The organism is Hugenholtzia roseola DSM 9546, from assembly GCF_000422585.1.
Lineage (GTDB): Bacteria > Bacteroidota > Bacteroidia > Cytophagales > Bernardetiaceae > Hugenholtzia > Hugenholtzia roseola.
This window is the reverse complement of record NZ_KE383885.1, coordinates 114594-172264: the sequence shown is the minus strand read 5'-3', so window position 1 is coordinate 172264 and position 57671 is coordinate 114594. Positions and strand designations below refer to the sequence as shown.

At 40.3% G+C, this 57671-nt stretch carries 39 protein-coding genes (1 of these 39 only partly in view); 21 read left to right on the top strand and 18 right to left on the bottom strand.

Going from position 1 to position 57671, the window contains the following annotated elements; translation table 11 throughout:
• Both G500_RS0118495 and G500_RS0118490 read left to right on the top strand, forming a co-directional pair.
• Positions 1 to 413, top strand: the 3' portion of a protein-coding gene (locus tag G500_RS0118495) for a fatty acid desaturase (RefSeq protein ID WP_035758035.1). The gene continues 292 nt to the left of window position 1, outside the view; only the last 413 of its 705 coding nucleotides appear in the window; its start codon lies beyond the left edge, outside the window; it ends in the stop codon at positions 411 to 413.
• Between the two features lie 19 nt (positions 414 to 432).
• The gene (locus G500_RS0118490) at positions 433 to 927 is read left to right on the top strand and encodes a hypothetical protein (protein ID WP_027003618.1); all 495 of its coding nucleotides are present in this window, start codon (positions 433 to 435) and stop codon (positions 925 to 927) included.
• 80 nt (positions 928 to 1007) lie between these two features.
• On the opposite strand, the gene G500_RS0118485 is transcribed toward G500_RS0118490, so the two are convergent.
• Complete coding sequence (locus G500_RS0118485) at positions 1008 to 2771, bottom strand: ABC transporter substrate-binding protein (protein ID WP_027003617.1); 1764 nt, start codon at positions 2769 to 2771, stop codon at positions 1008 to 1010.
• 248 nt (positions 2772 to 3019) lie between these two features.
• On the opposite strand from G500_RS0118485, the gene pdxH reads away from it, so the two are divergent.
• A complete protein-coding gene (pdxH, locus tag G500_RS0118475) occupies positions 3020 to 3679 on the top strand; it encodes a pyridoxamine 5'-phosphate oxidase (RefSeq protein ID WP_027003616.1) in 660 nt (219 codons plus the stop codon).
• Here pdxH and G500_RS0118470 read toward each other — a convergent pair.
• From G500_RS0118470 to G500_RS0118460, 3 genes are all read right to left on the bottom strand, one after another.
• Positions 3668 to 9235, bottom strand: coding sequence for a hypothetical protein (locus G500_RS0118470; RefSeq protein WP_027003615.1), 5568 nt, complete (start codon positions 9233 to 9235; stop codon positions 3668 to 3670). The genes pdxH and G500_RS0118470 overlap by 12 nt on opposite strands.
• Positions 9236 to 9249: 14 nt before the next feature.
• Complete coding sequence (locus G500_RS0118465; RefSeq protein WP_161626159.1) at positions 9250 to 10257, bottom strand: reverse transcriptase family protein; 1008 nt, start codon at positions 10255 to 10257, stop codon at positions 9250 to 9252.
• 274 nt (positions 10258 to 10531) lie between these two features.
• Positions 10532 to 10810, bottom strand: a complete 279-nt coding sequence (locus G500_RS0118460) for a hypothetical protein (protein WP_027003613.1) — start codon at positions 10808 to 10810, stop codon at positions 10532 to 10534.
• 740 nt (positions 10811 to 11550) lie between these two features.
• Here G500_RS0118460 and G500_RS0118450 point away from each other — a divergent pair.
• The 3 genes from G500_RS0118450 to G500_RS0118440 are packed head-to-tail and all read left to right on the top strand — an operon-like array spanning position 11551 to position 15350.
• Entirely contained in the window at positions 11551 to 13779 is a 2229-nt protein-coding gene (locus G500_RS0118450; protein ID WP_154657223.1) for a 7TM diverse intracellular signaling domain-containing protein, read from the top strand.
• A 34-nt stretch (positions 13780 to 13813) separates the two neighbouring features.
• Positions 13814 to 14791: an ABC transporter ATP-binding protein gene (locus G500_RS24195; RefSeq protein WP_086047966.1), complete on the top strand. Its 978-nt coding sequence runs from the start codon at positions 13814 to 13816 to the stop codon at positions 14789 to 14791.
• Between the two features lie 25 nt (positions 14792 to 14816).
• Positions 14817 to 15350 (top strand): SixA phosphatase family protein, encoded by a 534-nt coding sequence (locus G500_RS0118440; protein ID WP_035758032.1) that lies wholly within the window; start codon positions 14817 to 14819, stop codon positions 15348 to 15350.
• Between the two features lie 85 nt (positions 15351 to 15435).
• Here the strand turns inward: G500_RS0118440 and G500_RS0118435 are convergent, their stop codons facing one another.
• The 3 genes from G500_RS0118435 to G500_RS0118425 are packed head-to-tail and all read right to left on the bottom strand — an operon-like array spanning position 15436 to position 18737.
• Positions 15436 to 16053 (bottom strand): HmuY family protein, encoded by a 618-nt coding sequence (locus G500_RS0118435; RefSeq protein WP_051203871.1) that lies wholly within the window; start codon positions 16051 to 16053, stop codon positions 15436 to 15438.
• Between the two features lie 31 nt (positions 16054 to 16084).
• A complete protein-coding gene (locus G500_RS0118430) occupies positions 16085 to 18241 on the bottom strand; it encodes a TonB-dependent receptor plug domain-containing protein (protein WP_051203876.1) in 2157 nt (718 codons plus the stop codon).
• A 19-nt stretch (positions 18242 to 18260) separates the two neighbouring features.
• Entirely contained in the window at positions 18261 to 18737 is a 477-nt protein-coding gene (locus tag G500_RS0118425; RefSeq protein WP_027003608.1) for a DoxX family protein, read from the bottom strand.
• Between the two features lie 157 nt (positions 18738 to 18894).
• Between G500_RS0118425 and G500_RS0118420 the strand changes: the two genes are divergently transcribed.
• Entirely contained in the window at positions 18895 to 19959 is a 1065-nt protein-coding gene (locus G500_RS0118420; RefSeq protein WP_211220176.1) for a DUF6607 family protein, read from the top strand.
• A 150-nt stretch (positions 19960 to 20109) separates the two neighbouring features.
• On the opposite strand, the gene G500_RS0118415 is transcribed toward G500_RS0118420, so the two are convergent.
• The 3 genes from G500_RS0118415 to G500_RS25285 all read right to left on the bottom strand — a co-directional run bounded on the left by G500_RS0118415 (position 20110) and on the right by G500_RS25285 (position 23510).
• Complete coding sequence (locus G500_RS0118415) at positions 20110 to 21144, bottom strand: AAA family ATPase (RefSeq protein WP_027003606.1); 1035 nt, start codon at positions 21142 to 21144, stop codon at positions 20110 to 20112.
• Between the two features lie 137 nt (positions 21145 to 21281).
• The gene (locus G500_RS0118410) at positions 21282 to 22718 is read right to left on the bottom strand and encodes a tetratricopeptide repeat protein (RefSeq protein WP_027003605.1); all 1437 of its coding nucleotides are present in this window, start codon (positions 22716 to 22718) and stop codon (positions 21282 to 21284) included.
• A 378-nt stretch (positions 22719 to 23096) separates the two neighbouring features.
• Positions 23097 to 23510: a T9SS type A sorting domain-containing protein gene (locus G500_RS25285; protein WP_051203870.1), complete on the bottom strand. Its 414-nt coding sequence runs from the start codon at positions 23508 to 23510 to the stop codon at positions 23097 to 23099.
• A 665-nt stretch (positions 23511 to 24175) separates the two neighbouring features.
• Between G500_RS25285 and mutL the strand changes: the two genes are divergently transcribed.
• Positions 24176 to 26299, top strand: coding sequence for a DNA mismatch repair endonuclease MutL (gene mutL, locus G500_RS0118385; RefSeq protein ID WP_027003604.1), 2124 nt, complete (start codon positions 24176 to 24178; stop codon positions 26297 to 26299).
• A gap of 21 nt (positions 26300 to 26320) precedes the next feature.
• Here mutL and G500_RS0118380 read toward each other — a convergent pair whose 3' ends face one another.
• From G500_RS0118380 to G500_RS0118365, 3 genes are all read right to left on the bottom strand, one after another.
• Entirely contained in the window at positions 26321 to 28534 is a 2214-nt protein-coding gene (locus G500_RS0118380; RefSeq protein WP_051203868.1) for a DUF5916 domain-containing protein, read from the bottom strand.
• Between the two features lie 240 nt (positions 28535 to 28774).
• Positions 28775 to 31324 (bottom strand): heavy metal translocating P-type ATPase, encoded by a 2550-nt coding sequence (locus G500_RS24185; RefSeq protein ID WP_154657222.1) that lies wholly within the window; start codon positions 31322 to 31324, stop codon positions 28775 to 28777.
• A gap of 146 nt (positions 31325 to 31470) precedes the next feature.
• Entirely contained in the window at positions 31471 to 32178 is a 708-nt protein-coding gene (locus tag G500_RS0118365; RefSeq protein ID WP_027003602.1) for a hypothetical protein, read from the bottom strand.
• Between the two features lie 173 nt (positions 32179 to 32351).
• Between G500_RS0118365 and hemW the strand changes: the two genes are divergently transcribed.
• Complete coding sequence (gene hemW, locus G500_RS0118360; protein WP_027003601.1) at positions 32352 to 33479, top strand: radical SAM family heme chaperone HemW; 1128 nt, start codon at positions 32352 to 32354, stop codon at positions 33477 to 33479.
• A gap of 25 nt (positions 33480 to 33504) precedes the next feature.
• On the opposite strand, the gene recG is transcribed toward hemW, so the two are convergent.
• Positions 33505 to 35625 carry an ATP-dependent DNA helicase RecG gene (gene recG / locus G500_RS0118355; RefSeq protein ID WP_051203864.1) on the bottom strand — a complete coding sequence of 707 codons (2121 nt, stop codon included), beginning with the start codon at positions 35623 to 35625 and terminating at the stop codon, positions 33505 to 33507.
• A 113-nt stretch (positions 35626 to 35738) separates the two neighbouring features.
• Positions 35739 to 36029 carry a hypothetical protein gene (locus tag G500_RS0118350; protein ID WP_027003599.1) on the bottom strand — a complete coding sequence of 97 codons (291 nt, stop codon included), beginning with the start codon at positions 36027 to 36029 and terminating at the stop codon, positions 35739 to 35741.
• Positions 36030 to 36267: 238 nt separating this feature from the next.
• Here G500_RS0118350 and G500_RS0118345 point away from each other — a divergent pair, with 238 nt between their 5' ends.
• The 5 genes from G500_RS0118345 to G500_RS0118320 all read left to right on the top strand — a co-directional run bounded on the left by G500_RS0118345 (position 36268) and on the right by G500_RS0118320 (position 44982).
• A complete protein-coding gene (locus tag G500_RS0118345; RefSeq protein WP_027003598.1) occupies positions 36268 to 37251 on the top strand; it encodes an SDR family oxidoreductase in 984 nt (327 codons plus the stop codon).
• 75 nt (positions 37252 to 37326) lie between these two features.
• The gene (locus tag G500_RS0118335; RefSeq protein ID WP_027003597.1) at positions 37327 to 39474 is read left to right on the top strand and encodes a PAS domain-containing sensor histidine kinase; all 2148 of its coding nucleotides are present in this window, start codon (positions 37327 to 37329) and stop codon (positions 39472 to 39474) included.
• Between the two features lie 54 nt (positions 39475 to 39528).
• Positions 39529 to 40941, top strand: a complete 1413-nt coding sequence (locus G500_RS0118330; protein ID WP_027003596.1) for a vWA domain-containing protein — start codon at positions 39529 to 39531, stop codon at positions 40939 to 40941.
• A gap of 76 nt (positions 40942 to 41017) precedes the next feature.
• Positions 41018 to 44323 carry a tetratricopeptide repeat protein gene (locus tag G500_RS24180; RefSeq protein ID WP_051203860.1) on the top strand — a complete coding sequence of 1102 codons (3306 nt, stop codon included), beginning with the start codon at positions 41018 to 41020 and terminating at the stop codon, positions 44321 to 44323.
• Between the two features lie 98 nt (positions 44324 to 44421).
• Positions 44422 to 44982 carry a hypothetical protein gene (locus G500_RS0118320; protein WP_211220175.1) on the top strand — a complete coding sequence of 187 codons (561 nt, stop codon included), beginning with the start codon at positions 44422 to 44424 and terminating at the stop codon, positions 44980 to 44982.
• A gap of 193 nt (positions 44983 to 45175) precedes the next feature.
• Here the strand turns inward: G500_RS0118320 and G500_RS0118315 are convergent, their stop codons facing one another.
• Positions 45176 to 47116: a propionyl-CoA synthetase gene (locus tag G500_RS0118315; RefSeq protein WP_027003594.1), complete on the bottom strand. Its 1941-nt coding sequence runs from the start codon at positions 47114 to 47116 to the stop codon at positions 45176 to 45178.
• A 285-nt stretch (positions 47117 to 47401) separates the two neighbouring features.
• On the opposite strand from G500_RS0118315, the gene G500_RS26300 reads away from it, so the two are divergent.
• The 4 genes from G500_RS26300 to G500_RS0118295 all read left to right on the top strand — a co-directional run bounded on the left by G500_RS26300 (position 47402) and on the right by G500_RS0118295 (position 51677).
• Complete coding sequence (locus G500_RS26300) at positions 47402 to 47905, top strand: hypothetical protein (protein ID WP_211220174.1); 504 nt, start codon at positions 47402 to 47404, stop codon at positions 47903 to 47905.
• Positions 47898 to 48560, top strand: coding sequence for a hypothetical protein (locus G500_RS26295; RefSeq protein WP_211220173.1), 663 nt, complete (start codon positions 47898 to 47900; stop codon positions 48558 to 48560). The genes G500_RS26300 and G500_RS26295 overlap by 8 nt, the downstream gene beginning before the upstream one ends.
• Positions 48544 to 49227 carry a DUF1361 domain-containing protein gene (locus G500_RS25280; RefSeq protein ID WP_051203858.1) on the top strand — a complete coding sequence of 228 codons (684 nt, stop codon included), beginning with the start codon at positions 48544 to 48546 and terminating at the stop codon, positions 49225 to 49227. The genes G500_RS26295 and G500_RS25280 overlap by 17 nt, the downstream gene beginning before the upstream one ends.
• Before the next feature lie 173 nt (positions 49228 to 49400).
• The gene (locus G500_RS0118295) at positions 49401 to 51677 is read left to right on the top strand and encodes a 7TM diverse intracellular signaling domain-containing protein (protein ID WP_027003593.1); all 2277 of its coding nucleotides are present in this window, start codon (positions 49401 to 49403) and stop codon (positions 51675 to 51677) included.
• On the opposite strand, the gene G500_RS25805 is transcribed toward G500_RS0118295, so the two are convergent.
• Positions 51670 to 51813, bottom strand: a complete 144-nt coding sequence (locus G500_RS25805; protein ID WP_154657221.1) for a hypothetical protein — start codon at positions 51811 to 51813, stop codon at positions 51670 to 51672. The genes G500_RS0118295 and G500_RS25805 overlap by 8 nt on opposite strands.
• Positions 51814 to 51859: 46 nt before the next feature.
• On the bottom strand, positions 51860 to 52465 hold the full coding sequence (locus tag G500_RS0118285; RefSeq protein ID WP_027003592.1) for a HupE/UreJ family protein: 606 nt from the start codon (positions 52463 to 52465) through the stop codon (positions 51860 to 51862).
• Between the two features lie 310 nt (positions 52466 to 52775).
• Between G500_RS0118285 and G500_RS0118280 the strand changes: the two genes are divergently transcribed.
• The 3 genes from G500_RS0118280 to G500_RS0118265 all read left to right on the top strand — a co-directional run bounded on the left by G500_RS0118280 (position 52776) and on the right by G500_RS0118265 (position 57632).
• Entirely contained in the window at positions 52776 to 53138 is a 363-nt protein-coding gene (locus G500_RS0118280) for a hypothetical protein (RefSeq protein WP_027003591.1), read from the top strand.
• Between the two features lie 45 nt (positions 53139 to 53183).
• The gene (locus G500_RS0118275) at positions 53184 to 53741 is read left to right on the top strand and encodes a hypothetical protein (protein WP_027003590.1); all 558 of its coding nucleotides are present in this window, start codon (positions 53184 to 53186) and stop codon (positions 53739 to 53741) included.
• Positions 53742 to 54125: 384 nt separating this feature from the next.
• The gene (locus G500_RS0118265) at positions 54126 to 57632 is read left to right on the top strand and encodes a preprotein translocase subunit SecA (protein WP_035758029.1); all 3507 of its coding nucleotides are present in this window, start codon (positions 54126 to 54128) and stop codon (positions 57630 to 57632) included.
• Positions 57633 to 57671: the final 39 nt, after the last annotated feature.

Below are 57671 nucleotides of genomic sequence, written 5' to 3'. Positions count from 1 at the left end.
ATAAAAAACATCACTTGCATCACCGTTTTGTCGCAACCGACAAAGACCCCGATTTTCATGAAGGCGGCTTCTGGATTTGGTACTTTAATTTTGCAAAAGAATATATCAATATTTGGCAAATTCTTTTAATGGCAATTACCTATAATATTTTAAAACTTTTTTTGCCCGTAGAAAATCTTATTTTTTATTGGATGCTTCCTGCCGTTCTTTCCACTTTTCAACTTTTTTATTTTGGCACGTATTTGCCGCATCGGAAAAGACCCGCTAATGCGCACCATTCGCGCTCACAGGCGAAAAATCATCTTTGGGCATTTGTTTCTTGTTATTTTTTTGGTTATCATTACGAGCATCATGATTCGCCACGCACGCCTTGGTGGAAATTGTATCAAGAAAAAGAAAAACAACATTTTTAAACTTCAAATCTTTATTGTTATGTATATCAAACTTTCTAAACATCTACTTTTTTGTTCGTTTTTTTGTCTAATTTTTATTATTTATTTTTCACCTGTTTTTGCTGCTTCTTCGGAAGGCATGGCGGTTAGAAAAACAAAATTGCTTAAAAAAGCAAACGATAAATCTTTATCTTTAAACGATAAAAAAATAGACGCAAAGCCAGAAAAGACAAATTCGCTTGCTAAAAAGATACAAAAAAAACAGGCGCGAATAGAAAAAATGATACGAAAAAAAGCGGAAAAGGAGCAAGGTAATGGCAGGCGTTCAGCCATTATTATCGGCACAGGGCTTCTTGTGTTCTGCCTGCCGCTACCCTACATGCTCACAACGTTGGGTGTGCTAACGCTCATAGGCATTTGTTGGGGCTTTTTGCTGCTCATTGGCGGACTTTTTGCGAACCGTCCTTGGCGTTTTGCTACCCAAATATTTTGGACTTTTGTGGATATTCTTATCCTGCTATACTCTGTTTTCTAAATTTTTAAGGCGCAAAAAACTTATCTTGATAACAAGATAGGTTTTGTTTTTTTGTCAATTTCTTACCCAAAATACAAATATTAGTCCTTTATTTGGTTTGGGTCGTTGCTCAAAATTAAGCCTTCGCCCTTTTTCCATTGTAAGATGGGAACGAATTTATTGTCGGTAGTGGTATGTCGGTAGTCGTGTCCGAGCATGACTTTTCCTTGCATAAAGTCTTGCTGTCTGATACCTTGCGGCATTTGCTTGCCATAAAGTCCTAACATTTTGCCAAAATAATAAACCGATTCAAAACCGATATAAGAAAAATCAGAAGGAAAAGTATTATTTTTTTCCCAATACAAATTGAAAAATTCTTTTACTTCGGGGCGATTGCTATCGATAAAATCAGGATAAATGACATAAAAGTTTAGGTTTTCGAAGTGGTCGGCGTTGATTTGTGTAAAATTAAACCAATTATTTGTAATAATAGTTGGAATTTTTTTCCCCGAAGCATCGACAATGCTCACAAACGTTCCCGCAGTGGCAGCCTCCGAAGTAAAAACGACGATATGCGCGTCTGGGTCTAACTCCTCCAAATCATTTTTTGCTCCTGTGCGGCGTGGCGCGAGGTCTTTGAGGGCTTGTTGTAAGTTGCTGTAAATCTTGTTGCTCGCCTGTGTTTGGTGAAAAAGTCGTACTTCGCCGCCATTTTTGAGAATAAAATCGCGATAATAAGCCGCCATTACTTCATTTTTTTTGTTTTCGTCATAAATGATATAAGCATTTTTTCGTGCTAATTTGTCAAGTGCGAAAGCGGCAGCTTGTTGCGCTTGGGTGCGCTCGCTGGGTTCGTACAAAAAATAAAGCGAATGACTCTGTGATAAATCCGAATTGGTGCTAATAGGATTTAAAACAGGAATATTATGCTGACGACCAAAATCGCTCAATAAAGGCAACGTATTTGGATACAATGCCCCTACTAATAAATCGAGATTTTTAGCATTAGATTGATTTAAAAAAGACTTTAATTTTCCTTCGTTTCTTTCTGTATCAAAGGGCAATAAATCGAGTTCGATGCCCTCATTTGACAGAATATTTTTAGCAATCGTCATGCCTGCATACAAATCTACTGCAAATTGGTAATCTTTTTCTGTACTAAAATTGCGCTCTCCGCTTGCAAAAAAAGGCAAAAAGACCCCAACTTGGTACTTACTTTTTTTCTCTATTTGCGTGATAGGAGTTTCTATCGGTACATTTGCTTCTACTTTTGTATTGATTTCAGGCGTATAAGAAAATTTATTTTTAATTTCGTCTAATAATCTTTTTGCCTGTGGCAAATTTTGATTTTGCACCAGTTTGTCCGCTAATAGCTCTGCAATGGCTCTATCTTGAGGATAGCTTTGATAAAGAGTTTCTATTCGTTCGAGGGGATAATTTTGAAAAACATTTTTTTTCATCTTAAAAATAGGCTCTTTCAAATTTGTATTTGTAATATTTTTAAGATACTCAAAGCCTTGCGCCGTTTGTTTTTCTTCAAAAGCAACCGTAGCAGCTAAAAGCAAGACTTCCTGCCGCTCTTCCCAATTAGGCTGCTGCTCTAAAAGTGTGCGCAAAATTTGGCGTGCCGTAGCAAAATCTTTGTTATGATAGGCTGCAAGTGCATAGAGATACGCCCCATGTCGTTGATAACCGACGATAGGCGAGGTGCGAGCAAGCGGTTCTAAGGTAGTTTGCGCTTGTTTATAGTTTTTATTTTTAATTTCATTTTTGCCTTTTTCATACATCGTTTGCCAATTTTGCGCCCATAGTAAGGAGGTGCAAACAAAAAAGATTAAGAAAGAGAGTATTATTTTTTTTGTCATTAGTATCGGAAGTTTGGTAGAAATTAAGAATTATTTTTTTCCTTTTTGGTCATAAAAAAGGAAAAAAACGAAGCTAAGGAAACGCAAAAATAGGGAAAAAAGCATAGCAAAGTAGTATTTTGCCTAAGAATTGCGTGTAGAATTAGACAAAAAGCCCTTATCTTTGTTTGGAAGCAAGAAGCAGCCTTGTATAGGGCTTCTTTTCTGACGCTATTTTGTATTTATTTCTTCCCCTAAGCCGTATTAAAATGCTTAATATCAAGAACTTACGACAAGAATATAGCCTCCATCGTTTAGATGAAGATAATGTAGAAAGTAGTCCTTTTTTGCAGTTCAAAGTTTGGTTTGAAGAAGCTCTACAAGCCCAATTAGCCGCTGAACCCAACGCCATGACGCTTGCCACAACCGACGAGCGCGGTTTTCCTTCGGCGCGGATTGTACTTTTAAAAGAAGTAGATGAAAAAGGGTTTGTTTTTTTTACAAATTATGAAAGTAGAAAAGGACAAAATATTGTACAAAATAACCAAGCCGCCCTGCTATTTTTTTGGGCAGAACTACAACGTCAGGTGCGTTTGGAGGGTAAAATTGAAAAAATAACCGCTGCCGAATCGCAAGCCTATTTTCAGAGCCGCCCGCGTGGGAGTCAGCTTAGTGCGTGGCTTTCGCCGCAAAGCAAGATAGTGGAAAGCCGAAATTGGCTTGAAAAGCGACAAGAAGAAGTAGAAAAAGAGTTTGAGGGAACGGAAAAATTGCCCTTGCCGCCCTTTTGGGGGGGCTATCGCCTTATTCCCACTTATTTTGAATTTTGGCAAGGCAGACCCTCGCGCCTGCATGATAGAATTGCCTACCAAAAAAATGAAACGGAAGCCCAAAATAATAGTTGGGAAATTGTTAGATTAGCTCCTTGATTTGGTTTTGTTCCGAAAGTAGCCCGACCTTATCTCTTTGTTTAGTGCATCAAGCAAGGGCAAAGGGTTAGGGTCTTCTTTGTGGCTTATTTCATACTTCAAAGCCAAATACTCCTCTGCTTCTGAATCAGTAATATTATCTAATGACAGCTCTTTGTCTTTACTTAGTTCAGAAACATAAAAATTATTTAAATCTTTTAACATCAATCTTTTTGCTTCTTCTACTATCTTTTTATATCTTTTTGGAGATATAAATTCATTCAAAATTTTATGCAAAATTTCGTGTCTAACCACTTGCTCTGAAACTAAATCATCTTTTGTATGAAATTCTAATACATCTTTTGCTGCTTTTCCTAAAATCTGTTTTCCTTTGAAAAAACTTTGTTTTGAAATAAATCTAATGTCATCATTATTTAAAGCCTCTCCAAAAACATTTGCTATAATTGATAAGGCTTCTTGTTCTGGTATATCATAATCTATTGGTTGGGCTTTTTGTTCTGTTCTAAATAGATCATCTTCAAATGGATTAAATTCTTGAGATGTATTTTTTGAAGAATAAATTTTTGCAAGATCTTCTTTTATACTTTCTGCCATAAGGTCATATATTAATGTTATACCGGCACCTTCTTCAATATTTCCATTAGAGTAAAAATCAAATATAGTATCTTTAACATTCATTTTTGACATGTAATATAGATCTGAAAGATTGTATTTTAATATTTCAGGTATATCTTCTAATAAGCCACCAGGATTAGGTCTAAGTGTTAATCTAGTCCAGCTATCCAATTGCTCTTGTGCTCTATCTACTAACTCTCTTATCTCATTGTATACAGGTGCGGCTTTGTGATATTCAAGAATTGATTCTAAAGGCTTAAATCGTGCAAGTAAAGGCTTTTCATTTGTAACTTCAACTTCTCCTAAATAAAACACAGCAGACATAAAATCTTTAACTGACCTATGTGATACTGAAGATTTATCGAACTGCGGATAAGCTAACTCCAAATATCTTTCAGCAAATTCTTCAGCAGTAGTAAAACTTTCAACAGACTTTGTAACTTTTTCTTCACTAACTATTGTAGATGGTTTTTCTCTATCCCTCTGCACAGTTTTAGTTGGATTTCCTAACACTAAATGAAACTGCGATGGATTGGCAAAAGCAAAAGTAAGTTCTTCAGAAATATCAATAATTTCACCGTCTCTTTTTACAAAAAGTTTTGCAGCTTCTTTAAATCTATTATCTTTTGTTCGAGTAACTTTAGCTTTTACATAATCAACCGCAGGATTATAAACTAATTGATAATCAAGATTTTCCGATTCTTGAGCAGATGTTACTTCTGCTTTTTCTATTGATTCTGCTTCACTTTTACCAGTAGAAACAGTTTTAAAATATTCTAATACTACGTCTGCTGTTACACCGCCTTCATAAATAGTATTAGTAAAAGAACCTACCGAATCTATATTTACTTTTAATACATTTTTATTACCAGTCTGAACTATAGTTCCGTAATTATCTGAATTAAAACTTAAGTTGTTTCGTCTTAAGTTCATTTTAGTTTTTATATTTAATTTTCTATCAAAATCTGAATCATTAAATTCACTTAATCCACCGAAATTATCAAAAGCATATTTATTTGATAACTGTTTTTGTTTTGGAGTATCTGAGTTTATATATTCTTGATAATTTTTTTCTACTCTTTCATTAAATTTATCTGTTAAGTCTTGTTTTTTTAATGTTAAAATAACAGATTTTCTTTTTTTGATTTTATCTACCTCAACTTCTGGAAAAACTCTAAACATATAATTTATATATTTTCCGTCTAAACTATAAACTTCTTTTCCATCTGCCACTCCAATAAAAACTTCACCGTCAATTTCAATATAATTTGAGTAAAGTTCAAATTCTTTTAAATTTTTAAAATCATCATCTGATAAATCATTTATTTTCTTTTGATTTTTTTGGAGTTGGTCTAATAGATTTTCAAATACTTTTATTCTTTTTTCGTTTGTTTTTTTTGAAATATTTTCTGAAATATTTTTTATTAAACTATTAAATAAATTTGATATTTTTTCTTTTGTATTAAAATCTGCTGTTGTACTTAGTTTTAATTTCAAACCATTTTTTAATGTTTCTTTTTGTCTTGAACTCAATTCTTCAAACGCTGAGAGAGGAAATATATTTTTACCGTCTAAATGTTTAAGTATAGAATTATAAGTTAAAGTATTATATTTTTCTAATTCTGCTTTATTTTCACTTAAAATTTCGGGCTGCTCAAAAATTGTAAACGCACTGTTTTCATCAATTAATTTAGCTCCAGAAAAATCAAAAAAAGCTGTTGATTTTGATTTACCGTCTTTTCCAACTGTTTTTACATCATTTCTTTTGTTCCAATTAGATACAGTAGATGAACTAATTATATCTTCAAGTTTTAAACCTAAACTTTTTGCATAATCTAATTGTCTACCGATTGTAATTAATTTTAAAAGAGTAGAATCAAAAAATCGCGATTCTGCTGCTGTTAGACCTTGTAAATTTAAAAAACCTGCGACTCGTTCGTCAGGCACAATAATTGAATATAATTTAAACCGCTCTTTTAATCTTTCTGTTGAAAATAAATCTTTTAAATTTGTTATACCTTTATTTTTTAAAGTTTTTAAAATACCTCTCTGACTCTCCGAAAAAAACAAGTAATTATCAATTTGATTTTCAAAACTTAAAGCTAAATTAACATATTCTTTAATATCTTCTTGAGTTTTTTCATCATTTAATGAATCAAAAATTGTATGATATTTTTCAAAGTCACTAAAGAATAAACCTTTAATTTCTTTAACTATATTTTGTTCTTCTGGAGTTAAATTATCATTATTCTTTTGTAAATCTTGACTCACCAAAAAATGTAAATATTTTGCCTGTGCAAAATTAAATAATTGTTGCTTTTTTAAATTTGTTTTATTGCCCTCAGATTTTGTAGAAATACTTTGGGTTAATTGTGATAATTCTTTTAATTCTTTGACTCCAACGGTTTTTCGTCTTAAATAAACTGCGTTTATTCCTACTCTGGATAAATCAAGTAATCTACCTCTCTCAGCAACATTACCTCCTGTAACTAATTTATTTACATATTCTATTAACTCTTTTTCATTTGTAATACGTTTTTCTTCAAATTTTTTACTTTCTGAATTATAAATTTTCACTACAGTTCCCGGCGGTGTAAAAAATAACATAGAACTACCTCTCCTCGAAGTATTTATCATTACTGGAGAAACAATATAACCAAGATTTTTTAAGAATTTTATATAATCTTTTGTATCAATTCTTAGCGGTCTATTTAAAATATCAATAATTTTTTCTACACTTAATTTTTCTATTTCTTTTGGAGATGAACCTAAGGCTTTTAATATTTTTTTATGTTTTTCAGAGTTAGGACTTTTTTTAATTTTTTCTGCTAATTCTTTTTGTTTTTCTTTTAATCTTGAAACTTCAGCGTCTGATACACCGCCAGTCATTAAATTTTGAAATAAATAAATATTGTGTTTTTCTTGATTAAATTTTCCGCCGTATTTTTGTAAATACATATAACCAGAGTTGGCGTATAAACTATAACCTAATTCTTTTATCGAACCTAAACCAACACCTCTAATATTATTTTTGGTAACTTGTACTTCTTTATTATTACCTAATAAATCATTTAATTCTTTGTAAAATTCAAGGTAATTACCTGAATCTGCTTTGGGAGGTTCTAAATTACCAATAATAACTGTATATTCTTTTTCACTATCTTGTTTTTTGTACTTTAGTTTTAGTATAAAACTATCAACTTGATTAGTACCGTCAGTAGTACCTTGATATTTATTTGTTTTTTCAATAAAATATTTTACTTCTGTAATTCTATTTCTTTCATCTATATCTCTAAAAAACCACGAGTCTGGTAAAGCTATTTCACCAGATTTATTAATAAAATATGATGCAAAAGTTGTTTTAACTTTATTCTTTTCAATAGTTTGAGCATCTACTTCTCCAAAAATCAAATCTACATTTTCAGCCTCACTAAAATTACCGTACAATCTACCAGATTTATTTTGATAAATTTTATTAGTTACGTCAGTTACTAATGAATCAACTGCGTCTTTTATTTTTTCGGAGTCTGTTTCAAAATTAAACTTTAAAGCTATTCCTAAACTAATTGAGGTTCTATCAAGATTTCCATCTTTTGTTTCTGTAATTGGTTTTTTACCTTCTATTTTTTTATAGAAATTTAAAATATCTGTTTCAACTTCTAAAACTCTATCTTCTCCAAAAATAAAAGTACCAGAGTATATTGCTAAACCAGAAGTATATAGTTTTTTATCATCAATATTTTTAAAATAACGTTGTATATTTTTAGCTGAATTGTTCTTTTCTAAGAAGTTAGAGAAATGATGATTTAAATCATTCATTTGCTGCAGCGGAAGTGTATCAAATTTTGGAGCATCAGGATAGTCAGCACTGTAATGATTAAAAACTAAATATTCATTAGGCTTTAAACCTTCAATTTTAAATACAACGTCAGACTCTACTATTCTTGGAGTGCGTAGCGCATAGCGAATTTGTAAAAGATATTCTTGAATTACTTCTCTTTTTAGAAACTGTTTTAGTCTACTTACACTTTCGCCATCTAATGTTATATCTTTTATACTTTTGTTATAAAGTGCATCAACAAAATTATCAATATCTGAATTAGATTTGAACGATTTATTTTTAAAAAACTCTTTACTCCATTCTATTGCTATTTTTCTTATACTTTCTCTATTAGTACCTTCGAAATTATAGGCGTTTTCATTGTATTCTGCCTCTTCTTCTTGTTCTTCGTCTGCGCTGTTAAAAACTGATTCTGTTTCTATTAATTCAAAAGAAATATTAGTGTCTGTATAACTTGTTTGTTCTGGTACAATTGCTTCAGTAGAAAGAGTAATAGGCACTTGCGCAGCTGCCTCCGCAACAGAAGTAGTAGTTTTATTTTCTGGTTCTATTTTTTGTGGAGCTGGTGCAGGTAGTTCAAATCTTAGTGTTTCTTCTAATTGTTGTTGGATTTGTAGAAGGTCTGTTGTGTCTTGTTTTTGAATAGCTGAAAAGAATACACTGGCTTCATTTAAAAAATTAACAAACAGCGGATTTTCATAAGAATTTATAAGTTTTAGTTTTCCTCGAGAATCGTTCGAAATATTAAATTTTTTAAAAATATCTAAAACTACTGACGTTTCTGAAGTTATTTGGCTATTTATTTCGCTTTTTAGATCTCCAAGAGCGTAAGATATTATAGCTCCAGCAAGTGACTTTTGTTCAGGAGAACCTGTATTAAATACATTTTTAAGTTTTTTAAAAAGTTCATTTGATTGTATAGTGTTTAATAAATCTTTTTGCAGTTGCTCTTGAGGTATATTGTCTAAAGTTGCGTAATTTTTTGTTACATAAAAAAAATCAGAAACGATACTTTGACTTAACTCAATAACAGACTTGTAAAATTCTATTCTTGTGTTAGTATTGGATAAAAATCCGTTTATTGAACATAGGTTAGACATAATGTATAAATATTTTACTGACAATGATTTTTAAAAAAATTATCTATCGAGCCTGAAACAGGAGTTCTTCTATACTGTTCTAGTTCTTGTCTTGAAGCCGAAAACGTCAACTTAGTAGCATTAGTCGTAGCACTAACTACTACTGGTTCTGGAGCTTGTGCATATTGTGTAGGTGACTTAGGTTGTTCTTTCATTATTTGTGTTTTTTCTGTTGCGGGTATGCTGTTTTCTTCCATTTGATTTTGTGTTTGGTAAGGATACTGCTTGCTTATACGCTCAAATTGCGCCCAAAGTTTGGGGAAATCGTCTTTAAAAGGGAAAATTTTTGCTCTTAAAAAGTTAGATAACGCATCTTGCGGCTTTGCGTAGCTTTTTCTATGCGCAGCCAAAAACCACAGGTTTGTGTCCATATAGCCTTTTTTTTGCCATTGATGTAGTAAAAGGTTTAAAAACCGTCTTTCTTTTAAAGAGAGTGTGGAAAGATTCGTATTTTTATCTACTTTTTTAAATTTTTTAAAGTTTATTTTAAATCCATTTTTTTCTATCAAATACACAAAAGCATTTAAGTTTTGCGTAGTTATTTTTTTGTTTGAAGAAATGAGTATATCGTCTGCATACCTTGAATAAGATAAACCTTCTTTGTTTGCAAATTCTACAATTTTTTCATCTAAATTTTTAAATACAATGTTGCTAATAAGCGGTGAAGTAGGAAATCCAATAGGCAAAACGCCTTCAGCAGTGAGCGCATCAGCTAAATAGCCCGCCACTGCTGGGCTGCAAAAGGATTGTAAGGCATTATTAACTTGCGGCGTAGTAATTGAATTAAAAAAAGATTTTAAATCTATGGCATAAATATAGTGATTTTTTTGATGTACCGCTCGATACTGTGCATAATTTCTACCTTTTATATAGGCAAAAGCGCAAGCAGGCGGCTCGTACAAAGGCAATAATTGACGGTACAACCATTGCAAACGCCGCTTAAAAAAAGGGTTTGGTTCAAAAAAAGTTTTTTTTCCCCACACAACTTTTCGATACGATTTAGCCGCTACAATTTTTTTTACAACATCGGGTTCGAGCATAAGCGTTTAAACAAATTGTATAAAAAAGACCTTTTAGTTTAACATCTAAAAGGTCTTTCCAAGTAAAACTATAAGTGCTTATTTTTACATAAGCCACTCATACACAGACCATTAGGGGGTATAGGGGCTAATGGTGTCCTAAATTACTTGTGAAAAGATAAGCTGCAATCTGGCAACCTGCGTCGAAGATAATAAAATATTATCGAAACGCCAAAACTTAGCTCTGTTTTTTTTCGGGTACGCGAAAGCGCAACAAATCTTGTGCGGCATGCTGTCCTTGTTGGGTCAGAATTGTATTGACCATTGTTTCATATTCTTTGGCATGTTCTGGTTTATCTTTGCCATCTAATTTGGCTAAAATTTGAATTTGAATTTGAAGAATGGTGCGAAGCATGGCTTGATTGTGCTGCAATAAGCCCAAGGTAGCAGCCGTAGGGTCTATTTGTACCTGTACTTGTTTGTTTGGCGTGTCCTGAGTTGGCGTTTGATTTTCCATCGACTTAAATTGGATTTGAGAAAGACCGCACAAAGCGGCTTTATGACTTAGAAAGAATTAAAGGAAAGGCAAAAATAAGAAATTTAACTGATTTGCCGTACTATGGCGTGCCTTTTCTCCTCTTTTTCGAAAAAAAACGCGCTGCTTTTCCAAAAAATGATAAGTTTGAAAAAACTAAAATAAAAAAACTAAAAAAAACTTTTACACTCAAATCTTGATGTAGCCATAAAATGGGCTTCGGCACTGCAAAAAAACAAGATTTAACGTTTATTTTTTCGTCGTAGGGTTGTATCGAGTTGTTTTTTAGCGTATCTTGTGCTTTCCAAAAAAAAGCGTGTTGGCTAACTTATTTGTACAAATTTGGAACTTATATAGTCTGTTTTCTGCTTTTTCTTACAAATAAATAGCCCACTCTCTCCGCTTTTGCGTATTCTGCTCCTCACTACCCCTATTAACATCATTCTATTTTGCAGCCCGCTCCTATTTTACTCGAAAATATTTTCCTTTTTTGCTTTCTATCTTGCTCCTGTTTGGCTGTTTCTTTTTTCTTTTTTTCTTTTTTTAGGAAAAGAAAAAAAGAAGTTTTATTCTCTTTTTTACAAAAAAACAAACCACTACAAGAGAATAAATGGACAAAAATACGCGAACTAACGTCGGTAAGAGGTAGCTTACTTTTTATATTTAACTTTTTACAAAGCTACAATGGCATAAAAAAAAGTAACTCTAATACATATCCTTCTTTGAATTTGATTCTCTCTTGTTCATTATTTTTTCTGTCTTATTTTTCGAATTTTTCTAATAGCCCTGCACAGACCTTAGAAAAGGTTACTTTGCAAGCGGCTCACCCTTTTTTAAATCCGAACCTACCCCTTATCGAGCTGATAGATAGGAACGAGATTGCTTCTATTGCCCCTCAAAGTGCAGTGTGGATAGATAGCACTTCTAATCTAACAATAAAAGATATTTTAAATTTAGAACAAAAAGGAGAAAAACCCTTAATCAAGCCTTCTGGATTGCCTATTCTCAATTTTGGAAATGCGACTCACCCCATTTGGGTAGAGATGCAATTTATCAACAAAACGCCAAACCAAGATTGGGTCTTAGAATTGGGAAGTGCTATGATAAATGCCGAACTTTATTTGCTCAATCAAGAGGGTGAAATAGAACAAAAACAGAAAGTAGGACAATTTTATCCTTTTCATTTAAAAGACTATTTCAATAATTTTATCATTTACAACCTCGATTTAGAATCGCAAAAGCCCTATCGCCTCTTTATCAGAATAGAAGGCAATTATGTGCAAGTGCCAATTTATGTCAGCACGCTTAAACCTATTTTCAACTTTCGTCACCGTTTCGATTTTGTCTGGGGTATGTATTTCGGTTTTGTTATCTTAATTGCACTTTACAATAGCTTTCTCTTCATTACGCTACGTGATGCGAATTATTTTTATTATATTTTTTATATTCTTTTAGTTGGCATGGGATTTGGGCAAATGCGTGGCTATTTGTATGAGTACCTACCCGACAATATCGCGATATGGATTGCAGAAAATGGAAGTCTAACGATTTCTTTATCAGGCATATTGGCTTTGCTTTTTACGCAATCTTTCTTAAATTTAAAGACTTATTCAAAGAAATTTTTATACATCTGTTACTTTTTTATGCTACTTTACGCGCTGGCAATCGCTGTCGTGCTGGCAGGGAGCATCTTTTGGGGCAGTATCCTGAATCAGTTATCGATTGTGAGCAGTGCTATTTTTATGATAATTGCTTCTATTTTAGTTTATAGAAAGGGTTATCGTCCTGCCAAATTTTTTACGATTGCTTGGGGACTTTATATGATTTTTATTTTGATAGGAGTAGGCGCAGGCGCAGCCCTTCTGCCCTATAATAATTTTACAGGTGATGCCGCCGCCATAGGAGGAGGGTTGGAAATGCTTTTGCTTTCTTTTGCCTTAGCCGATAGAATCAATTTCTACAAGCGCGAACAGGCGATTGCGCAAGCGGAAGCCCTTAAAGTTGCAGAACAAAACCGAAAATTAGTAGAAGAACAAAACAAAGTTTTGGAATATAAAGTCAGTGAGAGAACAGAAGAACTTAATCTCATTAACGAAGAACTTACCATCAACATAGAACAACTTGATGGACAAAGGCAAATGATTGAAGCAAAAAATAAGGACATTACAGCCAGCATCAACTACGCCAAAAGAATACAAGAAGCCGTTTTGCCTAATCTCAATTTATTTACGCAAAATGCTCATTTTCAAGGGTTTGTCTTTTTCAAACCGCGCGACATTGTATCGGGAGATTTTTACTTTTTTGCAGAAAAAGAAAACTATATCTTTATTGCCGCCGCCGACTGCACAGGGCATGGCGTGCCGGGTGCTTTTATGTCTTTTATCGGAATTGATGCCTTACAAGAGATTATTCACAACCAAAATATAAGCGAACCCAAGATGGTGCTTGCTTCTTTACACCAAAAATTGATGCGCTATTTAAAACAAGATAACAATAATTTGAACAAAACAAGCAAGCAACTTTCACACCTAAAAGTTCAAGACGGCATGGATATTGCCCTAATAAGGTTTGATAAAAATACAAATAAAATTAGCTTTTCGGGGGCAAAAAATCCACTTTTCTACCTACGAAAAGGAGAGTCTTTTTACCTAAAAGGAACAAACTTATCCATCGGTGGAGATGGTTTGGAAGCCGAATCCGTTTTTGAACAACATGAAATTAGTGTGGAAAAAGGCGACATTTTCTACCTCTATTCAGACGGTTTTCAAGACCAATTTGGCGGCGATTTCGGGAAAAAAATGATGAGCAAACACTTTCGAAACTACCTTGCTTCTATTCACAAACTGAACCTTGCAGCACAAGAAAAAGCATTATCTCAAAAATTAAACGATTGGATAGGTACAAAATATGAACAAGTAGATGACCTGCTTGTTATGGGTATAAAATTTTAAAAATATCAAACACTATCCTTAATCTCTGCTTAGAATGGCGTTTTTATCTGTAAAAAATTTAAGTAAAAGTTATACCAAAGGGCAGTATGCCTTGCAAAACGTATCCTTTCAGACACAAAAAGGCGAAATTCTGGCTCTTTTGGGTGAAAGTGGTAGCGGAAAAACGACCCTATTGCGCCTTCTGGCGGGTTTGGAAACGCCCAATAGTGGGGAAATTCTACTGGCTGATGCTGTTCTTTCGAACGAAAAACTTTGGGTCAAGCCTGAAATGCGAGGTATCGGTATGGTTTTTCAAAGTTATGCTCTTTTTCCCCACCTAAACGTATGGGAAAATGTGCAGTTTGGGGTGCGCAATGCGGTGCAAAAAGCCTATGCGACTCAACTTTTAGAAAAATTAGGCTTGTCAGCGTTCAAAAAACGTTATCCTCATCAACTATCAGGCGGGCAGCAGCAACGCGTCGCCTTAGCGCGTGCCTTGGCTCCTTCCCCGCGTCTTTTGCTTTTAGACGAACCTTTTTCAAACTTAGATGAAACACTTAGGCGTGAAGTAAGGCGAGAGTTGCGAATTTTCTTACATCAGTCAGAAATGAGTGCGATTTTCGTTACTCACGATTTACAAGATGCCCTTGCCGTAGCCGATACGCTGTTAATTCTCAAAGAGGGTAAAGTTGCACAGTTTGGAAAACCCGACCAAATTTACCAAAATCCTGCAACGCCCTATGTCGCCAACTTCTTTGGAGGCATCAATCAAACCCAAGCAGAAGGATACTTCCGCCCCGAAGATGTGAAAATTTACCCACTAACGGCAGCGACGGAATTGGAAGAAAAGGCAACAAAAAATCCCTTTTTAGCCAAAATATTACACAAAGAATATCAAGGAGCTTTTGAAAAAATCTGGCTGCAAAAGGAAAATGGGGAAATCTTTGAAGCCTTTTACCAAGCCGAAGCCAAGTTGGAAGTTGGGGAAAAGGTGCGCTTTGAGTTGAAAAAAACATATCAATTTTCTTCTTAAATTTCATACCATTTATTTAATCAATATGACTTCTAAAACGCTTGTTTTGATACGGCACGCCAAATCTTCTTGGAAAGATAGCACTTTAGCCGACTTCGACCGTCCGCTCAATAAGCGTGGCAAGCAAGATGCCCCCATGATGGGTGAAATTTTAGCCTCCAAAGAGCTTCGCCCAGAGGCTTTTTACCTTAGCCCTGCTAAAAGAAGCAAAAAAACTGCTGAAAAAATTGCCGAAAAAATTGCATTCCCGCAGCATCTTTTAAAGATAGAAGACCAACTTTATTTTGGTGGAAGTGAAAAAATCGTACAATGGATAAAAAAACTTAACAATCATTTGCATACTATTTTTATCGTTAGCCACAATCCCGACTTAAACGACTTAGCTGCCTATTTTTTAGGGTCTGATTTTTTCAACCGCCAAATACAAAACTTGCCCACTGCCAGTTTGTTGGCACTGCAAATACCCGTAGAAAGTTGGCATCAAATTGAACGAGGAAAAGCCAATCCGCTTTTTTATGAATATCCAAAAAAATACAAATCTAATTTGATAAAAGACTAATTTTAAAAAACTTATATCGACAAAGCGATATAGCTTAAAAAGCCATATCGCTTTCAAATTTATACAAACTTAACTAATTAAAATACTAAAAATTTGTGCTGCCGTTTGATTGCAAAACATAACGGAAGGTGTAATAACGGGCTGCATCAGTAGCCGTTGGATTCGCAGGCGCGTCTTTGTAGTAGCTCAAAATTTCCAATTTTGCATAATTTCCCTCGCCCGTTTTCAAAACAATTACCCGCCCTGCAATGGGTGTGATGGTATTCGACTGGGGATTGTAATTATACCAACCATTTCCTGAACCAATTGGAATCGCCAAATCCGCAGGTGCGTTGTCCCCTTTGAAAGTGGCTGTGGTAGGCACTTCGCTCAAATCCTCGAATAATCCTGTGTGAAGGTACGCGCCCCCTTTGCCTACGCGCGTAGCCCCCCCATTGACGATAAGGGTAGTGCCGTTAAATCCTATGTCCCATTGGGTAGAGGCACTATCAGTGTTAGAAATGATTTTATTTTCTTTTAAATTGTAGAGCGTAAATTTGCCTGTGCGCGGCTGTGTGGCATCAGCGGCGAGGTTTTTTACCGTCTGTGTTGCTAAAACAGGTGCGGGACTTTCGTCTTCTTTATCCTGACAAGCAGAAAAAGAAAGTACAATCATAGAAAACAAAATAAATAAAAAGGCGAAAGAGATGTTTGATTTTTGCATGATAGTAAAATTTAATGATGAAGAAATTGTATTAGAAAAAGAAAGTGGTGCGAATGTAAAGCAAGCGTCCTGCTAAGGAGGGAATGTAAGTTTGATTTGTGAAATTCAGGAGGTTTTCACCCCCAATTTGTAGCTGTCCCCATTGTTTTTTAGGTTCAATATTTGCTTTTTTCTTTCTAAAAAAGTTTTTACCAAGTGCAGCCTGCCAAGTAGTATAGCCTGCAATGTACTCATTGGCAGCATCTAAGACCAGATTTCCATTGCGGTCGGCAAAGCCATAACGTCCGCGATAAAGACAACGCAAGTTGGCAAAAAGTCCATTTTTAGGATTTTGATAAAATACTTTTAAGTTTAATAGATGCTTGCTTCTATTAAATAAACCACCATAAGATGCTCGCGTGAGGCGACGTGTCTGCAAGGTTTCGGGGTCGCGTGCAAAGAGTTCGCCCTTTCGAATCTGCGCCAAAACGTCCTTATCTGCGGTTTGAAGATATTGATAACCTGCTGAAAATGAGAGTGTTGGGGTAGCCTTATAGGAAAGATTTAATTCTACCCCTTGCGTCAGAACGCTGTTTTTATTGAGGTAGGAAAAAATGTTTTGCCCATTTTGAGTGCGTGCCACTACCTGCGTTTCTATGAGGTCTTGAATATCGTTGCGGAAAAAATTGGTTTCTATTTTGATTTTATCTTTGAGCATATCGAGCTGGAAACCAACGTTGTATGCCATAGAACGTTCTGCCTTCAAAACGCCCATTTGCTCAAAATTGATAAAAACATCTGCAATTTGGTTACCCATTTCTTGAATGTAATTTGCAATTTCTTCCGAGCCATAAACCGAATAACCTGCAACGGCATTGTTGAAATTTAGGTATAATTGTCTAAAATCTGGTGCTTTAAAACCGCGCCCTAAGGAGGTCTTTAACCAAAGGCGAGGCAAAATTTGATAACCAAAAGAAAGTTTAGGACTTAATTGGTTTCCATAAACAGAGTGCGCATCTATTCGTGAACCGATTAAAATATTGAATTTTTCATTTGGCGTAAAATCATATTGCAGATAGCCGTAATGGGCGTAAAAACGCTGCTTTTCAGCGTAGCGTGTCGCCTCAACACTTTCGTCAAGCCTGCCCAAACCGAGTGTAAGTGTGTGCTTGTCGTTGAAGAAATAATCGCCTTGCAGTTCGGGACGTGCAAAAGTTTGGGTGAAAAATGTTTCTTCAAATAGCTGATTATCAGCATTTTGTACCAAGTTAGAAGTAGCTTTGTAGGAGGAAAGGTAATAACGAAGTTGCCATTTTGATTTGTTTCCCAAGCGAAATTGAAAAGAAGGTAAAAAATTAAAATCCTCAACTTTTCCAGTGCCTGATACAAGGAAAGGACTTTCATTTGTGCCTAAATCAAAACGACTGCTTTGATTTTCTGTAAAAAATCTTGTTGAAATATTAAATTTTACTTTGTCATTGAAATCATATCCAAATTGTGCCTGTGCGGTGTAATTCTCAAAAGGCTCTACTGTCTGTCCATAACTTTCAGGCGTAAAATCATAGCCCTGCGAGGCGTATCGATTGAGAAAGGTAGAGAGATGCCATTTTTTCTTCTTTAAAGCTAAATTTGTACTAATATCAATAGTTTGATTTGTACCATATCGCAAAGCAAGGTCGGCAGAAGTGGTTTCTGCCTTTTCGGTAATGATATTGATAACGCCTGCCAACGCTTCCGAACCATAAAGGCTTGAACTGGGTCCTTTCACGATTTCAATTTGCTTGATATTGCCCACTGCCAAGCGCGAAAGTTCGAGCGTGCCTGCCGTTCTGCCAATAAGTGGCTCGCCGTCTATCAAAATCAGGGTATAATCGGGGGCAAAACCTTGAATTTGTATGCCGCTGCCATGGTCATGCATCAGGGTTAGCCCTGTTTGCTCCTGCAAAATTTCGTGCAGGCGCAGGCTGCCCATCTGTTGAATTTGGCTTTTGGAAATTACCTGCATGGGAAGATTGACATGGGCAAGTTGTTTTTCGGTGCGCGTAGCCGTAATGACGACGGCTTGCAGCACTTCTTCTATTTTTTCCAACGAATCAAGCGTTGCCTCCCATTCTTGCGAGGTAGTGCCTGCCGTTTGTTGCGCCCTAAGTGCTTGATTTTCAAGCAGTAAAGAGCTGAATAGGGCAATTATTATTATTTTAAAATTCATTTTCATATAGATTTTAATTTTAAATATTTTTTAGCCAAACTAAATGTTTCCATCTTGGATATTCTTTTGCGATAAGTAGCGCATTTGCCAAAAGCAAAGCACCCGTCTGCAAGAGTTCTGCCCAATCATTTGGTTCTAAAAACAAATGAAATAAGAAAATATGTACCGTAATTGGCATCAGTAGAACAGCCGCCAGAAAACGCATATATTGGCTCAATAGCAAGACTCCGAAAAGTAGTTCGCAAATACCTAAAAATTGCCAAAAGTAATTTGTTTGTTTCATGCCAAAAATATAATTTCTGATTTTTAGCGTTTCTATATCAGCGGTCATTTTTGCCGCCCCTTCTTTCTCTACTTGTGCTATCATTTGGGTAGGAGCAGGAATGGGCTTGGCAAACTTTTGATAGCCGCCATATAGCATAAAAACTCCTACAAAAAGAGTAAGGGCTACATAACCTATTTTTTGGACTTGTTTTAAGATTTTTTCGTTCTGCATTTTTGTAATATTTGAGGTGAGAAGCTCATTTTTTTTAGAACTTGCAAGGCTATTTAGAAAGGTTCTAAACAATATGGGTGCAAACATAGGGCTTATTTAGATTCCTTCCAAATAATTTTCGAGAATTATTTGGATTTGGTCTAAATAAATACAACCTTTGCAGTGTCAAAGCGAAGGCGGAGCAAGATGGGAGTTTGGCAATTTTGCTTACTTACTTGATTTTCAAGCTACTATCCTTTTCTTTATTATTTCGCTTTTAAATTTTCTATCTCAAAATATCAAACTCATGAAAAAACAAAACTTTCTCTCTCTTTTCCTTTTTGTGCTTTTATTGGCATCTTCATTTTCCCTTTTTGCACAAAAAAATAACCGCCCACAAGAAAAGCAGGCGGCAGATGCAAAAGCCATTAAAAGCATGTGTGGCTGTTATGAAGTAGAGTTTGCGTTTGGTGAAACTTTCGCACCTGATAGCAACTATCAATTCAAACCCAATTATCTTTCAGGTGGCTTGGAATGGGTTGAATTAGTAGAAGATAAAGCAGGAAAAATTGTACTTCAACATCTTCTTATCGTAAATGATACTGTAATTATTAAACATTGGCGACAGGATTGGCTTTTTGAAAATACAAATTTTTATGATTTTGAAAAAGATAATACTTGGCGTTTTAGAAAAACAAAACCCGAAGCAGTAAAGGGACAATGGACGCAGCGCGTTTTTCAGGTAGATGACAGTCCGCGCTATGAGGGTTCTGCTACTTGGGTGCATGTAGATGGGCGAAGCTATTGGGAAAATACAACCGATAGCCCTTTGCCTCGTCGTGAATTTACAAAACGCGATGACTATAATGTTTTGAAGCGTCGTAACCGCCATGAAATTACGGCTTATGGCTGGCTTCATGAACAAGATAATGAAAAAATATTGCGTCAGACTTCTAATCTAAAATCAAATTATCAAGATACTTGGATTGCCAGCGAAAAAGGATTGAATCCGTACCGCAGGGTAGAAAGTAGCCGCTGTGAGGCAGCGCAAAAATGGTGGGCAGAAAATCAAGCGTTTTGGGCAGCAGTGCGTCAGGAATGGACGCGCATTTTGGAAATGGAAAATGATTTGGTGCTGCACAAAAGCGTAGAGGAAAAACCTCTTTTTATGCACATCTTTCCTTTGAAAGATACTAAGGAAATTCGTCCTACAATAGAAAAGTTTTTCAAGAAAGAAAACTAAATTGAGTTTTAGTTCGTTTTATTTGTTTTGTGAGTATTTTGTCTTTCTGTTTATTGCATAGCCTTAGAAGGAAAATAGAAACAGTGTTTTTTTTATGAGAAAACACTGTTTTTTTATGATTTAGATTGAAAGCAATCTATTTTAAAACCTCTATTTTTTTGAACTTTTAGTAGCAGTAGCGGACTTGGTTTTGCGCGTGGTTGGCGTTGGTGCTTTTTTAAAAGCCTCTAAATTTAGGAAAATATCTTTATCAAAATCCAAAGAAATGCCTACTTCTTCTACCGCTATGGGGCGAACCTGCGTTTGGTAGGCTTCCATAGAAGTAAGCAGCAGTTGTAGGTCTTGCGGGGCAGCATATTTTACCAAGGCATTGAGAAAATAGGGGTTGTGTGTGATGATAAAATACTGATTATCAGCATCTTTGGCAATTCGTTCGGCTAAATTTTTGGTATAAAAAGGAAACATATAGGCTTCGGGTTCTTCCAATAAAATAGCCGCTTGATGATTCGAGCCGATTGCCGTCTGGTAAAAAATCATGCGTTGAAGTGTATCAGAAAGGCTGTCGTATGAATAAGTATATAAAATATTATCTATATTTTTGATGATATGAAACTCCCTTTCCTGACTATTTAATGACAAGTGATAACCTTTTTCCAAGATGAGCTTAGAAACCTCTTGTCTTAGTTTTTTATTTGTGAAAAGAAGTGTAAATAAGTTTTTACCAAAAGGTGGTAGCAAATATTCGGAATATTCGTTAGAATAATTTTCCATTGTTTTGAAGCGATAGTAGCGAAAAGGCAAATGCTGTTCTATGTTTTGCATTTGTCTATCATATTCGCCTGCATAATTGAGTTTGAACTCAAAGACTAATTCATCTTGATTCCAACCTTGCCCTTTAAAGATGCCGTTTTCAAACCGTATCGCGCATTTGTATTCTTTCTGTGCGGCGGTGGCGCGAATTTCTATATCTTGCTCCACTTCGTTGTCATAAAAAAGTTGTTCCGCTTTTTTAAAGCGCACATAATCCTTCAAATTTCGCACATGGCTGCTGGCGAAAAGCCCTAAGGCTTCGAGGATATTCGACTTGCCTGAATTAGGCTCTCCTATCAGGACATTGATTTTTTTGGCTTCAAAACTAATATTTTGTATAGATTTGAAGTTTTTGATTTCTATTTTTTGTATCATTGCTCCCAAGAATGTGATAAAAATATGACTTTGTGAATACAATAGCAGAGAGGAGGACTGAAAGGTGCGGATAAAAAAACGCGCCTTCTAAATCAAGGCAGAAGGCACGTTTTGGGTCGGCAGCGAAAGGGCAAACCTTATTCGGGCATATCTTCTGAATCTGTGTCGATGCCTGCATCGGGATTTTTGCGCTGCTGACGGACTTTTTCGTAATTAACGGCAGGGCGAAAGGCAGGATTTAGAATAGCCGCTTTTTGCAGATTTTTTGCCGCCAACTGATACTGTGCAGTTTCATTTTGGAAAACGCCTAAGGCAAAGAACGCCATAGCACGTGCGCCCCTATCGAGCGAGGGCATATTGCCAATACCTTGAAAGAGGGACTCTGCCTCGGCAGTCTGCCCTGTTTTGTGCAGGCAGATGCCATTGTAAAAATTGACTAAGGCATCGCGTGGGTTCATGGCTAAATAGCGATTGGTGTATTCGAGGGCATCATCATAGTTGCCGATTTCCATGTAGAGTTTTGATAGGCTCTTGTAAATTTTGAGCTGCTCGGCAGGAGGCAACATAAACTTGCGCTGCTCGGTAGCCGAACCTTCCAACTTTCCATCTTTGGCTTTTTTATCCATTTCCAAACGAAAATTGAGCTTGGCAATGGTAGAGTCGTTGCCTTTGATGAGGTCTAATTTCGAATTCAAATCTACCGCAGGTGGGAATCCTTCTCGCATGCCTAAGGCTTTTCCCAAAAGTTCTTGCATCAGGGCAAAATCATAAATTTTGAAATAAGCATCTGCCACTTGCACGTAATTTTCGGGCGTAAATTCTTGAATACGCTTTTCGTAAGGGCTGCCTTTGGTAATTTTGGCAAACGCCTCGTTAGATTTCTGATACTCACCAAGCATGTGGTAGGCATAACCCAACTCGAAGTAGTCTTTGTCGAATCCTTCGCCCACTTCCTCGCCATTTCCTTGTATCATCTCTTCCAGAATGGCAACGGCTTTTTTGTAGTTGCCCATCGTATTTTCGTATCGCGCATCAAAATACATCACTTGCGGCATGCCCGGTAGCAGTTCGTGCGCCGTCTTGATGTGCTTGCCTGCTTCCGATATTTTGCCTTTTCTAAAAAGCAAGTCTATGATGCGAAATTGGTAGGTAAAACGCTCATCTAACTGCTCATCATTGGTCTTGGAATAGGCATCTTCTAAGGCTTTTACGGCACTTTCGATGTTGCCGATTTTAGAATAAATCGCAAACTTCATCTCATAGGCAGCAATATGGTCGGGAAACTTTTTGAGCAATTCATCAAAACATTCTACCGATTCCTTATACTTTTTGCCCTCGTAAATACAGGCACAGCGCGATTGGTAATAATCTACGTTGTTGGGTTCTTTGGCAATCGCCTTGTCGTAAGCCGCCATCGCCTGTGGAAAAGCAAGCTGCTTGCGAAACTGCTCGGCAGCGTAATATTCATTTAAACCTGCGCCCTTTTCTCCTTGGGCTTGTAAAAATGAGAAGGGGAACGCCATTAGAAAGCCCCAACAAGCCAAATAGAACAAGCGTATTTGTGGTTGTTTCATGAGATTAAAAATTTTAGATAGTTGATGATTGGGATAGAAAATAGACATCAAGAATAGACATCAAGAAGATGATAATCAAAAGATAGAACTTGAAAGCGGGACACCAAAAGGAGGCAGAGCAGCCAATAAGACGCGCTACCTCTATCCACTACTTAGGCAAAACTATGCCAAATCAAAAGTAGCATAAAAAAGGCAAATTAGAAAAAAATAAGCGATTTATCGCCCTTTCTCACCGAAATTTTATAGAAAAGAGAAAATAAAAAATAACTTTGACAAAGGCGGTCTGATAGACCTGCGCTTTATCAAAGTTAGAGTGGCTTGTTTGAAGCGGCAACTGTGAGAAGAAGCAAACAAGACACGACCAAGACACGACTTCTATCAGTGCTTGATGATAAACTTCTTAGTTACAATATTCTGATTATTGACCGAAATGGTGTAGAAATAAATTCCCGCCTTGTATTCCGATACGGGAATCTGAACCTGTGCATCGAAGGCAGAGAGCTTAATTTCCGCCACCAAAGAGCCTAAGAGGTTGTGTATCAAGACCTTAGCCTCATCACTGTTGTTTTCTAATTGATAGGCAAAGTTCAAAACCTGTGAGGCAGGATTGGGATAGGCTTCTGAAATCTCTATCTTTGCTTTCTGCGTATCGTCGCTTAATGGATAGAGCTGTTGAGCTTGTAGGGAAAAACTGGGCAGGAGCATCAAAAAATGCAAGCACAAGCCGAACAAGAGCGCGGCTGTGTTTTTTCGCTTAGAAAGCGCGTTGAATAGGGATTTTAATTTTGACATTGTTGAAGTAGTTTTTTTTCATGCAAGGAAGGGCAAAGGAAAAGAAGCGAAATACCGTTTTAGGTGAGAAAAAACGAATGAGAAAAAACGAAAAAGAAGGCGGCAAAAAACAAGGGCTTCTTGCCTTTCAAATACGGAAAAGCCCCAAATAAGTTACTTTCCTTTGGCAAAGAAGTGGGAAAAGCGGTTTGGAAAGCCACTTTTTAAACTTTTTTAGGCAGCAATGGGGGCTTGATGGCGTTGTTACAACGATAAAAGCCTTAAATGCACCCCACCCCAAACCCCGCCCCCATAGGGCGGGGCTTTTATGCGGTATCATTTTTTTATGCGAGCATAAAAAAATGATTTGGTTTTCGAACCCTCCCCTATGGGGGGAGGGCAGGGTGGGGGTTCAGCAGGTTTGCACCAAGCGCAAAACCCCGTTTTTTGACTTTCTGACCGTTGTAACAACACCGTCTCGATAGCAAAGTACGTGTTTTTTTCCCAAAGATGCACTTGTTTTTTTTATGACTACAAAAAAATGTTTGCCAAACTCCATTCATAGCCAACGAAAAGCCTTATCGGTTTTCTAAAAGGCTAAAAAGCCTGAAAGCAAAAAGGGTTTGACTTTTTGCTGCGAAAAGGGTATCTTTGTTATTTCAATTTGTAAAAGCCCCTTTTTTCTTATGAGCGATATTATCAAACTTTTGCCCGAATCCTTAGCCAATCAAATTGCGGCAGGTGAAGTGGTGCAGCGTCCAGCGTCCATTGTCAAGGAGCTGCTCGAAAACTCGGTAGATGCGGGCGCAACACAAATCCGCCTCTTAGTCAAGGAGGCAGGCAAGAGTCTGATTCAGGTGATAGATAACGGAAAGGGCATGTCTTTTACAGATGCTCGCATGTGTTTCGAGCGACATGCGACCTCAAAAATTAGCCGCCCCGAAGATTTGTTTGCCATTCGTACCTTCGGCTTTCGTGGTGAGGCAATGGCTTCCATTGCTGCCGTCGCGCAGGTAGAGCTGGGTACGCGCCGCAGTGAAGACGAAATTGGCACAAAACTCTACATCGAAGCCTCCGAAGTGAAGCGGCATGAGCCTGCCGCGCTGCCTTATGGCACTTCTATTGCGGTGCGCAATCTTTTTTTCAATGTGCCTGCCCGTCGGAAATTTCTCAAATCTAATAGTGTAGAGCTAAAACATATCGTAGAAGAATTTGAGCGTGTAGCCTTAGCCAATCCGCAGATTGCTTTTTCTTTGCACCAAAATCAGCAAGAAATTTACCAACTCAAAGAGGGCAACTTGGCGCGAAGGATTGTGTCCATGTTTGGAAAAAATTTCCAGTCCCTTTTAGTACCCTGCCTACAAGAACTCAACGGACTCAAAATTTATGGCTATGTAGGCAAACCCGAAGCCGCAAAAAAAACGCGCGGCATGCAGTATTTTTTTGTCAATGACCGCTATATTCGCCACAATTATCTCAACCATGCCGTTCTGACCGCATACGAAGGACTTATTTCGAAAGATTCCTTTCCGTTTTATACCATTTTTATAGAAATGCCTGCCGAGCAGATTGACATCAACGTGCATCCTACCAAAACCGAAGTGAAGTTTGAAGATGAGCGCACGCTCTATGCTATCGTCGCCGCTACGGTCAAACAAGCCTTAGGAATCCATCAGGCTCTGCCTGCTATTGATTTTGAAGTTGATGCTAATTTTTTACAAAATGCCCAAATAGACCCCGAAGATTACGACCCCGAAAAGCTCATAGAAGGCTTTTTGGAAGACCCCAACACGCAAGCACATTATGAAAGTGGAAATTGGCAGGAATACGACAAGCAAAATCCAAACCGCCTCAATGAGGCTAAAAACTACGCCGCCAACGCCCTCCCTGCCACTGAAAAAAGGCGGCAAGACAATAATTTGCGCCATTGGGAACGACTTTATTCGCCTCTCTACCAACCCGATGACGCGCCCCAGATGGGTGCAGCCTTTGAAAAGGAAGGCAATCAGGAGGCTTCAAATCCGCCCTTCGAGCTGCCCCAAGATGCGGCTTTCCCCGAAAATTACAGCGAAGCCCTATGGAACGACCTGACAGAGGAGCAGCACTTTTATCAGGCAGATTTTGAGGCACAAAACGCGGAAAACCTTTCACAGCCACTCAATAGCAAAGCCAATAATGCTTCTTCTTCAAAATCATTGCCCTTTGTTGCCCCCCCTTTTGACCCCAAAAAAGGAAAGGAAGGCGACTTCTTTACCCAAACGCCGCTGGTCTTGCTCCACCAATATTTGGTTACGACGCTCAAATCAGGACTCATGCTCCTGCATATCAAAGCCGCCAAAGAGCGAATTTTTTACGAGCGTTATTCGGCACAAGCCCAACAACAACGCTCTCTTTCCCAACAACTTCTCTTTCCACTTCGCCTCCACCTTTCGCCCACCGACTTGATTCTTTTAGACGAAATTAGGCAAGAATTAGAACAGTTGGGTTTCCTCTTTCACAAAAAAGAAGACCAACAACTCCTACTTGAAGGCGTGCCTGCTGATTTGCCCACAGAAAAGGCAGGAATTTTATTTGAAGAAACCTTAGAACAATTCAAACAAAACAAAAAGCATTTAGACTTACCCATACGCGATTTGCTCCTGCGAGCCTTAGCACAACGCGCCGCCCAACGAAGCGAAACACACCTGCATGGCGAAGCCGCCAAAAGTCTTATAGACGAACTTTTCGCCTCCTCGAATCCCTACTATGCGCCTGATGGTAAAAAAATTGTAGTAGTTTTGAATGAACAAGATTTAAGCACTTTTTTTTAGCAAAAAAGATAAAAGTCTGTTCTATAAATTAAGCCAATAGGAAAGTTTGAGAACCAAAGCGCGGTTTTTAGTCTGAAAATCTTGGGGAAAATAATTTTCTGAATAGACTAAAAATAGGTCTGATACGGGTTTGAAACGCCATTGTAGGCGTGCATTGAGGTTGATGTTCTCAATTTGGTTGTTGTATTGTAAAAAAGTAGTAAGAAAAAGTTTATCAGTAAAAGAAACATCTATACGCGGGCTTATAATCCAAAGTTTGACGCTATTATAGGGGGCAGGAAGCTGTATATCATTGTGAGCAAGGCTCAAAGCGATTGCGCCGTAGGGTTGAAAGCGGTAGTTGAGGGTTGTTTCCACATTTGTACGGTTGCCTGTGTAATAGGCACTTCTATCCAAACTCGCCTCGATATTGAATCGCTTTCTTCTATCGGAATAGTAATAGAGCCAAAAGCCACTGTTTTGGATTTGCGAACCTATCTCGAAGACTTCGCCGCCTGTGTTGGTAGGGTCGAAGGGAAAGAAAAGCCGCAGGAAATCCCTATAATAGCCTGCTTCTATGTAACTTTGGTTAAGAAAAAGAAAATTATATTGTAGCGAAAAATTGCGGTCGTTTAGATTAAAGTATAAATCGGTATAAAAATTCAAATAGCCGTAGATGCCATGTCGATTGATGATTTTAGATTTGGGGTAGAAATTGTAGCCTGCCCAATATTCAAATCGCCAATGAGAATTGCGCAAGACAAAGCCAATATCGTTGATGTTGTAATTTTTCCCAACCAGCTCGTGATTCCAAGCGGCATAAAAGCGGCGCGAATTGTAGGCTAAATAAGCGGCATGGGCGTAGGTTTCTCTAAGGAGTTCATTTTTTCCGCTGTTGGGGTCGGGTAGGAAGGCACGATGGTAGAACACTTTGCCGCGCCACTTGTTATCTGCCGATTGCACATTGTAATCCAAACCTGCAATTCGCGTAAAGCGTGATGCCCCCTCTGCAAGACTGCCGAAAGTCTGACGATTGATAAAAATACCCGCCACATTAGAGCGGCTAAAAAGTTGTCTTTGAAAGGCGGCTACTGTATAATTTTGGCTATTGATGCCTGCCGCCGCATCTTTTGCCGTCTGCATATTGAGCAAACCGACACGCCAATTCTTGTCAATCTTGCCGCTCAATCTTGCGCCATAATAAATCGGATTCTGAACAATTAGCCCTGTGGTTGTATCTCTGCCAATGCCAATGCGTCGCGAAAAAAACGGTCGGATTCGCGAAAAGCCAAAACGCTCGAAAAGGTCGCTATTTTCTAAAAAAAACTGCCTTCGTTCAGGAAAAAATATTTCAAACCTATCTAAATTTGTAACTTGTCTATCTACTTCTACCTGCGAAAAATCGGGATTGACAGTAAGGTCTAAATTGAGCGAAGGCGTTACGGCGATTTTGGCATCAAAGCCTGCATTGGCTTGATAGTCAGTCTTTTCTTGGTCTAATTTGTTGTCGGAAGTGCTGCCTGTCAAATAGGGAATGAGTGAGATATTAGCTCCTTTTTTTTCAATTTTTTCCTCAAAAACTAAATCACCTGTAAAAGCTAAGGCAGCCACGCTGAAATTGATGGGAACACGCACCCAAGCGGAAATTTCGTTTCGGCGCACGTCATTTCGCGCGAAATTGACCTTCCACGTATTTTTTTCGGGCGGAAAACGCAGCGTCTTAAAGGGAATCGCCATTTCTACTGTCCAGAAGCCCTCCTGAATTTGGGCAGCCGAATACCATTTATTGTCCCAACTGGCAGAAATATTGTCGCCCTCGAAAATAAGCCCTTCTAATTGCACATTGTAGGGCGAAACGGAAAAGGTAAAACCATTGAGTTGGTCTTGTGAAGGGTTGAGATAGACTGTAAAATTGTCATTGAGTTCCCAATCAAAATCGCGGCGCAGGGAAGTAACGACAAAATCATTCGCCGCATTTCCCCTACAAACGGCGGAGATGTATAAAAAATTTGCATCAAAAAGTAGGCGCACTTCTGTTTGCGATTGTGCAGGGAGCGTATCTATGGGAAAATTTTGGGTAAAATTAGAAACAATACTTGCTTTCTGCCAAGCTGCTTCTTCTAAAAATCCGTCTAAGTTTATTTTCTCACTTGTTTTTTCAACAAAAGCCGTCGAGGATTGTGCATTTATATTAGATAAAAAAATGAATGTAAATAAAAAAAAAGCCAGAAGCAGTATCGGTTTTCGAAACAACATAGCAACTAAGGGATTAGAGAGGTTTTAAGGTTGCAAACTTACAAAAAGAAAGCAGGCGGATTCCCTTCTTTGCAAAAAAAATCTAACTTCGGACAAACACAACTGTAGCGCGAAGCTCCAACTTCGCGCCTCATAAACCGTCGTCGCGGTTTTTTATTTTTAAAAATTGTAGCGTGAAGCTCCAGCTTCGTGTGTTTGCATACAAGTCAAAGATTCATTTTCACAAATTACACAAAAAATCTAATTTTTATTTTTGAAAATCTGACCTGCCCAACTGGTTTGTGCAATACCCAAAAGCACGACTGTAAGGGAGGAAAGCGGCATCAAAATAGCGGCAAATAGTGGCGAAAGTGTGCCTTGTACGGCTACACTAAGTCCTACGATATTGTATAGCATAGAAAAGACAAACCCAACTTTTACGGCTTTGATGCTTTTTTTCGCATAAATTAAGTAATTAGATAAGTTTTCTAAGTGCAGGGGAGCGGCAGGATTCCAGATGGCATCACAGGCGGGTGAAAAATTGGACATGTCGTCGGAAAGGGCGATTCCTACATCACTTTGCCTAAGTGCGCCTGCGTCGTTTAGCCCATCTCCCAACATCAAAACTTTTGTACGCTTATCTTTCTGTAAATCAGCAATATAGCGCATTTTACTTTCAGGTGTTTGGTTGAATAGAAGTGGCGTTTCTGTACCAAAAATCGCTTCCATGCGCTTGCGCTCGCCTTCGTTGTCGCCTGAAAGGAGGGAGATTTGAAAGCCTTTGCGCTGCACTTTGCTGTTTTTTAGGGTGTGTATCAAATCTTTCGCGCCTTTTCTAAAAGTATTTTGAATAGCAAAGTATCCTACCAAAACCCCAGAAATTTCCAAAAAGACGCGCGTTTGCAAGTTTGAAGAAGTAGGTAATTTTTGTAAGTTTTCCTTATGCCCATTTAGCAGCCAAGCCTGACTTCCCAAACGGATGGCAACGCTTTTTTCTGTTTGTTTTTCCTTTATTTTCAAAATGGTTTCTATGCCTTTTCCTGCAATTTCTTCGAAGGAGTCCAAACGGAGCGCGTCTGTAAAAAGGCAAGCCCCTAATTTTTCTTGTGCGTATTGATTGAGGGCGCGACTAAGTGGGTGAGTAGAAGGGCGTGTGGCTAAAAGTATCATTTCCCACTGTTTTTCTGCTAAAATTGTATGATTTTCGAAGCCCTGCCATAAAATTTCGCTGTGTGTGGGGTCGGTCAGTGTGCCTGTTTTATCGAAAACAAGGTGCTTTATTTTGGCTAATTTTTCAATCACTTGAATATCTTTGACAAAAAGCCCATTTTTTGCCAAAACGCGAAGGGCATTGCCCAGTGCAAAGGGCGCATTGAGAGCCAAAGCACAGGGGCAGGCAATAATCAGAACGGCGGTAAAGACATTGACGGCTACGCCAGCGTCGGCTTTCCAAGTCCAGTAGATGCCGCCCAAAATGGCTATCGCCATGATAGCGTAGGTAAAATAGCCCGCCACGCGATTGGTGAAGGTATCGAGTCCTAAAAAGTCTTGTTTTTTGAAGATGTCGGCGTTCCAAAGTTGGGTCAGATAGCTTTGTGAAACGGCTTTTGTGCAGAGCAATTCTATCACTTCGCCTTTTTGCCTGCCGCCTGCATAAATATTTTCGCCGATACCGATAGCGGCAGGAGTGGCTTCGCCCGTAACGAAGCTATAATCGATGCGTGCTTTTCCGCTCAAAAGGGTAGAGTCGGCAGGGATAACTTCTTCATTTCGGATAAGAAAAACATCATTTTTTTGTAGATTGGCAATCGGAATGGTCGTGAGTGTGCCGTCTTTTTGTTTTAAAGTTACGGCAATAGGAAAATAAGATTTGTAATCTCTTTCAAAAGAGATTTGGTCGAAGGTGCGCTGTTGAAACCATTTTCCTATCAGAAGCAAAAAGATAAGGGCAGCCAAAGAGTCGAGGTAGCCCGCTCCTGTATGGGTGAGGATTTCGAAAATGCTGCGTCCGAAAAGAGCCAAAATACCCAGCGAAAGTGGTACGTCTAAATTTACGCCCCTATGTTTGAGGGCTTGATAGGCAGAAAGAAAATAATCTTTTGCCCCAATAAACAAGACGGGCAGCGAAAGCAAGATATTGAGATACCCAAAAACGCTGATATAAAGTGCGTCTAAATCGTTCAAACCCAGATAGTCGGGAAAGCTCATGAGCATGATATTGCCAAAGCAAAAGCCTGTGATGCCCAATTTAATGAGAAAGCCCTTGTCGTGCGAGGAAACGCGCTTTTTTTCACTTTGCTCGAAGGAAAAAACAGGTGGGTAGCCCAAAGAAGCCAAAAGCACAACTACCTCGTGCAGGCTTATTTGGTTACAATCGTAGGTGAGATAAAGTTCTTTGCGCAGATAATTGACCTTTGAAAGCAAAATGCGCGGCTCGAATTGGGGCAGTTTTTCTAATAGCCAAAGACAGGAGGTACAATGAATATTGGGCAAATACAAAGTAATTTTAGACTTTTTGCCATCTGTAAAATCAATAAGGGTTTCAACTAAGGCAGTATCGTGCAGGAAAGCCCATTTTTCAGATAGCTTTTCTTTTGAAAGACTTTTATCTTTCAAACTAATGCCTGCTTTTTGGTTTAAATCATAAAAATTGGTGAGGTTATGCGCACTCAAAATCTGATAGACATTTTGGCAGCCCACACAGCAAAAATCTTTGCCATCTTGTTGTAAAATTTCATCTTGGCAGGGTTCGCCACAATGATAACAATCGGGCTTGGCGAGGGCTATTTTTTTTTCTTTTTCTTGCAGCATAAAAAAAAGCGTTTGGGGTTTGATGCTACAAAGGTAGGGCGAAAAAAAGCCGCAAACTATGATAAATATCAGCAAAAAACCCAATAGAGAAAATGCCTTCTATTGGGTTTTGAGTCTTTGTATCAAAAGAAAAAAGTGGGGAAAACTTAGTTTAGGGGCGCATTACAACCTTTGCACTTGGTAGAGCCAGCTTCATTTTTTACTTGACAATACTGACAAGTGATGAATTGCGCTTTTTGCTCCTCTACTTTCTTGACAGAATCTTGTGCCTGCTGCTGTGCCTGCTGTTCGGTGGTTTGTTTTTGCTTGTCTTGTGCCAATTTTTCTATGCGTGTGATAGATTCGGTTGCCTCTTCGATGGCTTTTTTGGCAAGGCGTGTTGCGGAGGTGGCATCTTCGAGCGTCGTTCCGCCTTTGCTGATGGCAGCCTCTGCCTTTTGCAACGCCATGCGTGCTTCCTCTATGGCGCGATTGGCGTTGGCGCGATTGGCTTCATCGAGGGTTTGCGCACCAAGTTTGTCCATTTTTTCGCGCAAAGTCTTTTTCTCTTTGTCAAAATTGCGGAGGTAGCGGGCAAATTCGCCAAATGCCATTTCGTTGGCGGCAGCCATTTTTTCGATGCGCTCTTTTTCGTCTTTGATGCCTTCGGCGGCTTTCATGGCTTGCTGTGCCGCTTCTAATTGCGACTCTAAAACGCTCTTGAAAGCAGGGTAGCTAAGTGCCAAATCCTTGACGGCTTTCTGATTGCTTTCCCAACTTTTCTGTTCGCCTTCTACACTTTTAGAACAAGCCGTAAAGCCTAAAAGGGCAAAAAGTAGAGCCAAGAGTGCAAGGGGAGTGTGTTTTTTGTTCATCTTGAAAAGCGTTAAAATAAGGTAATACGATTTGAAAAGTTAAAAATAGTGAAAATTCCCTAAGTGCGCAAAAATAATACCCACAATTTTTCTAAATTGTATTTTTTCTGGTCGCTCTTTGTGTAATTTTAGGCTTCCTTTCGCTTTTGCCCTTTCACTCAAAATCCGCGCCTATGTCTGGCATCTATTTTCATATCCCTTTTTGCAAACAAGCCTGCCATTATTGCGACTTTCACTTCGTAACAAGTTTGCGCCACAAAGAAAAACTTTTGGAGATGATGCAAAAAGAAGTTCGCCTACGAAAGCAGTTTTTCCCCACTACGCAAGCCCTACAAAGCGTCTATTTTGGCGGCGGCACGCCTTCGCTATTAGAAGCCAAAGACATAGCGGGTTTGCTCAAAACGGTGCGCAAATATTTTACCCTTGCACCGAAGGCAGAAATTACCTTAGAGGCAAATCCTGATGATTTGACAGAAGACAAATTGCGACAATTTTGGGAAATTGGCATCAACCGCCTAAGTATCGGGATTCAGTCTTTTGATGAACAGGTCTTGAAATTTATGAACCGTAGCCATAGCGCGGCAGAGGCGCGTGCCTGTGTAGAAAGGGCGCGAGCGGTGGGCTTTAATCGGCTATCGCTCGATTTGATTTATGCCTATCCCAATAGCACGATTGCCGCTTTGGAAAAAGATTTAGACATTGCCATCAATTTGGGTATAGACCATTTATCGGCTTATACCCTAACGATAGAACCCAAAACTGCTTTCGGCAATGCCCTTAAAAAGGGTAGATTGCAGGAATTAGAGGAAGATTTGGCAGCCGAACAGTTTTCTTTTTTGGTAGAAAAACTCGAAAAGGCGGGCTTCGAGCAATATGAAATTTCTAATTTCGCTAAAAATGGGGCGTATGCCGTACACAATACCGCCTATTGGCAGGAAAAGCCCTATTTAGGAATTGGGGCTTCGGCGCATAGCTATGATGGGAAAGAGCGATTTGTAAATTTTGACAACAACCACAAATATATGACTGCCCTCGAAAAGGGTGAAAAACCCTATTCGATAGAAACCCTTTCGCCACAGGAGCGGCTCAATGACTACATTCTCACTTCTTTGCGCACCATTTGGGGGACAGATTTGGTAAAAATAAAAAACCAGTGGCATTACGATTTATATCAAAAAAATTTCAACCTCCTTTCTTCTTACCAAAAGCAAAATTTGCTTACCTTCGACAAAACCTCCATCAAACTCACCAAAGCAGGGCGACTCTTGGCTGACGAAATCGCTTGGCGGCTTTTTTGGTAGTAAAATGTATTTTTTTTAGAATTTTTTAACTAATTTCACTCCACTGAATTGGCTCTTTTTTCCTTAGTGCTTCGAGCTGTTGCTTCAAGATTTGGTATTGGGTTAGTTGTGGGTCGGCTTCTAAGATGTCGAGGGCATTTTGGCGTGCGGTCGTCAAAATTTCACCATCTTGGGCAAGGTCGGCAATGGTAAGCGAAACGGCACCACTTTGCTGTGTGCCTGCCAAATTGCCTGCCCCTCTCAATTTGAGGTCTTCGTCCGCAATTTCAAAGCCATTATTGGTTCTGACCATCGTATCCATGCGCCTTTTGCCATCTGCCGAAAGTTTGTGCGAAGTCATCAGGATACAGTAGGATTGGTAGCCGCCTCGCCCTACGCGCCCACGAAGTTGGTGTAGCTGCGAAAGACCAAATCGCTCTGCATTTTCGATAATCATCACCGAAGCATTGGGGACATTCACGCCAACCTCGATAACGGTAGTGGCAACCATAATCTTGGTTTCACCTTTTACAAAACGCTGCATCTCAAAATCCTTATCTTTGGGCAACATTCTGCCATGCAAAATGCCTATGGGAATGTCGGGAAAGGCGCGTTTGACACTTTCATAACCATCTTCCAAACTCTTTAAGTCCATTTTTTCGGATTCTTCAATCAGCGGATACACGATATAAACCTGCCTTCCTTCCTGAATTTGGTGGCGCAAAAAGCCGAAAACGCGCAAACGGTGTGCATCAAAGCGATGGACGGTCTTGATGGGTTTGCGTCCTGCGGGTAGTTCGTCGATGAGCGAGAGGTCGAGGTCGCCGTATAGCGTCATGGCAAGGGTACGCGGAATGGGGGTCGCGGTCATGACCAAGATATGGGGAAACGCTTGGTCATTTTTTTGCCAAAGTTTTGCCCTTTGTGCTACGCCAAAACGGTGCTGTTCGTCGATGATACACAAGCCCAAATTTTTAAATTGTACCCTATCTTCCAAAAGTGCATGCGTGCCGACAATCATATCGAGCTGTCCGTCTGCCAATTCTTCCAATAAAACGCGCCTTGTTTTTTCTTTCGTCGAGCCTGTGAGCAGTGTAATCTTGATGCCTAATTTTTTAGCAAAAACTAATAGGCTTTGGTAGTGCTGTTCGGCTAAAATTTCGGTAGGAGCCATCAGGCAGCTCTGTGCGCCATTGTCATACGCCATAAGCATGCAAATAAAGGCAACAATCGTCTTGCCACTACCTACGTCGCCTTGCAGGAGGCGGTTCATCTGTTTGCCACTTTTGAGGTCTTGATAAATTTCGCGCAAGACCCTCTTTTGGGCGTTGGTCAAATCAAAGGGCAGATGCTCTTTATAGAAAAGATTTAGTTTTTCTACTTTCGAAAAGATGATACCCGCATTGTTTTCTATGCGAGCCACTCTGCCTTGCAAGAGTTGTAACTGAATAAAAAAGAGTTCTTCGTATTTGAGCCTTCTTCGGGCTTGCCGCAAAAGTGGTTCGTTTTTGGGGAAATGAATAGAAATAAGGGCGTTTCGGCGGTCTAAAAGTTGGTTTTGGCTTAGAAGCGAATCGGGTAGGCTTTCGCGAATTTCTTTATGAACGGTGCGCAAGAGTTCTTTCTGCAATTCTACCAAAGCGCGACTATCCATGCCCACACGCTTGCATTTTTCGGTGGTATGATAGACGGGAATGAGGCTTGTTTTTTTCTCCTTTTCAGGGCTAAAAAGTTCGAAATCGGGGTGCGAAATGCTAAAATTGCGTCCGTAGAGATTGGGCTTGCCATAAACGATATAGGTCTTGCCTTCTGTTAGTTTATTTTTTATCCAATTTGCCCCTGAAAACCAAACCAATTTGACTATACCTGTGTCGTCTTCTAAGGTTGCTTCCAAGCGTTTTTTCGTTCCTTCGCCCCAAAGTTGTATGTTGCGCATGATGCCTTTTAGCTGCACAGCCGCATTTTCTTCGGTAATATCGCCGATATGATGAAAAGAGCTACGGTCTTCGTATCGAAAGGGATAGTACAAAAGCAGGTCGGCAAATGTATAAATTTGCAGTTCTGTTTTCAAAATATCAGCTCTTTTTTCGCCTACACCCTTTAAAAAGGCGATAGGCGTTTGGAAAAGATTATCAGAGCGCGAAGGAAAAGCCGCTTGGTTGTCCATATAAAGTTCGTTTTAAATCCAGAGTAGGGAAAAGGCACTGCTTTGTCCGAAGTTTGAGTGGAATAAAATTTTTTCCAGACCTAAAAAACAAATAAAAGCCCAATTTTATTCCCTTATGATTGCCTAAACTCATACGCGCCTACGTCGGTAGAAAGCATTTTTATCACAACCGACATTTTGCCTTTTAGTAGGGTCTGCTCCAAAGTTTTTTCTAAAATGGGCATCAAAATTTGCCACTCCCCAAAAAGTTGGCTGCTCATGCCATTGACACGCAGGTAGTTCTGCACTTGGGTAGCTTCGGGCAGCACGGCAAGCCTTGCCTGCAAGTCTTCGATAAAGCCCCTGACCAAAGGGCGGTAGTTATCTTGTAAAGGATATAAACTAATTTCTACGGAAATACGCATGCTAAACTTGGGTTAGGATTTTGTCTTTTGCGAACAAGCCGATTTTTGTGTAGCTTTGTTTGCCTGCCGCGCTCTATTTTTCTTGTGGCAAAATAGAGAAAGGCAGTTGGGAAAGGGAATGAGGCAAAAATAATAAAAAAAGTGGGAATTGACTTCTCTTGAAGCTATTTTCTGCTCTTTTTTTAGCGTTTGATGCGTTCTTTGGTTGCTATTTTAAAAAATGATTAAAAAACAAGAGATGAATACAACACTTCAAAATAGCGTCGTGCTGGTTACAGGCGGTGCTGGTTTTATTGGTTCTAATTTGTGTGAAAAATTTTTAAGCCAAAATAATCAAGTGATTTGCTTGGATAATTTCCTAACGGGCAAAAGGGAAAATATTGCAGACTTTTTAACGCACCCCAATTTCAAGCTCATCGAAGGCGATATTCGGCAGCTCGAAACCTGCTTGGCTGCCACCGAAGGCGTAGAGGTAGTCTTGCATCAGGCAGCTTTGGGGAGCGTGCCGCGCTCGATAGAAAATCCTATCCTAACCAACGACATCAATATTTCGGGCATGCTCAATATGCTTTGGGCGGCAAAAGAAAACAAGGTGCGCCGTTTTGTCTATGCTGCCAGTTCTTCTACTTACGGCGACTCGGAAAAACTGCCCAAAGTAGAAGAAAACATAGGAAAACCGCTTTCGCCCTATGCCATCACCAAATACGTCAATGAACTGTATGCGCAAAATTTTGCAGCCTTATATGGCTTAGAGGTAGTGGGATTGCGATATTTTAATGTTTTCGGACGCAGACAAGACCCCGCAGGCGCGTATGCCGCCGTCATTCCGAAATTTATTATGCTTTTGATGCAAAAAAAACAACCAACCATCAATGGAAAAGGCGATTATTCCCGCGATTTTACGTATATTGACAACGTTTTGCAAATCAATGAATTAGCCGCCCAAACCCAAAATCCGCAGGCACTCAACACAGTCTATAACGTCGCCTGTGGAGGGCGCACTTCACTTTTAGAAATGTACCAAATTTTACGACATTATTTAGCACAATACGACTCTCAAATTGCGACCCTCGACCCTATCTTTGCGCCTTACCGGAAGGGCGATATTCCTCATTCGCAGGCAAGTATAGAAAAGGCGGTGCAGTATTTGGGCTACCGTCCTACCCACAATTTCGAGGCAGGGGTGCGGGCAGCGATAGATTGGTATTGGCATCATTTATAGCTTTTTAGGCGAAAAAGGCAAAAAAACTTTTTTCGCCCTTTCTCTATCCTTTTTATTTTTACAAAAAAACCAACTATGCCTTCTCACAATAAAATTCAAGACTTGGAAAATAAATTTGCCCACTTGCAAGCCGAACTTTTCCAAGCCCTCAAAAATTTGAAAGCCGAGCTGGAGGCTTCTAATCTGGAAGTAGGAGCGGTAAATCGCCGTCTGGAATTGGTGGTGGAAGGTGTGGATTTTGGTATATGGGAATGGCAGGCAGAGGATAAGCACAATTTATACCTTTCCGATTATTGCTGCAAAATGCTGCAAATAGAGCGCGAAGAAGCCAAGCCCACCTTTTTGCAAATCAAATCGCTGCTTTTTCCCAAAGACAAAGAAAGGCTCAAAATATTGGCAGAAAGGCATATTCGCTATGACGAAAAAATGCAAATGGATTTGAGAATCAAAGTAGGAACAATCTACAAATGGTTTCGCGTGCATGGCAAATGCGAAAAAGACGCACAAGGGCAGCCCTTGCGCATGGCAGGTTCTATCTCTGATATTGATGCCGAAAAAAGCGACCAAATAGAAAAGCAGCAACTCTACGACGAGCTTATGGCGACCAATGAAGAACTTTCGGCTATGAATGAAACCTTTGCCGAGATAAACGAAAAATTGCGCCTCGCCAATGAGGTCATCACCCAACAGGCAGAGGATTTGGTGCGCCAAACCGAAGGCAGGCTGCAAACCATTTTAGAAACCCTTGCCGATAGCATCTGGACATTAGACCTCAAAACGGGGCAGCTACAATTTCTCAACTCCGCCATAGAAAGCATTACGGGCTATAAGCGCGATTTTTTAGAAAAAAATATACGCTTCGATACACACTCCAACGCGCTTAATTTGCAGGAAAAAAGTCTGCTCTCTTTTGCCCAAATCGTTCATGAAAGAGATAGGGAAAGTGTGTTGGCTGCCCTACAACTTTCGGCGGCTTCGCCTGCCTCTGATGTTACTTTTCGCATCTTTCGCAAAAATGGAAAAATCGCATGGCTTTGGCTGCAAACTTGGTTAGTGCTTTCCGAAGCGGGCGAGGCAGTGCAGGTTAGTGGTATGATTAGCGACATTACGGCACAAAAAGAGGCAGAATTGGCGCGTATTTTATCCGAAGAAAGTTTCCGCCAGACGATGGAAAAGATGCGTTTGATTTGTATTGGGTTAGATACAGAGGGGAAAGTTAATTTTGTAAATGATTTTGCCTTAGAAAGATTAGGCTATTTGCGAAAAGAAGTAATGGGCAGCAGTTGGTTTGATGTTTTTTTGCCAGAGAAGGAGAGAGAGCGTGTAAAGGCTGGTTTTTTTGAAAAAATAAGACACAACCGCACAATGGAATACAACGCCGAAAATTCTATCCTCACCAAAAGAGGTAGAATCCGCGTGATTGCGTGGAACAACACCACTTTGCGCGACACACAAGGTAAAATTATCGGCACTATCAGTATCGGACAGGACGTAAGTGAGCAGCGGCAAGCCGAAAATGAAAAAAAGGAAGCTATCCAACAGCTTATCCAACAAAACAACAACTTACGCGATTTTTCCTATATCACTTCTCACAACCTACGCGCACCTGTGGCGCGAATCTTGGGGCTTACTTCGGTCTTGAATGAGGAGGAAATCAAAGACGAATGGAACAAAACGGTAGTGGGGCATCTCAAAACTTCGGCGCAGAGTTTAGATGAAGTGATTAAAGACCTCTCTAAAATTTTGGAGGTACGCACAAAAATAGACGAAAAGCGCGAGCGTGTCCGTTTTTCCTCCATTTTCCAACAAACAGTAGAAAATTTGCGCGACCATATTCTCAAACATCAGGTAGAACTTTTTACAGACTTTTCGCAAATAGATGATTTTTTTGCCGTAAAAAGTTACATTCAAAGTATTTTCTTTAATCTTATTTCCAATGCCATCAAATACAAGAGTGAGGCTCTGCCTATCATTAGCATCTGGACGGAGCAAAAAGACCAAAAAATGCGCCTCTACTTTCAAGACAACGGCGTGGGCATTGATTTGAAGACCTACAAAGACAAAATCTTTACCCTCTATCAGCGTTTTCACCTTCACATCGAGGGAAAAGGTATCGGGCTTTACTTGGTAAAAACACAGGTAGAAGCCTTAGGCGGTAAAATTGATATAGAGAGCGAAGTAGGAAAAGGAACGACTTTCAAAATTACTTTTCCGCTCTATTAGTTTTCCCCAAAAATCTCGACACAAGAAATCTCAACCCCTAAAAAAACATCTTTTATGAGCCTCTACCGATACAAAAAATTCTGCCTACTCTTTGTCGTTTTTTTCTCGATAATGGGAAAAAATGCCCTCTTGCAGGCGCAAAAGGAGGAAATTCCACAAACGACGCGCATCTTGTTTGTCTTAGATGCCAGCGGAAGCATGAACACCGATTGGGACGGAAGCACGCGCATGGAAATTGCCCGACAAATCTTATCCGAACTCATCGATTCGGTGGCACAACTGCCTTATACCGAAGTAGGGCTGCGCGTGTATGGGCATCAATTCTACCCTAACCAGAAAAATTGCCAAGATACCAAGCTCGAAGTGCCTATTAAAGCCAAAACGCACAATCAAATCCGCCAAAAGCTATACGAAATTACCGCCAAAGGCACTACGCCCATTGCCTACTCTTTGGAACAAGCAACGAAGGATTTTGCCGCTGATACGCGCAATACGCGCAATATCATCATTCTGATTACAGATGGAATTGAAGCCTGCAATGGCGACCCCTGTGCTATTTCGCGTGGCTTGCAGGAAAAAAATATCTTCTTGCGTCCTTTTGTTGTGGGCATGGGAATAGAACTGAAATATTTGGAGGCTTTTGCTTGTATGGGGCGTTTTCTCAATGCTCAAAATGGGCGGCAGTTCAAAAATGCCCTTAGCGAGGTCATGCAGCAAACTTTGGGCAAGACCACCGTCAGCGTCGAGCTTTTAGACGACAAAGGGCAGTTGCGCGAAAAAGACGTAAATGTTGCCTTTTTCAATGCCAGCACAGGCAGAAACGCCTATAATATCGTGCATTTTCGCGATAAGGCAGGCAAAACCGACTTGCTCAAAATAGACCCTGTCCCTACTTACGACATCATTGTCTATACCACTCCCCCTGTCGTAAAAAAAGGCGTAGAAATTATCGGCGGCAGGCACAACGCCATCAAAATTGCAGCACCGCAAGGCATCATACAAATCAATCAGAAGGGCGCGACCGACTATTCACGCGAGCATGCGGCTATTATTAGACAAAAAGGCAAGTCTGAAACCCTTTTGGTACAAAAAGTAAATGAACCTGAACGCCTTTTGGTAGGAAAATACGAAGTAGAGGTGCTGACCCGTCCGCGCCTTGTTTTCAAAGAGGTAGAAATTGCGCAAGGAAAGACCACCAAAATAGACATTCCTTCGCCCGGTATGCTTACCATCTTGAACAAATTGGCAGGCTTTGCCAGCATTTATGTCTTGAAGTCAGATGGCAGCGAGGAGTGGCTCTGCAATCTTCAAGAAAATAACATTACCCAGATGACTTTGGCTTTGCAGCCCGGACGCTACAAATTTGTGTATCGCGCAGCAGAAGCGGCGGATAGCTCTTTTTCAAAAACGGTTGTTTTCGACATCACTTCGGGCGGAAATTTCAATATCAACGTCTTTAAATTGTAGCAAGGCAAACCTTTAAACTTAAACCTTCAAACCTATTAGGTTTAAATTCTTTTTTAAATCTACAAACAAAACGCACATGCAAAAGTCTGTTTTTTACTTTGCCTTTGTCCAATCAAATTTGGATAACGTTTTAAATGAAAATGAGAAGCTGCACCATTCTTTGGAGCGCATACGCAGAAAGGGCGCAATCCAGTTGGAAAATCCGCCCAAAATGACAAAGGAAATACTTTTTAACGACTTCACCCAAACACAAAGAAACCGCCTCGCGCTCTTTCATTTTGCAGGACACGCCAATAAGGAAACCTTAGACCTTTTTGATGGAGAATTTGGGGGGCAGTCCTTAGCAAGCCTCATAAAAAATAATCAGTCGAATCTGCATTTGGTCTTTTTAAATGGTTGTGCTACTTATGGGCAGGTGCAGGGTTTGCTCGAAGGGGGCGTAAAGGTCGTGATTGCGACGCATAGAAGCATCGAGGACAAGGCAGCACTGCATTTTGCGGAGGCTTTTTATCATTCTCTTTTTGCAGAAAAGCCCGCTACCATTGCGCAAGCCTACCAAAATGCCTGCGACAAACTGAAAGAATTTACCGCACATTCCGAAACTATAACTATTTCGCCTATGCGAAGTGCTATCAAAAAATCGCAAATCATCGACCGAAAAAAAGAGGATTTTGTCCAACAGTGGGGCATTTTTACAGACGACCCCAAAGCCCTCGAATGGACGATTGAGCAGGTTATCAAAGACGAACACAAGCCTATTTTGCTCACCTCGCCGCCTTTTCAACCCCCTTTTGTTTTGGGAAGGGATAGCGATTTAGAAGCCGTACACAAACGCCTTTTTGAGGGCGACAATTTTTTGATGCTCGTCAATGGGCAGGGCGGAATCGGAAAAACTACTTTTGCTGCCAAATATTGGGCAGAATACGGAAATGACTATTCGCATTTGGCGTTTTTGTTTGTAGAAAATGGTATCGCCAACGCTCTTCTAACTCTTAGCAGGAAGCTGGGATTGGAATTTACGACTGAAACGCAGGAAGAGCAAATGCAAAAATTGATAGAAGCCGTTTCTAATCTGACCAAACCCTGCCTTTTGATTTTGGACAATGCCAACAACGAAGAAGATTTGAATGAAAATATTGTTTGGCTGCGAAAATGCCCTAATTTTCATATCTTGCTCACCTCGCGTTTGGCAGATTTTGAGTATGCCCAAAAATACCCCATTGGCACTTTGAGCAAAGAAGATGCCCTGCAAATGTTTAAAGAACATTACAAAAAAATGCAGGAAAGCGAAACGCCTCTTTTCGAAGAAATTTATGAGGCAGTAGGTGGAAATACGTTAGTTTTGGAACTTTTGGCAAAAAACCTAACGAATTTTAATAAACTCCGCCAAAAATATAGCCTGCAAATGCTCAAAGAAAACTTGCAAAAGAGCCTTTTAGAACTTTCGCATAGCAAGGAGGTAAAAACCGAATACCAAGCCAAAGGCACAGGCATACGCTACGAAACCCCCGAAGCCATTATTTTGGCAATGTACGACCTGACCGACTTACAAGAAAGCGAAATTGTTTTGCTTTCTGTTTTTGCCGTTTTACCTGCCGAAAATATTGAGTTTGAAACACTTAACAACTTTTTACAAGATGAAAATTTAGACGATACCCTGCTTTCGCTTGCCCAAAAAGGCTGGATAGAACAAAACGAAACGGCTTTTAAGATAAGCCCCGTAGTACAAGAAATAACCCGCCACAAAAACCAAGAACGTCTTTTTGCCGATTGTGAAAAGATGATTGATTTTTTGATTGATGAACTGGATAGGGACAATATCCACAAAGATAACTACAAATATGCTACGCTTTATAGCCGCTATGCCGAAAGTGTGGTGAATCATTTTGAACCCAAATTTGAAATAGGGAATTTGTGCGAAAGGATTGGTAATTTTTATGAAACAGTAGGTAATTTGTCTAATGCCTTGCAGTTTTTCGATAAGTGCAATCAAATTTTTTCTATTTTATCTTCCCAAAATCCGAACTCTGAAAATATCAAAAATGCGTTGGCGATTTCCTACTCCAAATTAGGGGAAACGCATAGCAGTTTGGGGGATTTAGCGCAGGCTTTACGCTTTTTTGAAAAATACAATCAATTAAAAAAAGAACTTTATGAAGCCTATCCTTCCAACGTGGACTTTAAAAATGGACTGGCGATTTCCTACTCCAAATTAGGGGAAACGCATAGCCGTTTGGGGGATTTAGCGCAGGCTTTAGAGTTTTTTGAAAAAGATATAGAGTTATCAAAAGAACTTTATGAAGCCTATCCTTCCAACGTGGGCTTTAAAAATGCGTTGGCGATTTCCTACTCCAAATTAGGGGAAACGCATAGCAGTTTGGGGGATTTAGCGCAGGCTTTACGCTTTTTTGAAAAACGAAATCAATTAGGAAAAGAACTTTATGAGTCCTATCCTTCCAACGTGGACTTTAAAAATGGACTGGCGATTTCCTACGAAAAATTAGGGGAAACGCATAGCAGTTTGGGGGATTTAGCGCAGGCGTTAGAGTTTTTTGAAAAACGAAATCAATTAGGAAAAGAACTTTCTGAATCCTATCCTTCCAACGTGGGCTTTAAAGAAGGACTGGCGATTTCCTACGAAAAATTAGGGCAAACGCATAGCAGTTTGGGAGATTTAAAGAAAGCATTAGACTTTTATGAAAAAATGAATCTTTTATTCAAAGAACTTTATGAGTCCTATCCTTCCAACGTGGGCTTTAAAAATGGACTGGCAACTGCAATTTGTTGGCTTGGAATCATTTATTCATCGTTAGGAAATTTAGAAAAAGCGTTACCTTATTTTGAGGAATACAACAAATTATCAAAAGACCTTTATGAATCCTATCCTTCCAACGTGGGCTTTAAAAATGGACTGGCGATTTCCTACTCCAAATTAGGGGAAACGCATAGTAGTTTGGGCAATTTACAGCAGGCTTTACAGTTTTTTGAAATAGAAACCAAGTTATTTGAAGACCTTTATGAAGTCTATCCTTCCAACGTGGGCTTTAAAAATGGACTGGCGATTTCCTACTCTAAATTAGGGGAGGTGCAGTCGAGTTTGGGCAATTTACAGCAGGCTTTACAGTTTTTTGAAATAGAAACCCAATTATTCAAAGAACTTTATGAATCCTATCCTTCCAACGTGGGATTTAAAAATGGACTGGCGATTTCGTATTATAAATTGTATGAGATTTATTTGAAAATGAACAAAAAAGCGGAAGCCAAACGATATTTGGTGCAGGCGGTCGGGCTTTTTGAAGAATTGAAAAATGCTTATCCCTCTTATGCTCAATTTACGAAGTTTTATGGGATTGCGAAAAATCAGTTAGCCTCCTTAGAATAGGCTCTTTTGGCTTTATGAATCTTCAAAGGATTGGTGTAGTTGTGTGTTTTTTGCCGAAAATGATTTAAAGATTTTAGCACAAATCAAACCTATTAGGTTTGAACAATTTAATTTTTACCTTTTTCAAGATGGGATTTGGCTTCAATTTTTTTCTGATTTTTATAGGCTTGCCTTTTTTTGCCCTTTTGCTATTGCTTTGGGGCGTAACAAAAAGTTCTGTTTTGGGGAAAGCCTTAGCAGGGTTCGCTGTTTTTTTGGTAGGATTTATCTTTTGTACAGTTCTTATTCGCTGGGCAACTGCCAAAAAGGAACTTGAAAAAGCAGACTACTATGGAGAATATGTTGTAAATCGCAACTATTTTAAAGGAAAACAAGCAGACTGGCAATATAATAGTTTTCGCTTTAAAATAAAAGAAAACGACTCTATTTATTTTTATGTTACAAATAAAGAGCAAATCGTAAAAATATATAAAGGTACTATTTCTACAAAAAATGTAGCAAACTCGGCTCGCCTTATCTTGAAAATGGAGCAACCTACCCATCATTTGCTCACCACTCCTCCAACTACCTATCGAGGTGCTTGGGATTTTTACTTGGTTTTCAATTCTCCCAAATTTGGCAACGTCTTTTTCAAAAAACAAGCATGGAAGCCTTTGTAGGCTTCTCATGCCGCTTTTTAGGTACTGAACTTGGGTCGTGTTTCTGAAAACGAAACCTCGTCGACGGTCGCGGACGCGCGAAGCTGGAGCTTCGCGCTACAATTAAAACTAAAAACCTCGCCGACGGTTACAGACGTGCGAAGCTGGAGCTTCGCGCTACAATTAAAACTACAAACCTCGCCGACGGTTTCTGCTATTCGGGCTTTGCATCGAAGGCTTCGCCCATCTTTTCCTTCCGCATTTTGTCGGAAACTTCGGCTAAAATAAGGGGGTCGTCAATGGTAGAAGGAACGGAATAGGGCTTGCCGTCTGCGATACTTCGCATCACATTTCGCAAGATTTTACCCGAACGGGTTTTGGGGAGTCGCTGCACAATCGCCACTCTTTTGAAACAGGCTACTGCCCCGATTTTTTCGCGCACTAAGGCTACGAGCTGATTTTCTAAGTCTTTTTCGCTAATTTTTGTCCCATCTTTTAAAACCACTAACCCAACAGGCACTTGCCCTTTGAGTGCGTCTTGGATTCCGATAACGGCACATTCGGCAACGGCATTATGGGAGGCAACAATTTCTTCCATCTCACCTGTTGAAAGGCGATGTCCTGCCACATTGATAACATCATCTATCCTACCCATGATATAAAAATAGCCTTCTTCATCATAAAAACCGCCATCTCCTGTGAGATAATAGCCCTCGAAGCGTTGGAAGTAAGATTTTTCGAAGCGTGCATCATCATGCCAAATGGTGAGCAAAGCACCGGGGGGCAGTGGCAATTTCACCACAACCGCACCCTCTTGATTGGGGGGGAGTGCTTTTCCATCTTCGCCCAAAATTTGTACTTGATAGCCTGAAAAGGGCTTACCTGCCGAGCCTACTTTGATGGGGAAAAGTTCTAAGCCCAAAGGATTGGCGAGCATGGGAGAGCCAGATTCGGTCTGCCACCAATGGTCTATAACGGGGATTCCCAATTTTTCTTGTAACCATTCCAGCGTGGCGGGGTCGCATCTTTCGCCTGCCAAAAAGAAGGCTTTTAGGTGCGATAGGTCGTATTGCTTGATAAGTAAGCCTTCGGGGTCTTCTTTGCGAATGGCGCGAATGGCGGTAGGGGCAGTGAAAAAGGTCTTGACTTGATGCTCTGCCATGACGCGCCAAAAAGCCCCTGCGTCAGGCGTGCGGACGGGTTTTCCTTCGTATAAAATCGTGGTGCAGCCTGCAATCAGGGGCGCATACACGATATAGGAATGACCCACAGCCCAACCCAAATCGGAGGCTGCCCAGAAGATGTCGCCCTGATAACTGTCATAAACTCCTGCTAAACTGTGCTGCATCGCAACGGCGTGTCCGCCATTGTCGCGCACGATACCTTTGGGCTTGCCCGTTGTGCCAGAGGTATAAATGATATAAAGTGGGTCGGTGGAAGCGACGGCAATACATTCGGCAGGTGCAGCATCTTCTAAAAGTTCTGCCCAATCTAAATCATAGCCCGCCTTTAAATCGGCGTTTAAAATGCCTTCGCGCTGAAAAATAAGCGTGTGTTTGGGCTTATGGCTTGCCTCGGCTAAGGCTTTGTCTAAAAGTGGCTTGTAGGGAATGACCCTATCCACTTCTATTCCACAAGAAGCCGATAAAATGAGCTTGGGTTTGGCATCATCTATCCGAACTGCCAACTCATGGGCTGCAAAGCCGCCAAAAACTACCGAGTGTATCGCCCCCAAACGCGCACAGGCAAGCATCGCAAAAAGCGTCTGTGGAATCATGGGCATATAAATAATGACCGTATCGCCTTTGGTTACGCCCAATGCCGACAAGACTCCTGCCAGTTGTGCCACTTCATCGCGAAGCTGACGGTAGGTGAATTTTTGCTTCGTCTCCGTTACGGGCGAATCGTAAATTAGGGCGATTTCTTCGCCTCTGCCCTGCGCTACGTGGTGGTCGGCGGCTAAATAACAGGTATTGAGCTTGCCGTCGGCAAACCAACGGTAATAGCCTCTTTCGTTTTGTGTCAGGATTTGAGTCGGCTTTTGAAACCAAGCAATTTTCTCTGCCTCTGCCTGCCAAAAGTCAATAGGGGCTTCGAGGCTTTTTTGGTAGAGAGCTTGATAGTTTTTAGGGGACTTGGGAGAGCAAGACTGCATAAGTGTTCGGTGTTGTTTAGGTGAAAAAATACGTTCCTATAAAATTAACTATTCTTTATCGAAATGTAAAATTTTTCACCACTCAAACTGTTAAATAGAGATAGTTATTTGGCTAAAAGTCTAATTTGCAGAATCTTGACGCAGCGAAATTGCGCTTATTTTCGCTGCCTATCTTTTTTTTTGCTTTTTTTTACGATTGAAAGTAGCGCGTTTCTCTTTTTTCAATATCTTAGGCGCAACAATTTTTAGCCTTAAAAAATTAACATCTTTATTTTTATCAAACCCATGAAAAAACGCTTTTTTGTCGCTTTCATTTTCGGACTTGTTTTTTTCGTACCCTATCTTGGCTCTTTGCTCAAATGGGGCAAACTGCCCGACGGATACGGCTTATTCCCCTCACAATTTGTGGCAGGCAAGCCGGGTTTTAATGAAACCCTTTTTATCATTGCGGCTGCCTTTGTGCTGCTATTGAGCCTTTTCCTACTTTTTCCCCAACTTTTTGGCTTTAAAAAAAGCCCACCGCCTGCTACACCCGAAAAAGTACCCTTGCCCAAATGGTTTTATGCAGGGCTTGTCCTCAATGGCGTGAGCTGGCTGCTCATGTGGCTCAAACCCGAACCGCTTATATACCTTAGTTATTGGTCTTTTACGCCGCTCTGGTGGGGTTTTATCCTGATGTTAGACGGTTGGGTTTATAGTAGAAATAAGGGTTTTTCCCTAATTTCAAGCCGCACAGCCCTGCTCAAATTTGTTGGGGGTTGTTTCTTGTACAATGTGGTTTATGTTTGAATATTTAGACTTTTTCGTATTAGAAAACTGGTATTATCCCAATGCCTACCTGCTGACTCCCTTTGGCAATATTGTCGTGCAGGCGATTGCTTATACAACGGTGCTTCCTGCCATTATAGAGTGGTATTGGTTGCTCAAAACAGTGCCTGCCCTCAATCGCAAATACAGTCAGGGCTGGAAAATCAGCGTAGGAAAGGGCGGCTTGTTTTTTTTCTTATTCGCAGGTTTTGGCTTGCTCTTTTTGATGGGATACGCGCCTTATCTCTTTTTTTGGGGCTTATGGATAGGCTGTATTCCTGTTTTGGGGGCTGCTTTGAGTTTGGCAGGCGTGCCTACGCCTTTTAGCTCGATACGTCAGGGCGACTGGACACAAACCATTCTGCTCGCCTTAGCGACGTTCTTCAACGGCTTTATTTGGGAATTTTGGAACTTCGGGTCGGGCTTTTTTAGGGCGGATATTGTAGCAAATCCCAACTATTGGAAATATGACATTCCCTATGTCAATGTCCTGCATTTTTTTTCTGAAATGCCGCTATTGGGCTATTTTGGCTATCTCTTTTTTGGGATTTTGTTCCTACTAATTTGGCTTGTCATTGCCTACATCTTCAATCTTGAATCGGACATCGAACCCAACTCTTATGGCACTAAAAAATAAAATCAAATACTATTGGCTCACGCTTTTGCTAACAGGACTGCCTGCCCTGCTCTTATTATGGCTTCGCAATATGCTGGTGGGCAATCAAATTTATAACTTCCTGCTTTGGAATTTATTTCTGGGCATCATACCGCTTGTCGTGATAAGTGCCGTAGCCTATGGGCAGGGCAAAATTGGGCGCGTCTTTTTTTGGTTCGGCATGGGGCTTTGGCTACTTTTCTACCCCAATGCGCCCTATATGATTACCGATTTGATACACATCAATTCAAGCAGTCCGATTGTGGTCTATGATGCACTCCTGATTTTTATTCTGGCAATGCTCTCCACTTTTGCAGGCTTTTATTCTTTAAGTGTTGCCTTAGATTTAATTCAGAGTAGAAGCGGTAAAAATAGTAAGGTTTTTTCTTGGATTGTCTTGCTTTTTTCAATTTTTATGAGTAGCTTGGGCATCTATTTGGGAAGGGTGTTGCGCCTCAACTCTTGGGACATCTTTTCCAAACCCATTCAAACATTTGTCCTTATCATAGACCATCTTTTTCCTATCTCAAAAAATCCGACTACTTATAGTATGATTTTTTTGTTTAGTTTCTTGCAAATTCTTTTGCTTTTATGGGCATCTGCGCCCCTTTTACAAAACTTTTTTGTGCAAGACGCTCAAAAAAGTTAGACTTGGTAAATACAGCTCGCAATACAGGCTTTTTCTTTTGTAGAATATTGATTTTCAGTAATTTATAGATAAGTGAAAGCCTGTTTTGTAATTTGTTCATAAAAAAATGCTACTTTCAAAAGTAGCCCATAAAACTTCTCACAAACGTTAAGTTTAGAAAAACAACCAAGCCCATGTTGAAAAAATTGCTACAAAATCTGTTGTGCTTACTTCTTTCTACTATCCTCTTTCCTCCTTCTTTACTTTGGGGACAGCAAAAGTTGGCAGAACCCTATGCGTGGATTGAGTCTTCCCAAAAGATAAGTTTTAAAGACAAGTCTATTTCGTTTCTTATCGGCGAATCCGTTTCCTTTTACGAAGAAATAGAGCAAACCGACGCAGAAGGGAAAGTGGTCAGAATGGACATTGCGCAGATTGTAGCCTTAGATAAAAAAGGGGCTTTCCTACCAAACGATAAGCCCGTTTTTGCGCGTCCTGCTTCTACTTCGCGCTTTTGGTTTCGCTTTACGGTAGAAAATCATACCGACGAAGATATTTGGATAAATGTAGGCTCTACTTATCCTTGGTTTATCAATTTCTACGCCTTAGATTCGGCAGACACGCCACAACTGCTCCACCAAACAGGCTCGATGCGTCCCGAAGAGAGCAAAGCCTATCCTGCCAATACCTTTTGGCTGCCTATCAATAAAAAAGGCGAAACACAGCCCAAAGTCTATTACCTAAGCATAGACGCAAATCTAACCTTAGAAGTACCCATAGAAATAGGAACGCTCAAATCTTTGCACAAAACCAAGACCGTTTATGACTTTCTTACAGCAGGGTTTGGCGGCTTGATTATCATTATGCTCCTCTACAATGGCTTTTTATATGCCTCTACACGTGAGCATATCTACGGCTATTACATGGGCTATTTAGCAACTATGATGTTTGGTATGATGTATGCCAATAATTATCCGTTTTTTCTACAATGGGATTTTGGCTTTATCAATCGCTATAATCTAAATCAATATTTTATCCTTTGGCACGCGCCTGCCTACTTTTTTGTGGGCATGTTTTGTATCAAATACTTGGATTTAAGCCCCAAAAAAGGCAATTTCGGAAGGAAGGCTATCCTTACGATTGTTTTTGTGATGGTGGGTATTTATCCTATCCTTTCGCTATTAGGTATTGTGCGTGGCGATTTGCTCAATATTTTTCAAGCCTTAGTGATGGTTTTGTATCTCACCTGCCTGATTACGGCTTATTATTTTGTCTATAAAAAAGACCCAAGAGCGCGTTTCTACGCCTTAGGCTGGACGCTGCTGATGGCTGGTGCTTTTTGCTTTTTTTCCGTAGCCAATGGCATTGCTTTCACCTACAATCCTTATACACGTAGCGCACTTTATTTTGGCGTAGCCTTAGAAGTTTGGATGTTTTCCCTTGCTTTGGGCGATAGACTCAACCTTTTGAGAAAGGAAAGAGAGCGCGAGCGAGCCGAAAAGTTGCAACTCATAGAGGAGCAAAATGCCGTTTTGGAGCGAAAAATTCAGGAGCGAACCGCCGAAATTTTGGAAAAAAACTTAGAGCTACAAGAAAAAAACGACGAAATTCAGCAGCAAAGCGAGGAAATTTCACAACACAACGAAGAACTTTCTTCTATCTTGGAGGTGATGCAATCGCAAAACGAACTTATCAAAAAGAGCAACGAGGAAGTAAAGGCGAGTATTGTCTATGCAAGTCGTATTCAAAATGCCCTACTGCCGCAGCAGGAGCGTGTCAGACAACTTTTCGACGAGTTTTTTGTCCTCTATTTGCCTCGCGACATTGTCAGTGGCGATTTTTATTGGTGTGAGGAAGTCGGTGAAAAATTGATTTTGGTATTGGCAGACTGCACAGGGCATGGCGTGCCGGGTGCTTTTATGTCTACTTTGGGAATTTCCGCGCTCAATAGCATTGTCTTTCAGGAACATACCTATCAGCCCGACCAAATTTTAAACAAACTGCATTTTTATATCTACAAGGCACTACGACAAGATGTTTCCGACAATACCGACGGCATGGACGTTTCCGTCTTGGTCATCGATAGGGCAGCTAAGAAGGCACAAATTGCCGCCGCCATGAGTCCGATTTATTGTTGGCAGAATCAAACTTTTACAGAGATAAAGGCGGATAAGATGCCCATTGGAAGTAGGCAGTATGGCAGAGAACGCCACTATCAGACGCAAACCGTTGATTTGGAAAGTGAAACGACCTTTTATCTTGCCTCCGACGGCTATCAAGACCAATTCGGCGGAAAAGAGAGAAAGAAGTTTATGAAAAAACGCTTCAAGGAGTTGCTTGCTCAAAATGCACAAGAGCCTCTGCCCCAACAGCAGGAAAAATTAAGCACTACCCTGCAAAATTGGGTGCTACAAGGAGGTGAAAAGCAAATTGATGACATCGTTGTCTTGGGGGTAAAGGTCATTATCTAAACTTTTTGATGCGATTTTGCAGGACAAAGTGGAGAAAAGTAGGGCGTTGTTGCAACGGTCGTAGGGACAAGGCACTGCCTTGTCCGAAGCGAGGTTGAAATAAAAAGAAGGTTTCATATCCAAAAATAGGATTCATGCCAAATTTTATTTCGTGTCAAGTTTGAAAAACTGTGTCTGCCTTATTACTCTGCCAAAAATGCAGCCCTTTCCCAAACCATTTGCGCCGCAAGCAGAGCCACAAGCAGGGAAAGAGCGGCTGTCCATATTTTTTTATCGAGTTTCAAAACCTGCGTCCATACGCCCACTAAGGCGAACAAGACGGCGACAATCAGAAGTTGCCCAATTTCAACGCCTACATTGAAACCCAAGACGGCAACCCAAAGGCTTTGCGCTTTGCCTATCAAAGCGCGAGCGGTATTGGCAAAACCCAAGCCATGAATAAGCCCAAAAATCGTTGTAAGGGCGTAGGTTAGTCCGAAATGCGCACCTGCCTCTTTCCAGAGCAAGCCGCTCAAATTCCAGAGTGCCGTTAGCAAAATCGTAACGGGAATCAGAAATTCTACCCAATCGGCAGAGAAGGGAATAATGCCCAAGCCTGCCAATAGGAGCGTGAGCGAATGTCCTAAGGTAAAAGCACTGACCAAGCCCACTACTTTTTTCCAAGCCTTCCAATCGTAGAGAGCGGCTAAGGCGGCAATGAAAAGCAAGTGGTCGTAGCCTTGCTGCCAGTCTGTCAGGTGTTCAAAGCCTAATTGTAAGTAAATCCAGAAGCTATCGCTTGTCATCATGGGAGTTGGGGTTTGTCTAATTTTAAAGGCAAAAAGAATTGCAAAAAGAATTGCAAAAAGAATCATAAAAAGAAGCATAAAAATAATTGCAAAGTTCGCAATATTTCTATGTTCAGCAGGGTCTTGAAAAGCACAAGCCTAAGACTGAGCCTAAGACCTGTGCAAAGATAGAAAACAAAACATAAACAAAAATTGAGGCGCAGGGTTGCTTTTTTATCTAAAAACCCTTATTTTGCCTTTCAGAGCGAGGAGTGAAATCTTCAAAACGCTCTTTTTTCTGCTAAATGCCTCATTTTAAACCAAAGTAAGTATGATATTTTTGAGAATCATCACCATTTTGCTTCCTACCTTATGCGTGCTTCTGGCTTTTGCGGGGGTTGGTTTTTGGTACAATAAAAAAGCGAAGGCGAAGGCTTTGGCGCGTAAATTATCCGACGCAAATCTAATTAGCGAGGTAGCGCGTGCAGGGGGCAGTGTTACGGCTTCGCACCTATGCTTACTCTTGGGCGTGGATTTGGGGAAGGCGCAGGAAAGGCTCGAAGATTTGTATGCCAAAGGCGTTTTCGAAACCGATTTTTTGGACAACGGAACAGTCAGATATACGCTTTCCGATAAAAATTTGCACCAGCAGCCCTTTAAAGGCAATAACCTCAATGCACCACCACCTTTTTAAAAGGGTTGTTATTTTTTATAGTATTCAATTTTTAATACAATTTTTATGCAAAAAAGTATAATTTATGAACAAGCGCGTTGGCGCGTATGGCTTTGTTTGGTATCTGATTTTTCGTCTGATTTTTTAAATGTTATTGAAGATATAGAAGAAAAAAATAGCCCAAATCAAGATGAAAGTCAAGATGCAGTCAGCACCGAAATCACCCCTCAAACCGCAAAAGCCCAAACCAAGCCGCCCGAAGGTGAGGCTGTGCTTCAAATCGAGCTATTTTTTTTGGAAAATGAAGTAGAACTTTTCCAATCCGAAATGCCCAATTTTCTACCCTTTATCACTTTGTATCAGGCAAAGAAAATTCTTTGGGACTTGCGAAATTTTCAGATTTTGGTAGAGCCTGCGCTCCAAGAATGGATAGATACCCACATCAACGCCGCCGAAGTAGAGGCAGGTATCGTGCAGGAGGCTTTTCTGATGCCGCCCGACGAGATTGCACAAATCGCCATCGAGCAAACAATGGACGAGGCACAGGGGCAGCAAATCAAGACGGCATTTTTCGAAACCGAGGCCGCCGCTTGGCTGTGGCTCAATTCTACCTTAGAAAGCTAAAAGGCAGGGCGAAGTTCCTATTTCAAAGTGCGTAAGCGAGGCAGTGGCTTGCCGAAATGGAATACTTTTAAGGGCTTTTTTATCCGAAAACGCGCTATTTTTATCCTTTATTCCCCATGATTTCGTAATTTTGTGCTTCATAGCGGCTTTGAGCCAACTTGCCTAAATCTTGCCCTGCCCTTTCGCCTTTTTGCGGAGCGGGGTAAAATCTGACAATTTGTCGGGTTTGGCTAAAAAAAAGCCTGCATAAATCAATATGGCGGGTTTCTTTCTATGAAAGCAAAAGCCTTCTGCTTTTTCTATTTTTACAAGCTGCGCCTTGCCTACCAGCAGTTTGTTTTCCCTTTGTAATTTCAACTTCGGTACATATCGTTTTTATATTTTATGGATTTTCTAACAAAAGCTATCGTTTCGGTATTCGGCACCAAATCTGACCGCGACCGCAAAAAACTCCTTCCTTACGTAGAGAAAGTAAATGCAGAATTTAACCGTTTGGCATCTCTTTCTGACGACCAACTGCGTGAGCGCACGCAAGATGTCAAAGCCCTTATCAATGCGCATCTAAAAGACACCGACGACAAAATTGCCGACTTGCGCCGCCAGATAGCCGAAAATCCAGAGATGGAAATTCAGCAGAAAGAAACGATTTTTACCCAAATTGATGAGCTTGAAAAGCAACGCAATAAGGAACTGGAAGTGGTCTTGGAACAGGTGCTGCCGCAGGGTTTTGCTATCGTAAAGGAAACGGCGCGAAGATTTAAGGAGAACAAAAAAATAGTCGTTACTGCCAACGACAACGACCGCAAGCATGGCAATCGCTATGCGAAATTACGCGCCGAAGGAAAGGCAACTGCCGATAGTGGCGTAGAGCTTACCGCCGACGGCAAGGCGATTTGGTACAACAAGTGGCTTGTGGCAGGGCAGGAATTGGCTTGGGACATGGTGCATTACGACGTGCAGATAATCGGCGGCGTGGTCTTGCATCAGGGCAAAATTGCGGAAATGGCGACAGGCGAGGGCAAGACCCTTGTTTCTACTTTCCCTTCTTTCCTCAATGCCTTAGCCGATAGAGGCGTGCATTTGGTTACGGTCAATGACTATTTGGCAAAGCGCGACAGCGAATGGATGGCACCTCTTTTCGAGTTTCATGGCATGAGCGTAGATTGCATCGACAAACATCAGCCCAATACCGAAGCCCGCCGAAATGCCTATCGTGCCTCCATTACCTATGGAACAAACAACGAATTTGGCTTCGATTATTTGCGCGATAACATGGCGCGTGAGGTTGATGAATTGGTACAACGCCAACACCACTTCGCTATGGTCGATGAAGTCGACTCGGTCTTGATTGATGACGCGCGAACTCCTCTTATCATTTCAGGACCCGTTTCGAATAGCGACGACAAAGAAGACTTCAATCGCTTCAAACCGCGTGTGGCAGATTTGGTAAAGGCACAAGAAAAGTTGATTTTAGAATTTTTGAACGAAGCCAAACGCCTTTTGAAAGAAGGCAAAGACAAAGAGGCGGCTTTGCCTATCCTACGCGCTTATCGTGGCTTGCCCGAATATAAGCCGCTTATCAAATTTTTGAGCGAACAAGGCGTGAAGGCGATTTTGCAAAGGGTTGAAAATGAGTACCTTTCCGAAAATGCTCGCCGCATGCCCGAAGCCGATGAGCCGCTATTTTTTACCATCGAAAAGAAAAACAATCAGGTGCAGCTTACCCAAAAAGGTATCCAAACGCTGACCAAACAAAACGAAGAAGCGGGCTTTTTTGTCCTGCCTGTCATTGGCGTAGAAATTGCCAAAATAGAAAAGCGGCAGGATTTGGACGAACCGCAAAAGGCGGCACTCAAAGATAAATTGATGCTCGAATACAATGCAAAGGCTTCGCGTATCCACACCGTTTCCCAACTTTTGAAAGCCTATACCCTTTTTGAAAAAGATGTAGATTATATCGTTTCCGAAGATGGCAAAGTCAAGATTGTAGATGAGCAGACAGGGCGTATCATGGAAGGCAGACGCTATTCCGAAGGGCTACACCAAGCCTTAGAAGCCAAAGAAAACGTAGAGGTAGAAGATGCCACCCAAACCTATGCGACAGTTACGCTTCAAAACTATTTCCGTATGTATCACAAATTAGCAGGTATGACGGGAACGGCAGAAACCGAAGCGGCAGAGTTTGGCGAAATCTACAAATTAGATGTAGTCAGTATTCCTACCAACCGCAAAATTTCGCGTTTCGACTTAGAAGACAAAGTTTTCAAGACCGAGCGCGAAAAATTAAGAGCCATTGTAGCCGAAATCAAGGACTGTGTAGAGAAAAAACGCCCCGTTTTGGTCGGTACTACTTCGGTAGAAAAGTCCGAAATTTTGAGCAAGGCTTTGAGCATGCTCAAAATTCCGCATCAGGTCTTGAACGCCAAGCAGCACGCCAAAGAAGCCGAAATTGTAGCCTTAGCAGGTATCCCGGGTACGGTTACGATTGCGACCAACATGGCAGGGCGCGGTACCGACATCAAACTCACGCCCGAAGCAAAAGCCGCAGGCGGTTTGGCAATTATCGGAACGGAACGCCACGAGTCGAGGCGTGTAGATAGGCAGTTGCGCGGTAGGGCAGGTCGTCAGGGCGACCCCGGTAGTTCGCAGTTCTTCGTCAGTTTGGAAGACCCGCTGATGCGCATGTTCGGTTCGGATAAAATTGCTTCTATTATGGATAGACTTGGCTTGCAGGAAGGCGAAGTTATCCAACACTCGATGATTACCAAATCCATAGAAAGGGCGCAGAGAAAGGTAGAAGAAAACAATTTCGGCGCACGCAAGCACCTTTTAGAGTATGACGACGTGATGAACAAGCAGCGCAATGTCATCTATAAAAGACGCAGAAATGCCCTTTTCGGAGAGCGTCTGGATTTGGACTTGATGGAAATTTTCTACCAAATGGCGCGTACTGCCATCACTACCTACAAAGGCGACTATGCTGCCTTCCAACACGCTTGTTACGATTTCTTCGGACTTTTGGAAATAGGCATAGACGAAAACCAATTCCGCACCGAAGAAGAAAGCCGCTTGGTGCAGCTTTTATATCGAAAAGTGTATCAAGATTACAAGGCGAAAAAGCAGGCGATTGCTCAAAAATTGCTTCCTGTCCTCGAATCGGTCTATCAGGAGCGCGGCAAAATCATGCAGCAGGTTACGCTTCTTTTCAATGAATACAACTATATCATTGCCCTGCCTTCCTACCCAAATGCCAACGGCGAGCCAAATAGCTATGCTGCCATTCCCTTTTCAGACGGCAAACGCTATATGAACCCCGTTATCGATGTCAAACGCGCCATCGAGAGCAAGGGGACAAGTTTGATGAAAGAAATGGAGCAAAATATTGTCCTTTCTATCATCGATAACCTTTGGAAAGAGCATTTGCGCGAAATGGACGAGCTACGCAAGCAGGTACAAATGGTGCGTTTCGAGCAAAAAGACCCCCTTGTCGTCTATAAATTTGAAGCCTTCAATCTCTTTAAGCAGCTTATCGCTGATTTGAATGAAGAAGTGGTGCAGTTCCTTTCAAAGGTGCAGCTTCACCAGCAAGACCCTGCCGATGTAGAACGCGCACGCGCCGCCTTTTTGAAACAAGAAAAAGAACGCGCCGAAAGGGAAAAGCAAATGCAAACCAACCAAGCCGAGCGCAGCGGTGAGATAGACCTGCAAAGCGACAACCAAAAAGTTGGAAACACGCAGCCGCAGGAAGAAAAAATAACCCCAAGAACCGTCACCAAAGAGCCAGATAGAAACCAAACCATTAAGGTACGCTATCACAATGGCGAAATTGTGGAAGGCAAGTATAAAAAACTCAAAGCCGACCTCGATGACAATAAGTGCGTCTTGATTTAGGCAACCGTCGACGAGGCTGTTAGCCGTCGTCGAGGTTTT

Coding starts and splice junctions, on each gene's coding strand:
- G500_RS0118490 (WP_027003618.1), top strand. CDS start 433: ATGTATATCAAACTTTCTAAACATCTACTTTTTTGTTCGTTTTTTTGT.
- G500_RS0118485 (WP_027003617.1), bottom strand. CDS start 2,771: ATGACAAAAAAAATAATACTCTCTTTCTTAATCTTTTTTGTTTGCACC.
- pdxH (WP_027003616.1), top strand. CDS start 3,020: ATGCTTAATATCAAGAACTTACGACAAGAATATAGCCTCCATCGTTTA.
- G500_RS0118470 (WP_027003615.1), bottom strand. CDS start 9,235: ATGTCTAACCTATGTTCAATAAACGGATTTTTATCCAATACTAACACA.
- G500_RS0118460 (WP_027003613.1), bottom strand. CDS start 10,810: ATGGAAAATCAAACGCCAACTCAGGACACGCCAAACAAACAAGTACAG.
- G500_RS24195 (WP_086047966.1), top strand. CDS start 13,814: ATGGCGTTTTTATCTGTAAAAAATTTAAGTAAAAGTTATACCAAAGGG.
- G500_RS0118440 (WP_035758032.1), top strand. CDS start 14,817: ATGACTTCTAAAACGCTTGTTTTGATACGGCACGCCAAATCTTCTTGG.
- G500_RS0118435 (WP_051203871.1), bottom strand. CDS start 16,053: ATGCAAAAATCAAACATCTCTTTCGCCTTTTTATTTATTTTGTTTTCT.
- G500_RS0118430 (WP_051203876.1), bottom strand. CDS start 18,241: ATGAATTTTAAAATAATAATAATTGCCCTATTCAGCTCTTTACTGCTT.
- G500_RS0118425 (WP_027003608.1), bottom strand. CDS start 18,737: ATGCAGAACGAAAAAATCTTAAAACAAGTCCAAAAAATAGGTTATGTA.
- G500_RS0118415 (WP_027003606.1), bottom strand. CDS start 21,144: ATGATACAAAAAATAGAAATCAAAAACTTCAAATCTATACAAAATATT.
- G500_RS0118410 (WP_027003605.1), bottom strand. CDS start 22,718: ATGAAACAACCACAAATACGCTTGTTCTATTTGGCTTGTTGGGGCTTT.
- G500_RS25285 (WP_051203870.1), bottom strand. CDS start 23,510: ATGTCAAAATTAAAATCCCTATTCAACGCGCTTTCTAAGCGAAAAAAC.
- mutL (WP_027003604.1), top strand. CDS start 24,176: ATGAGCGATATTATCAAACTTTTGCCCGAATCCTTAGCCAATCAAATT.
- G500_RS0118380 (WP_051203868.1), bottom strand. CDS start 28,534: ATGTTGTTTCGAAAACCGATACTGCTTCTGGCTTTTTTTTTATTTACA.
- G500_RS24185 (WP_154657222.1), bottom strand. CDS start 31,324: ATGCTGCAAGAAAAAGAAAAAAAAATAGCCCTCGCCAAGCCCGATTGT.
- G500_RS0118365 (WP_027003602.1), bottom strand. CDS start 32,178: ATGAACAAAAAACACACTCCCCTTGCACTCTTGGCTCTACTTTTTGCC.
- hemW (WP_027003601.1), top strand. CDS start 32,352: ATGTCTGGCATCTATTTTCATATCCCTTTTTGCAAACAAGCCTGCCAT.
- recG (WP_051203864.1), bottom strand. CDS start 35,625: ATGGACAACCAAGCGGCTTTTCCTTCGCGCTCTGATAATCTTTTCCAA.
- G500_RS0118350 (WP_027003599.1), bottom strand. CDS start 36,029: ATGCGTATTTCCGTAGAAATTAGTTTATATCCTTTACAAGATAACTAC.
- G500_RS0118345 (WP_027003598.1), top strand. CDS start 36,268: ATGAATACAACACTTCAAAATAGCGTCGTGCTGGTTACAGGCGGTGCT.
- G500_RS0118335 (WP_027003597.1), top strand. CDS start 37,327: ATGCCTTCTCACAATAAAATTCAAGACTTGGAAAATAAATTTGCCCAC.
- G500_RS0118330 (WP_027003596.1), top strand. CDS start 39,529: ATGAGCCTCTACCGATACAAAAAATTCTGCCTACTCTTTGTCGTTTTT.
- G500_RS24180 (WP_051203860.1), top strand. CDS start 41,018: ATGCAAAAGTCTGTTTTTTACTTTGCCTTTGTCCAATCAAATTTGGAT.
- G500_RS0118315 (WP_027003594.1), bottom strand. CDS start 47,116: ATGCAGTCTTGCTCTCCCAAGTCCCCTAAAAACTATCAAGCTCTCTAC.
- G500_RS26300 (WP_211220174.1), top strand. CDS start 47,402: ATGAAAAAACGCTTTTTTGTCGCTTTCATTTTCGGACTTGTTTTTTTC.
- G500_RS26295 (WP_211220173.1), top strand. CDS start 47,898: ATGTTTGAATATTTAGACTTTTTCGTATTAGAAAACTGGTATTATCCC.
- G500_RS25280 (WP_051203858.1), top strand. CDS start 48,544: ATGGCACTAAAAAATAAAATCAAATACTATTGGCTCACGCTTTTGCTA.
- G500_RS0118295 (WP_027003593.1), top strand. CDS start 49,401: ATGTTGAAAAAATTGCTACAAAATCTGTTGTGCTTACTTCTTTCTACT.
- G500_RS25805 (WP_154657221.1), bottom strand. CDS start 51,813: ATGAATCCTATTTTTGGATATGAAACCTTCTTTTTATTTCAACCTCGC.
- G500_RS0118285 (WP_027003592.1), bottom strand. CDS start 52,465: ATGATGACAAGCGATAGCTTCTGGATTTACTTACAATTAGGCTTTGAA.
- G500_RS0118280 (WP_027003591.1), top strand. CDS start 52,776: ATGATATTTTTGAGAATCATCACCATTTTGCTTCCTACCTTATGCGTG.
- G500_RS0118275 (WP_027003590.1), top strand. CDS start 53,184: ATGCAAAAAAGTATAATTTATGAACAAGCGCGTTGGCGCGTATGGCTT.
- G500_RS0118265 (WP_035758029.1), top strand. CDS start 54,126: ATGGATTTTCTAACAAAAGCTATCGTTTCGGTATTCGGCACCAAATCT.